We start from the raw sequence: 56,585 nt of genomic DNA, 5'->3' as shown, positions 1-56,585 counted from the left end.
GCGAGTCGATTACCCGCAGGATTTCGTGGAAGTTGCGACCGGTGCTGGCCGGGTAGGTGATGGTCAGGCGAATCTTTTTGTTCGGATCAATCACGAACAGCGAACGCACGGTAAGGGTGTCACTGGCATTCGGGTGGATCAGGTCGTACAGGTCGGAGACCTTGCGGTCAGCGTCGGCCAGGATCGGGAAGTTGACGATGGTGTTCTGGGTTTCGTTGATGTCTTCGATCCACTTGTGGTGGGAGTCCACCGGGTCCACCGACAGCGCAATGGCCTTGACGCCCCGCTTGGCGAATTCATCCTTGAGCTTGGCGGTGAAACCCAGCTCGGTGGTGCACACCGGGGTAAAGTCCGCCGGGTGGGAAAACAGCACGCCCCAGCTATCGCCCAGCCACTCGTGGAAGCGAATCTTGCCGGCGCTGGAATCCTGTTCAAAGTCGGGGGCGATGTCGCCCAGTCTGAGGCTCATGGTGTGGCTCCTGATGAGTGCTTATGGAGCCCACTGTGCCTGTGTCGCGGATTATTTAAAAAGAATAAATATCGATTTATCTAGACGATAAAGGAATATTAAAAATCTGTTCATTGGACTTGGCAACGGGCGTGGATCAACATCCGCTTCAAGGTTCGAGAAGGCCTTGAGACGCTGTACAAAGAGGGGTTCAGGACGGGCTTGCGGGGGTTGAGCCCGGCTTGAAAAGTAAAGCACCCTGCCCGGCATTGCGCCGGGCAAGGTTTTACGCTCTTACTTGAACGCGTAGGTGTAGCTGAGGATTACGCGGTTTTCGTCCTGGGAACGGGTGTTCGCCAGGTCGGTACGCCACATCGCGTTTTTCCAGGCAACGCCCAGGTTTTTCAGCGGACCTTCTGGAACAACGTAAGCCAGGGTCAGGTCGCGTTCCCACTCGTTACGCTCGCCGACGGTGGTGTCGATGTTGCTACCTTTGAGGTAAACCACACCGGCAGTCAGGCCAGGTACGCCGATCTTGGCGAAGTCATAGGCGTAGCGAGCTTGCCAGGTACGTTCGCCAGCACGGGCAAACTTCTGGATTTGCATGTCGGTGATGGTGCTGTTAGACGAGCCGTCACCTTGGTTCAGCCAAGGGAAGTCGCTGTCGCCCTTGGTGTACTGGTAGCCAGCACCGAAGGTGTGACCGGCAACCGAGTACAGCGCCAGGTAGCTGTACAGGTCGTTGTCGACCTTACCTTTGACCTTGGTGGCGTTGGTCGGATGATCCGAGTAGTAGCCGGAGGTGTAGTAACCGGCAGTATCACCGTTGGCACCGTTGTCACGGCTGCGGTAGTAGCGCAGGTCACTTTTCAGGACGCCAGGACCGATCGCCCAGTTGTGGACCAGGCCCAGGAAGTTCTGAGAGTAGAAATCCTTCAGCTCGCCGAAGTAGTACGAAGCGGTCAGGTCTTTGTTGATTTTGTAGTCAGCACCGGCGTAGTAGAACTTGTTGACGAAGTTACCAGCGTCGTAGTTCGAGCTGCCGTTGGCACCGGCCAGGGACAGACCTTCATTGTTGCTGGAGTTACGGCCTTTGGAGTGCTCGATCTGACCAGCAGTCAGGGTCAGGTCCTTGAACTCGTTCGAAGAGATCTCGCCGCCCTGGAAGGTTTGTGGCAACAGACGACCGTCGTTGGTCTTGATCACCGGGTTGTTCGGCTGCAAGGTACCGATCTTCAGCACGGTTTGGGAGATCTTGACCTTACCGGTCACGCCCAGGCTGGCGAAATCGTGAACGGCCTTGTTGCCATCACTTGGGAACACGGTGCCGCCGGAAGCAGTACCAGTGTAGTTACCGTGATCAGCGCGGCTGGAATCCAGACGCACGCCGTACAGGCCGATGGCGTCAAGACCGAAGCCCACAGTACCTTGGGTAAAACCCGAGATGAAACGCAGGTCGAAACCCTGACCCCATTCAGCGTTTTTGCTGCGGGTGTTCGAGGTAGCCGATGGCTTCAGATCGCGGTTGTCGGTGTTGATGTAAAAGTTACGTACGCCCAGCGTGATCTTGCTGTCATCGATAAAACCAGCGGCGCCTGCTTGTTGGGCGATTGCCCCCAAAGCTACGGCCAACGCCAATGTTGACTTCTTCATGTACCGCTCCTCTCATTTCTAATTTTTGTATTTCTTAGGTCTCGGGTCTGACGCCCTCGATCCACAGATGCGCGATTAGCACCGGATAGTGACTGACAAGTCAATCGTAACCTTGTGTGTCTACTACTTTCGTCTAACCGCAGTTAATTTGGTCCTTGCAGGGTAATGAGTTTTTCATACACCCAAAAAGAATTGTTTCGTCCTTTTTCATACCATTCAGGAATAACGCTTTCCATGGGACGGTCAAGCCGACAGGCGATGCCGCTCCATAAGCGTTTTCCGAAAGAGTATGTCTTTGCGCTTTTTTAGATCGTTTTGTGTTGACCAAACGGGGTCATACGTCACTCACGATCAAAAACGCGACGCCATCATGGCCAAACGCACATCATTCCGTCAATTTGTTACAGTTTTTGTATCGATGAAACTTTTCTGCCGTCCCAGCAATCCACCTCACCGTACCCGGTGATAATGTCACTTTGATGTCAGTTATATGTATAAATTGGCAAACCCTGTGTTCAGGGCCGATGCGTCCGCCGAGGAGCACGACTCGCCAAAGTGACAGGCGAGAGGATTGCCCCCTCGCCCCTTAGCCTTACAACGCCTTTTCGAAAATCTTCGAATTACGCTGATAGTTGTATAACGACGCCCGCGCCGACGGCAGGCGATCCACCGTGCTCGGCACAAAACCACGTTCGCGGAACCAGTGGGCGGTACGGGTCGTCAGCACGAAGAGCGTCTTCAAACCCTGGGCCCGGGCACGGGTCTCGATGCGCTCCAGCAGCTCGTCACCGCGACCGCCATGACGGTACTCCGGGTTCACGGCCAGGCACGCCAGCTCCCCTGCGTCGGAGTCGGCGATCTGATACAGCGCCGCACAGGCGATGATCATGCCTTCACGTTCCACCACGCTGAACTGCTCGATTTCCCGCTCCAGCACTTCCCGGGAACGACGCACCAGAATCCCCTGCTCTTCCAGCGGGCTGATCAGGTCCAGCAACCCGCCGACGTCTTCAATCGCCGCTTCGCGCACCAGTTCGAACTGTTCCTGGGCCACCAGCGTACCGCCGCCATCCCGGGTGAACAGCTCGGTCAGCAAGGCACCATCTTCGGCATAACTGACAATGTGGCTGCGCCCTACGCCGCCACGGCAAGCCTCGGCGGCCGCGTCCAGCAATTCGGCCTGGTAGTTGTTGCCCAGGCGTTGCAGGTGCGCGGGCACCTGTTGCGGCCGCAATTCACGCACCAGGCGGCCGTGCTCGTCGATCAGGCCGAGATCGGCACCGAACAGCAGCAACTTGTCCGCGCCCAGGTCGATGGCCGCGCGGGTGGCGACGTCTTCACAGGCGAGGTTGAAGATTTCGCCGGTAGGCGAGTAGCCCAGCGGCGACAGCAGCACGATGGAGCGCTCGTCCAGCAGGCGGTTGATGCCCTTGCGGTCGACCCGGCGCACTTCGCCGGTGTGGTGATAGTCGACGCCTTCAAGTACACCGATCGGGCGCGCCGTCACCAGGTTGCCGCTGGCCACCCGCAGGCGCGAGCCCTGCATCGGCGAAGAGGCCATGTCCATCGACAAGCGCGCTTCGATAGCAATGCGCAGATGGCCGACCGCATCGATCACGCACTCCAGAGTCGCGGCATCGGTGATGCGCAAGCCTTCGTGGTAAGCCGGGGTCAGGCCGCGGGCGGCGAGGCGGGTTTCAATTTGCGGGCGCGAACCGTGGACCAGCACCAGTCGCACGCCCAGGCTGTGGAGCAGCACCAGGTCGTGGACGATATTGCCGAAGTTCGGGTGCTCTACACCATCGCCCGGCAGCATGACGACAAAGGTGCAATCCCGGTGGGCATTGATGTAAGGCGAAGCGTGACGAAGCCAATTGACGTATTCGGGCATAAAAACCTGGGCCTGTAATAAAAAGCAGCCAAAAATGGATGAATCGCAAAAACGCACAGCGGGCTGTTGGTTATCGTCGGAACAGGCTTGGCGACACGCTCGCTCTCCTTCTATGTACGGATGGGCAGGGGTTAATTTATGCAGGTATCAGGCAGTAATGTTGAATCAGTTCACGCAATAGACGCACTGTAGGCGTCAAGCGTGACATTTCAAGGTACTCGCCTGGCTGGTGGGCGCAGGCGATATCGCCAGGGCCAAGCACCAGGGTCTCGCAACCAAGGCGCTGAAGATAAGGCGCTTCGGTGCCGAACGCCACTGCTTCGGCGCGATGACCGGTAAGTCGTTCAGCTACCCGCACCAACTCTGCATCCTCGGCCTGCTCGAACGGCGGCACTTCGGGGAACAGCGGCGCGTAGTCGATCTTCACCTGATGGCGCTCGGCCAAGGGTTCGAGCTTCTGCCGGATGGCAGCGCGCAGCACCTGGGGATCCATGCCCGGCAGGGGCCGCAGGTCGAATTCCAGGGAGCATTGGCCGCAGATGCGGTTGGGGTTGTCGCCACCGTGGATGCAGCCGAAGTTCATGGTCGGCTGCGGCACGCTGAACTGCGGATTGCGGTATTCGCGCTGCCAGGCCAGGCGCAGGCCACGCAGTTCGCCAATGGCGTCATGCATGGCTTCGAGGGCGCTGTGGCCCAGGCTTGGGTCCGACGAATGGCCGCTGCGCCCGAGGATATCGATGCGCTCCATCATTACGCCCTTGTGCAGGCGGATGGGTTTGAGGCCGGTGGGTTCACCGATCACCGCCGCACGGCCCAAGGGACGACCCGCCTCGGCCAGTGCACGAGCACCGGCCATGGAGCTTTCTTCATCGCAGGTAGCAAGAATCAGCAGCGGCTGCTTGAAAGGCTGGTCGAGCAACGGCTGGACGGCTTCGATCACCAGGGCGAAAAAGCCCTTCATGTCACAGCTGCCCAGTCCTACCCAGCGGCCGTCGACTTCCGTCAGCTTGAGCGGATCGGTCTGCCATAGGGCGCCGTCGTACGGCACGGTGTCACTGTGGCCCGCCAACACCAGGCCGCCAGGGCCGGTGCCGAAACTGGCCAACAGGTTGAATTTGCCTGGGCTGACCTGTTGGATGTCGCAGGCAAAGCCCAGGTCTGCCAGCCAGGTGGCGAGCAAATCGATGACCGGGCGGTTGGATTGGTCGAGAGAGGCCTGGGTACAACTGACCGAAGGCGCGGCAATCAGCGCGGCGAATTGATCTTTCATGGACGGTAAAGGCATGCGCTGTCTCTCAACTTCCCGGACGAACCCCATCATAGAGCTATCTGAGTGACACAATAAACCGTTGCGGCACGTTGCCGGGCTCAGTCCTGTACACTGCACGACCTTGGCAGCCACTCTTTTCCCCGGCTGCGCTCCCGATCCTGGATTTTCCGGCCATGCAGAAAGAAACCGAAATCAAGCTCCGTGTCAGCCGCGAAACCCTCGCCGCGCTGCGTGAGCACCCGTTACTGAAAAAACGCAACAAAAGTGGCTGGGAACGCCGTGAGTTGATGAACCAGTACTTCGACACCCCGGAACGCGACCTGGCCCAGGCCAAAGTGGCCCTGCGCCTGCGCAAAGACGGCGACGAAGTGATCCAGACCCTCAAGACCCGTGGCCAGAGCGTCGCCGGCTTGTCGGAACGCAATGAGTACAACTGGGACCTGGCCAAAGCCAAGCTCGACGTGAAGAAACTCGACGGCGAATGCTGGCCCGAGCAACTGGCCGAGCTGGACAAAAAGACCCTCAAGCCGATCTTCACCACCGATTTCGTCCGCGAACGCGCTGAAATCGCCTGGGGCCGCGGCAAGGCCAAGGTGGTGATCGAAGCCGCCCTGGACCTGGGCCACGTGGTTGCCGGCAAGCAGAAAGAAGAAATCTGCGAGCTGGAACTGGAACTGCGCGAAGGCGACCCGGCCGCCCTGCTGGAGCTGGCCGCTGAACTGGCCGCGACCCTGGCGCTGATGCCGTGCGATATCAGCAAGGCCGAGCGTGGCTATCGCCTGTTCGACGCCAACAGCTACTCCCTGAGCCTGCCGGCACCGGTGCTGCACGCCGAAATGCCGCTGGACGACGCATTTGCTGCCGTCATGTGGCATCTGTTGGGCAGCAGCCAGCGCCTGGCCGAGCAATACCGTTTTAACGGCCACTGGCGTCTGCTGCAGGACTGGGTGGAAAACCTCGGCGAACTGCGGGCCCTGCTCGGCAGCCTCGGCCAGGCCGCACCGCGTCAGTCCACCAGCGAATTGCGCGCCGCACTGGACGCCTTGCTGGAAGACTGGCGTCCGCTGGTCCAGGCCGGTGACGACGATGAAGACATCCGCAAGGCCGCGCCGGAGCAGTTCGCCGAAGAACTGGAAGACGTGCGCTGGGGTTTGTTCTCCCTGACCACTTCCCGCTGGCTGCTGGCCCGCACCTGGGCCGCGGATCGCAACGTGCGTGGCAATCGCCAGGGCGCTGCACAGCTGGCCAACTGGCTGCCGCGCCTGCTGGCCGATGACGCCGTTGCCCTGCAACTGCCGCGCTACCAGCAACAGCCGGAAGACCTGGCCGAGCAACTGCCGCGTATCGAACGCATCCTGGCCTGGCTGCACCATGCACGCCAGGTGCTGGATATCGCCGAGCTGGACCGTTTGTATGGCGAGCTGAACAAGCTGGCGCACCTGGCCAACCAGCCGATCACCGATGAGTCGCTGGATGCGCGGATGCATCAGGCGATTGCGGTGTATCAGAATCGCGCCTGGAAAACCCTGCTGCGCCTGTAAAACCTTGTGGCGAGGGAGCTTGCTCCCTCTTCACTAAAATCAGGCCAAGACAACTATCAGCGCAACACCGGCAAACTCGTGGTGGACTTGATCTCCGACAAGGCCACTATCGAGTTGACCTCCTGAATCCCCGGCACCATCGACAGCTTCTCAAAGAAAAACCGCTCATACGCCTCGATGTCCGACGTGACGATCCGCAGTAAAAAGTCCACCGCCCCCATCAGCACATAACATTCCAACACTTGCGGAAAACCGCGAATCGCCTCGGTGAATTCAGTGAAGTTGGAACGGCCGTGGGCGTTGAGTTTCACCTCGGCAAAAATCTGCGTATTAAGGCCGATTTTCTTGCGATCCAGCAGGGTGACCTGGCCGCGAATCACACCCTCCTCTTTCAGCCGCTGAATCCGGCGCCAGCACGGCGACTGCGACAGGCCGACCTGTTCGGCGATCTGCGCGCTGGAGAGCGAAGCGTCTTCCTGCAACAGCGCGAGAATGCGCCGGTCGTACACGTCCAATTCAGCGTGCATAGAAATACCCATTAATCATGATTTAAAGAATTACATGATTCTCTTATAAGCCAATACAGGCTGTTTTAGATAAGAAATCTCCCGCGACGAATGCAAAAATTTCTCCAGTCGAATCCGGAGAATCATCATGCACGTCGTCGAAGCCTCCCACCCCGCCCAACGCGTTGACGCCTGGGCCGTCAGCAATGCCCACTGCCAGGCGCACTATCAAATGCTCGCCGAGGCTGAACCCGACGTGCTGTGCCGGGTGCTCAACTATTTTGCCCTGCAGTTCCTGGTGCCACGTCAGGTGAGCGTGCAGCGTGAAGACGACCTGCTGGCGATCGATATCGTGATGGATGGCCTGAGCTGGCACCGGGCCCAGGTGATCGGCGAAAAACTTCGTAACCTGATCAGTGTGTGCTCGCTGGAGCTGCGCCCGGCAGATGCTGCGCGGCCTCTGGCGGTCCAGGCGGCCGCTCAGTAAAAGCCTGCAATAAACCCCGGAGGCCGAAGCGCAAAGGGTGACTAGCCTGAGGACTACGCCTAATCGTTGCCCAGGAACGTCACCATGTCCGTTGCGCCAAATCCCCAGGATCGCTGGCTGGAAATCCATCAGTTGTTGCCTGCCCTGATCGACCAGGGCCTGGTGCCCGCCGACCTGGCCCTACCGGCGAACAGTGGGCTGCATCCCCTGGAATGCATTGCCAGCCAGGGGCCGTCTCTGGAAATGCTGACCGAATGGCTCGCCCGCCACTGCGGCCAGCCCTACCTGCGTATCGACCCGTTGAAAATCGACGTCGCGGCGGTGGTGCCGCTGATGTCCTATGCCTTTGCCCAGCGCCACAAGATCCTGGCCGTTGCGGTCGACGCCCACAGCGTTACCGTCGCCAGTGCCCAGCCTTACGTATGCAGTTGGGAAGCCGGCCTGGCTCAGGTGTTGAAGCGCTCCATCAAGCGGGTGCTGGCCAATCCCCAGGAGATCCAGCGCTGCACCGTGGAGTTTTACCGACTGGCGAAATCGGTCAGCGGCGCCATTGATCAAAAAACCTCCGGCGCGCCGAATATCGAACAACTGCTCAATCTCGGCGCCAGCGACCAGGAGCCCGACGCCAATGACGCGCACATCGTCAACATCGTCGACTGGCTGTTGCAGTACGCCTTTGGCCAGCGGGCCAGTGATATCCATATCGAACCCGGACGCGATCAGGGGCGCGTGCGTTTTCGCATCGACGGGCTGCTGCATGATGTCTATCAATTCCTATCCCAGGTGACGATGGCGGTGGTCAGCCGCCTGAAAAGCCTGGGCCGGATGAACGTGGCGGAAAAACGCAAACCCCAAGACGGCCGGGTGAAGACCAAAAGCCCCACGGGCGGGGAGGTGGAACTGCGCCTGTCGACCTTGCCCATAGCCTTCGGCGAAAAGCTGGTGATGCGAATTTTTGACCCGCAGGTGCTGCACAAGGATTTCCAGCAACTGGGACTTTCCAACGACGACCTGCAACGCTGGCAATCCATGACCGGCCAGGCCAACGGCATCATCCTGGTCACCGGCCCTACCGGTTCCGGCAAGACCAGCACGCTGTACACCACGCTCAAGCAATTGGCCACTCGCGAGGTCAACCTGTGCACCGTCGAAGACCCGATCGAGATGGTGGAGCCGGCCTTCAACCAGATGCAGGTGCAGCACAACATCGACCTGACCTTCGCCAGCGGCATCCGCGCCCTGATGCGCCAGGACCCGGACATCATCATGATCGGCGAGATTCGCGACCTGGAAACCGCAGAAATGGCGATCCAGGCCGCCCTGACCGGGCATCTGGTGCTGTCGACGTTGCACACCAACGATGCGCCCGGCGCCATCAGCCGCTTGCTGGAACTGGGCATTCCCCATTACCTGATCAATGCCACGCTGCTGGGGGTGATGGCCCAGCGCCTGGTCAGGCTGTTGTGCCCGCACTGCAAGCGGCAAGCCGGGCAGGTCCATCAGGCAGTGGGTTGCGGCGAGTGCCGGGAAAGTGGCTATCGGGGTCGAGCCGGGGTCTACGAGATCATGCTGATGAACGATCGCCTCAAGGCCCTGGTCAGCCCGGGCACCGACCTCCAGGCCCTGCGCCTGGCGGCCCTTGACCAGGGAATGTGCAGCTTGCGGTCCGCCGGTATGCGCAAGGTAATGGCAGGACTGACAACACTTGAAGAGGTACTGCGAGTGACGCCTGGGGATTCAGAAACAAATCCTTTGATCGATGGCGCGGTAATCCGTCCTTATCCGTGACAACACCGTTACAATCGGAAAAACCTCGCTTCACCGTCACCAGACAAGGAATCGTTATGCAGATCGGAACCGTACTGCTTCTTTTTGTAGGCTTGGCCGTCGCCATCCTCTTCATGGGTTTCAAGGTGGTCCCGCAGGGTTACCAGTGGACAGTCGAGCGCTTCGGCCGCTACACCAACACCCTCAAGCCCGGCCTGAACATCATCATTCCGGTCATGGACCGCATCGGTCGCAAGATCAACGTGATGGAAAGCGTGCTGGATATCCCACCCCAGGAAGTCATCACCGCTGACAACGCCACGGTGCAGATCGACGCCGTGTGCTTCTTCCAGGTGGTCAATACCGCCCAGGCTGCCTACGAGGTGAACAACCTCGAACACGCCATCCGCAACCTGCTGCAAACCAACATCCGTACCGTGCTCGGCTCCATGGAGCTGGATGCGATGCTCAGCCAGCGTGACGGCATCAACGAAAAACTGCTGCGCACCGTCGACGAAGCCACCGCACCGTGGGGCATCAAGATCACCCGGATCGAGATCAAGGACATCAGCCCGCCTGCCGACCTGATGGCCGCCATGTCCGGCCAGATGAAGGCCGAGCGGATCAAGCGTGCGCAGATCCTCGAGGCCGAAGGCCTGCGAGCCTCCGCGATCCTGACCGCCGAAGGCAAGAAGCAGGCGCAGATCCTGGAGGCCGAAGGTGGTCGTCAGGCCGCCTTCCTGGAATCCGAAGCCCGCGAACGTCAGGCCGAGGCCGAAGCCCGCGCCACTCAAGTGGTATCGGAAGCCATCGCCACCGGTAACGTGCAGGCCATCAACTACTTCGTCGCCCAGAAATACATCGACGCACTGGGCAAGCTGGCCTCGGCCAACAACAGCAAGGTGATCCTGATGCCGCTGGAAGCCAGCCAGGTGATTGGCGCAGTCGGCGGCATCGGCGAAATCGTCAAGGCAACCTTCGACAACAAGAAAGCCTGAGGCACGCACCATGTGGGAATTCCTGCAGCACCTGTCGTTTTGGGACTGGCTGGCACTGGGCACGGTGCTGTTGATCCTTGAAGTGTTCGGTGCCGGTGGTTATCTGCTGTGGATGGGCATCGCCGCGGCAGCCGTGGGCGTGATCAAGTTCCTGGTGCCGAGCCTGGGGCTGGAGTGGCAACTGCTGCTGTTCGCCGTGTTGTCGATCCTCACGGCGGTGTACTGGTGGCGACGCCAGCGCAGCAGCGCCAAGGTCAGCGACCAGCCGGGGCTGAACATGCGCGGCTCCGAGTTGATCGGTCGCACCTTTGTGGTGCATCAGGCCATCGTCGAGGGCCGTGGCAAGATCAAGGTGGGTGACGGTGTGTGGATGGCATCCGGGCCGGACGCGCCGGCTGGGGCACACGTACGTGTCATTGGTCAGGAAGGCGTGATTTTGCAGGTTGAAACTGTTTAGTCATCCATGGAACTCGGCTGGGCTATCTACAATCAAACTGTTCAGATAACCCAGTCGGAGTCACCCATCATGCGTCTAAAATATGCTGTCGCAACCCTCGCTGTGCTTTCCCTTCCTGTCGGTTCAGCCATGGCCGACAGCTTCTGGCGTAATGTCATCTCATCGGGTGCCACGACCGGCTCGACGTACCTGACCTTCAAGGACCACAAAATGGTAGTCGCCGCCCAGGACGACGCCGGTAGCTTCGTCGCCAGTGACGGCAACATCCGTGGCCCATACCTGGAAGCTGCGATGCAGAAAGTCCGCGCCGATAACCCTGGCCTCAAGGCCACGGATATGGACCTGGCGAACGCAATCCTGGCAAAAAACGCCATTGCTTCCGAGTAATACCGCCGCATAAAAAATGCCGTTCCTCGAGAGCGGCATTTTTTTGCCCTGATTTCCTACGCCAGACGCTGGCGATTCCGCATCTGAACAGGAAAAGTCCTGTCGAGTTGCAGGCGCGCCCGGCAACAAGCTATCGATTCCCTTCAGACTGAGTGAATCGATGACCATGCAAAAACTCTCCTACGCCCTGCTGCTCGCCGCGGTTGCCACGCCTTATGCCCAGGCAGAAAGCTGGTACGGGTCGGCAAAGCTCAACAGCGCCCGGCAGAATCTCTCAAGCTCACTGCTGACCAGCCCACGCGTAACCCACCGGGTAGAAGCCCCCGACAGCAGCAAGACGTTCACCGGCTCATTCGCCGTGGGCTATGCCTTTGCCGATGGCTGGCGCCTGGAGGGGGAATACACGATGCCCAGCCACTCGACCTTCAAATCCCATTGGGCACCGTTCAATGCCAACGTCAACAGCCTGCGCACCGACAGCCAGCGCCTGATGCTCAACGGTTATAAAAACATCCCGATCAATGAATGGCTGTCGTTCTACGGTATGGCGGGAGTCGGCGTGGCCCAGGTTGACGCCGAGGGTTACCAGACCAACGACACCCGCCGTTTCGCCAGCAATCGCCAATACAACTTCGCCTACAGCGTTGGCCTGGGGCTGGATGCCAAGGTCAGCGAAACCCTGACCCTGGGTACCGGCTGGCGTTACGTGGACATGGGCGGGATCGAGACCGGCTACAACACGTTCGCCAATCGGATAAACGCCCGGGACGAACAGCTCAAAGGCAAGCTCAAAGAGCAGAACGTGTTTCTTGAGGCACGCGTTGCCTTCTGACACCGATGCTGAAATGCCGCTCCCGAGGCGGCATTTTTTGTTTCAGGCGGGACGATTCATTCACAGACGACAGGCTATATTCAGTCGAGCCGTGCAACCATGCCCGGCATTGATATGCTTTTTTCTCATCGCCTTCTGAAACGGATGCCTTCAACGTCATGAGCCAACTGCCCTTTCTGCCGTTCTCCAAGCCCACTATTGATGAAGCCACCATCTCGGCGGTAGGCGACGTACTGCGCTCCGGCTGGATCACCAGCGGGCCGAAAGTGCAGGCGTTCGAGGCGCAGTTGTCGGAATATTTTGGGGGGCGCCCGGTGCGTACCTTCAACTCGGGCACCTGCACCATGGAGATTGCCTTGCGCATCGCCGGTATCGGGCCTGGTGACGAAGTCATCACCACCCCGATTTCGTGGGTAGCCACGGCCAACGTGATTCTGGAAGTCGGTGCCACGCCGGTGTTCGCCGACATCGACCCGGTGACCCGCAATATCGACCTGGCGCAGGTCGAAGCCGCGATCACACCGCGCACCAAGGCAATCATCCCGGTATACCTGGCGGGCCTGCCGTTGGACATGCCATTGCTCTACGCGCTGGCCAACAAGTACAACCTGCGCATCGTCGAAGATGCAGCCCAGGCCCTGGGTTCCAGCTGGGATGGCCAACGCATTGGCGCTACCGGCGATTTCGTATCGTTCAGCTTCCAGGCGAACAAGAACATCACCTCGTCCGAAGGCGGCTGCCTGGTATTGAACAACGCTGAAGAAGCGCGCCTGGCGGAAAAATATCGCCTGCAGGGCGTGACCCGCACCGGCTTCGATGGCCTGGACGTGGATGTACTCGGCGGCAAGTTCAACATGACCGACATCGCAGCAGCCATCGGCCTGGGCCAGTTTGCCCATATCGAGAAGATCACTGCCCACCGCCAGGAACTGGCGCGTCACTATTTCGAATGCTTCGGCAGTGATTTTGAAGCGCAGTACGGTGCGCAATTGCCACCGGCAGACTTCGAAAACAGCAACTGGCACCTGTTCCAGCTGGTACTGCCGGAGCGCCAGGACGGCCTGCCCGCACGCGCCACGTTCATGGAGCAGATGCAGGCCCATGGCGTCGGCATTGGCTATCACTACCCGCCGATCCACCTGCTGAGCTTGTACAAGGCACAGGGATTCAAGGAAGGCATGTTCCCGGTAGCGGAAAAAGTGGGGCGTTTGATTGTGTCGTTGCCGATGTTCACGGCGATGACGAAAGCGGACGTAGAGCGTTCGGTAGCGGCGGTAAAAGCGGTGTTGAAGCGCTGACAAAACCTTTGCGGGAGCCGGTTGCCGGCTCCCGCAGCGGGATCACTCGCCGATGGCAGCCTTGTAGCCGGCAGCGTCCAGCAATTTTTTCAGTTCATCCGGGTTGCTTGGCTTGAGCTTGAAGATCCAGGCGCCGTAAGGGTCGGAGTTCAACAGCTCTGGCTCACCGCTCAAGGCGTCGTTCACCGCGATCACTTCGCCAGCAATTGGCGAGTAGATATCCGAAGCGGCCTTCACCGATTCAACCACGCCGGCCTGGTCAGCCGCCTTGAACACGTTGCCGACTTCGGTCAACTCAACGAACACTACATCCCCCAATGCTTCCTGGGCATGGTCCGAGATCCCGACGGTCACGGTGCCGTCAGCTTCCAGACGGGCCCATTCGTGACTTTCGGCAAAACGCAGGTCGGCAGGGATATCGCTCATAGTCTGTGTCCTCAAGGAAAAATGTCAGCGGCCATTGGCCCGCCGGAAAAGTTAGATCAATGTTTTGCCATGGCGCACGAACGTCGGTTTGACCACCCGAACCGGGTACCACTTGCCGCGGATTTCCACCTCGGCCCGGTCAGCAGTCGCCGACGGCACACGCGCCAGGGCAATGGATTTGCTTAGCGTAGGAGAGAAACTACCACTGGTGATCTCTCCTTCGCCAACATTGGCGATACGAACCACCTGGTGAGCGCGTAAAACCCCGCGCTCTTCCAGCACCAGGCCGACCAGCTTGGACTTCACACCCGCAGCCTTTTCGGCTTCCAGGGCGGCGCGGCCGATGAAATCGCGCTCGGCCGGCTCCCAGGCGATGCTCCAGGCCATGTTGGCTGCCAGGGGCGAAACGTCCTGATGAATATCCTGACCGTAGAGGTTCATGCCGGCCTCAAGGCGCAGCGTGTCGCGGGCGCCGAGGCCGATGGGCGAAATGCCTGCGCCTACCAGGTCGTTGAAGAACGCCGGGGCCTGATCGGCCGGCAGGACAATTTCAAGACCGTCTTCGCCGGTGTAACCGGTGCGCGCGATAAACCAGTCGCCGTCAGCCAGGCCTTCAAAGGGCTTGAGCTGATGGATCAGGGTGGCGCGGGACTGGGTCACCAGTTCAGCGATCTTTTGCCGGGCATGGGGGCCTTGAATGGCGAGCATGGCCAATTCGGGCCGCTCGCGGAGCTGGGCCTGATAGCTGCCGAGCCGAGCCTGCATCCAGGCCATGTCCTGGTCACGGGTGGCGGCGTTGACCACCAGCCGGTAACCGCCCTCGGTACGGTAGACGATCATGTCGTCCACCACGCCGCCCTGCTCGTTGAGCATGGCGCTGTATAACGCGCGGCCGCAGCCGTGCAATCGGTCAACATCATTGGCCAGCAAATGCTGGAGCCATTCCTTGGCCTGGGGGCCTGTGATATCGATCACGGTCATATGGGATACATCAAACACCCCGCAGTCGCGTCGCACCTGATGGTGCTCCTCAACCTGCGAGCCGTAGTGCAAAGGCATATCCCAACCGCCAAAATCGACCATTTTCGCGCCAAGGGCGAGATGCAGGTCATACAGAGGCGTGCGCTGTCCCATGGGTTTCTCCTTCCGGGCGTGGCGAAGGTGCGGACGGTCGCCGTTCGGGCCGCACGCCTTGAAATACAAGGCCTGTAGCCGCGTTCAGCAACCCGATCTGAAAGATCGACCGCACCGAATGCCGCGCATTGTAGCCTCAAGCCGTAGGACTGGCACCTAACCGATTCGTCGCGCCGAACGTCGGATCAACCCGATGACCGGTAACAGCCCCACCAATACCAGGGTCAGGGCCGGCAGCGAAGCCCGCGCCCACTCCCCTTCGCTGGTCATCTCGAAAATCCGCACCGCCAGCGTGTCCCAGCCGAACGGGCGCATCAGCAGGGTCGCCGGCATTTCCTTGAGCACATCGACAAACACCAGCAGCGCCGCGCTCAGGGTGCCCGGCAGCAAAAGTGGCAGATACACTTTGCAAAACAGTCGCGGCCCGCTGACCCCAAGACTGCGGGCGGCTTCCGGCAAGGACGGACGGATTCGCGCCAGGCTGTTTTCCAGCGGCCCGTAGGCCACTGCGATGAAGCGCACCAGATACGCCAGCAGCAAGGCCGACAAACTGCCCAGTAACAGCGGTTTGCCGGCGCCCCCCAGCCAGCCGGAGACCGGGATCACCAGTTCACGATCCAGGTAGCTGAACGCCAGCATGATCGACACCGCCAGTACCGAGCCGGGCAGCGCGTAGCCTACGTTGGCCAGGCTGATGCCGGAGCGGATGGCCCGGGTGGGCGCCAGGCGATGGGCGAACGCCAGCACCAGGGCCACGCTGACGGTGATCAGGGCAGCCATACCGCCCAGGTACAGGGTATGGACGATCAAACCGGCGTAGCGCTCGTCCAGGTCGAAACGGCCACGCTGCCAGAACCAGGCCACCAGTTGCAGCATCGGGATCACGAACGCGCAGGCGAACACCAATCCGCACCAACCACTGGCCGCCGCAGCCTTGAAGCCGCGCAGGTGGTAAAGCGCCTTGCCGCGAGGTCGCTCATTGGTCGGCCGGCTGGCGCCCCGGGCACGGCGTTCGCCGTACAGCACCAGCATCACCACCAACAGCAACAGGCTGGCCAGTTGCGCGGCACTGGAGAGGCTGAAAAAGCCGTACCAGGTCTTGTAGATGGCGGTGGTAAAGGTGTCGAAGTTGAACACCGAGACGGCGCCGAAATCCGCCAGGGTTTCCATCAGCGCAAGGGCCACGCCCGCACCGATGGCGGGACGCGCCATGGGCAGGGCCACCCGCCAGAACGCTTGCCACGGCGACTGCCCCAAGACACGCGCCGCTTCCATCAGGCCTTTGCCCTGGGCGAGGAACGCGGTGCGTGCCAGCAGATAAACATAGGGGTAGAACACCAGCACCAGCACGATGATCACACCGCTGGTCGAGCGCACACGCGGCAGGCGCAAGCCTGTACCAAACCATTCGCGCAGCAGGGTTTGCACCGGGCCGGAGAAGTCCAGCAGGCCGACGAAGACGAAGGCGAGCACATAGGCGGGAATCGCGAAGGGCAGCATCAACGCCCAGTCCAGCCAGCGCCGGCCGGGGAATTCGCAGAGGCTGGTCAGCCAGGCCAGGCTGACGCCCAGCAGCGTAACGCCCACACCGACGCCCAGCACCAGGGTCAAGGTGTTGCCCAGCAGACGTGGCATCTGGGTTTCCCACAGGTGGGACCAGATCTGGTGGTCGATGGTCTGCCACGACAGCAACAGCACGCTCAACGGCAGCAGCACCAGGGCGGCGACGGTGAAGACCGGCAGGTACCAGCGGCGTTGGGCGGGATGGGCCAAAGGTTAATTCTCAGAGAATGAATAGCTTGAAGCCAGCGCTAACCAATGTGGGAGCGGGCTTGCTCGCGAAAGCGGCGTGTCAGTCAACGCCTATGTGACTGATACACCCTCTTCGCGAGCAAGCCCGCTCCCACACAAACCCGCCCCCACATTTAGATCGGCGGCGCCTTGCAAATTGTATCTAGTTCCAGCCAGCGCGATCCATCAAGCGAATCGCCTCAGCCTGACGCTTGCCCGCCACTTCCACCGGCAATGTGTCAGCCACAAACTTGCCCCAGGTCGCCACCTCCGCCGACGGCGGCACCGCCGGGTTGGCCGGGAATTCCTGGTTCACATCCGCAAAGATCTTCTGCGCTTCCGGCGTGGTCATCCACTCCACCAGCGCCTTGGCTGCTTCCGGGTGCGGTGCATGCTTGGTCAGGCCGATGCCCGACAGGTTGACGTGCACCCCGCGGTCGCCCTGGTTCGGCCAGAACAACTTCACCGCCAGGTCCGGCTTCTGCTTGTGCAGGCGGCCGTAGTAGTAGGTGTTCACGATGCCCACGTCACACTGCCCGGCGTTGATCGCTTCCAGCACGGCAATGTCATCGGAGAACACGTCGGTGGACAGGTTGTTGACCCAGCCCTTGACGATTTCTTCGGTCTTGGCCGCGCCGTGGGTTTCGATCAGGGTGGCGGTCAGCGACTGGTTGTAGACCTTCTTCGCGGTGCGCAGGCACAGGCGGCCTTCCCACTGTTTGTCGGCCAGGGCTTCGTAGGTGGTCAGGTCGCCCGGTTTCACGCGATCGGTGGAGTAGGCGATGGTCCGCGCTCGCAGGCTCAGGCCAGTCCAGGCATGGGCCGAAGAACGGTATTGAAGGGGAATATTCTTGTCGATCACCGCAGAGGTGAACGGCTGCAGGATGCCCATCTGCTCGGCCTGCCAGAGGTTGCCGGCGTCGACGGTGAGCAGCAGGTCGGCGGTGGCGTTTTCACCTTCGGCCTTGATGCGCTGCATCAGCGGCGCTTCCTTGTCGGTGATGAACTTCACCTGCACGCCGGTCTTCTTGGTGTAGGCGTCGAACACCGGCTTGATCAGTTCGTCGATGCGCGAGGAGTAGACCACGACCTCATCGGCCGCCTGCACGGTGGTGCTGCCGATAAGAGTGAGTGCCAGGGCAGTCAGGAGGCGCTTGGGTGCCAGCATGGGTGCGGTCTCTCATTTGCAAAAAGAGCGCAAATGATAAGGACTCACATTTGGTAACGCTCAACGGAGCCGTTACCAGATGTTGCACAGCGTACTCAGGCCTTGGCCAGCTCCGGCAAATCCCCGGTCAAACCCAATGCCTGACGCACAAACAACGCCTTGGCCTCCGGCATCTGCTCAACCACCTTCAGCCCTGCATTACGCAGCCAGCGCAACGGCAGTTGATCGGCCTGGAACAACCGCTCAAAGCCTTCCATCGCCGCCATCAGCGCCAGGTTGTGGGGCATGCGCCGACGCTCGTAACGGCTGAGCACCTTCACATCCGCCAGGCGCTCGCCGCGCTCGTTGGCCGCCAGCAGCACCTCGGCGAGCACCGCCGCATCGAGGAAGCCCAGGTTCACGCCCTGCCCCGCCAGCGGATGAATGACGTGGGCCGCGTCGCCAATCAATGCCAGGCCTTCGGCCACGTAACGTTTGGCGTGGCGCTGACGCAACGGCACGCACAGCCGTGGATCGGCGCTTATCACGCTGCCCAGGCGGCCTTCGAAGGCATTTTCCAGTTCACGGCAGAAGCTTTCATCGTCCAGCGCCATCAAGCGCTCGGACTCACTCGGGGTGGTCGACCAGACGATCGAACACCAGTCTTCCTGCCCGTCCCGCACCAGCGGCAGGAACGCCAGCGGGCCATTGTCGGTAAAACGCTGCCAGGCCGTCTTTTGATGCACCTGGCTGCTGCGCACACTGGTGACGATGGCGTTGTGCAAATAATCCCACTCACGGGTAGCGGTGCCGGTCAGGCGACGTACTGCCGAGTTGGCACCGTCCGCCGCGACCACCAGTGGCGCGCGCAAGGTGCGGCCATCGGCGAGGGTCAGCAGCCAGTCATCGCCGGAGCGGCGCATCTGTTCCAGGCGCGCATTGGCCAGCAGGCCGAGGTCGCAGTCGTGCAGGCGGTCGAGCAAGGCGTCCTGGACCACACGGTTTTCGACGATATGCCCCAGCACCTCGGCATGCACGCTGGCCGCCGAGAAGTGGATCTGCCCGGTGCCGCTGCCGTCCCACACCTGCATCTCGCCGTACGGGCTGGCACGTCGCTCGACAATCCCGTCCCACACGCCAAGGCGCTCGAGGATGCGCTGGCTGGCGGCCGACAAGGCGCTCACCCGCGGTTCGAACGCAGCATGAGGGTCGAACGGCTTGACACTCAGGGGGCTGCCGTCGAGCAGCAGCACCTGCAGGCCACTGCCCTGCAACGCCAGCGCCAGGGCGCTTCCGACCATTCCGGCCCCGACAATCAGCACATCTGCGCGCATGTCCATGCTTTAAGCCTGTCTCGATTGCAGCTTGCGCCGCACGTAAAGGGTTTTGTCGACCCGCGCCACCAGGGTGCCGGAGCCGTCATGAATCTGTACCTTGAGCTGCGGTAAATACTTGTCGCCGCTGGCGGTGTGCTGGCGAATCTCGTCCAGCAACGCTTGGTCGATGGAAAATTCGGCGAACACCGGGCCTTTGCCCGGCGAGATAAAGTCGATAGCGGCAGCCTTGTCCCAGACAATGTAGTCGCGGCCCAGGTTCTCCATCAGCATCAGCATGTAGAACGGGTCGACCATCGAATACAGGCTGCCGCCAAACTGCGTGCCGACGTAGTTGCGGTTGTACCAGCCCAGGCCCATGCGCACCTTGACCTCGCGGAAATCGCTGCCGATGTGCAACACCCGAACTCCGGCCCCGAGGTACGGCGGGTACAGGGTCATGATCCAGCGCAACAGCCGCGCCTTGCCCAGGCGTCGGGTCAGCCACTCACGCATCGGGACGGGTACCCAGGCCCATGGCCTGGCGCGCGAACCAGCGCTTGGCCGGCGGCAGCAAGTCGAGGCCCAGCAAGCCCATGTTGCGGCCCAGCGCGACCAACGGTTGCGCACTGCCAAACAGGCGGGTGACCTGATCGGAGAAGCCGACGGTGAGCTTCTGGTCCATGCGCTGACGCTCGCGGTACGCCTGCAGTGTCGCCAGGTCGCCCGGAATCGCCGGCCCGGCCAGCAGCGCCTCGGCCAACGCGTAGGCATCCCGCAGGGACAGGTTGAAGCCCTGACCGGCAATCGGGTGCAGGCTGTGGGCGGCATTGCCAAGTACGGCCAGATGAGAGCGCACTTGTTCTTCCGCTTCCACGAGCGTCAGCGGGTACAGGTGGCGCGCACCGACTTGCTTGAGGGTGCCCAGGCGGTAGCCGAACACGCCCTGCAGTTCACTCAGGAAGCTGCGTTCGTCCAGCTCGGCCAGGCGCTTGGCGTCCATGCCGATGCGGGTCCAGACCAGCGCGCAGCGGTTGTCCGGCAACGGCAGCAAGGCCATCGGGCCTTCGTCGGTGAACCGCTCGAACGCCTCGCCGTTGTGGGCCTCGCTTGGGGTGATGTTGGCGATCAGCGCGCTCTGGTTGTAAGGCCGCTTTTTAACGCCGATGCCCAGTTGCTCGCGCAAACCTGAGCGACCGCCATCGGCCAGCACCGCGAGGTCGCACTCCAGCACGGTTTCGTCATTGAGGGTCAGGCGGTAGCCATCGGCAAGCGGCTCCATGCGCGTAACTTCCGCCGGGCAACGCCAACTGACCACGTCCTTGTCCAGCCCTTGCCACAGGCATTGGCCGAGCCAGGCGTTTTCCACCACGTAGCCAAGCGCCGGCACGCCCTCTTCCATGGCCGACAGGCGCGCAGTAGAGAAGCGGCCACGGTCCGACACATGAATCTGTTTGATCGGCTCGGCGCGGCGAGAGATTTCCTGCCATACGCCCAACCGTTGATAGATCTGCCGCGCGCCAAAGGACAGCGCTGAAGAACGCGCGTCATAGCTCGGCTGGTAGCTGTCGCCGGGGGCAAACGGCTCGATCAGCACGATCTTCCAGCCCCGGGCCTTGGCCCCGGCCTGCAAGGCCAATGCGAGGCTGGCACCCACCAGGCCGCCGCCGATAATCGCCAGGTTGACCCGGCTCATCGGGCGCTCGCCATCAATGCTTCGATCTCGGCGACGGACTTGGGCACGCCACCGGTCAGAATTTCACAGCCTTGCTTGGTCACCACCACGTCGTCCTCGATGCGTACGCCAATGCCACGCCATTTCTTCGCCACGTTCTGGTTGTCCGGCGAGATGTAAATCCCCGGCTCCACGGTCAGTGCCATGCCGACTTCCAGCACCCGCCACTCGCCGCCGACCTTGTATTCGCCGACATCGTGCACATCCATCCCCAGCCAGTGGCCGGCGCGGTGCATGTAGAAGGCTTTATAGGCTTCACTGGCGATCAGTTCGTCGACATCACCCTGCAACAATCCCAGCTTCACCAGCCCGGCAGTGATCACTTGCACCGTCGCCTCGTGGGCCTGGTTCCAATGCTTGTTCGGGGCGATTTCAGCAAAGGCGGCCTCCTGGGAAGCCAGCACGATTTCATAAATCGCCTTCTGCTCGGCGGAAAACTTGCCGCTCACCGGCCAGGTGCGGGTGATGTCGCTGGCGTAGCAGTCGATCTCGCAACCGGCGTCGATCAGCACCAGGTCGCCGTCCTTGAGCACCGCGTCATTCTGCTGGTAATGCAGGATGCAGCTGTTGCGCCCCGAGGCGACGATGGAACCATAGGCCGGCATCTTCGCCCCGCCCTTGCGAAACTCGTAGTCGAGCTCCGCTTCCAGGCTGAACTCATGCAACCCGGCGCGGCTGGCCTGCATCGCCCGTACATGGGCCGCGCAGGAAATCCGCGCCGCCTCGCGCATCACCTTCACTTCTGCCGCCGATTTATACAGGCGCATGTCATGAAGCAGATGATCCAGGGCAACAAATTCGTTCGGTGGCTGGGCGCCGAGGTGCGCTTTAGAGCGGATCACGTTGATCCACTCCATCAGGTGCCGGTCGAATTCGGCATTGCTGCCCATGGCCGAATACACCCGGTCGCGGCCTTCGATCAGGCCGGGCAGGATGTCGTCGATATCGGTAATCGGGAAGGCGTCATCCGCGCCAAAATCGCGAATCGCGCCTTCGGTGCCCGCTCGCAGGCCGTCCCACAGTTCGCGCTCGGCATTGCGTTCGCGGCAGAACAGCACGTACTCGCCGTGCTGGCGGCCGGGCATCAGCACGATCACCGCCTCCGGTTCGGGGAAGCCGCTCAGGTACTGGAAGTCGCTGTCCTGGCGGTAGACGTGCTCGACGTCACGGTTGCGGATGGCTACCGCGGCCGCCGGCAGGATGGCGATGCTGTTGGGTTCCATCTGCGCCATGAGCGCCTTGCGGCGCCGGGTGTATTCCGCTTTGGGGATATGGATCATGGGCAGATGGGCTTCCTTTCTTAGTGCAGCGACGGCTTGGGTGCAGCGGGCTCAGCCGATTTACGGGTCTCGGTGAACAGCAGCAGCGGCGCGACGCGCAGGTATTCCATGACTTCCATGTAGTCGCTTTCGCCGTCTTCGGACTCTTCCAGGGCGTCTTGCACCTGAGAGATGGCGGCCAGGTCCTGCAGCACTTCCTGGGCATCGGTGCTCAGGTCGAGGCCGCCGGCGTTCACGCCGAAACCGTGGAGGAAGCCTTGGCACCATTGGCCCAACGCGGCGGCGCGCTCGGTGAGCGGCGCGTCATCGGTAGGCAGCAGCAAGACGACGGTGACGTCATCACCGGTCAGCTCGCCTTTAACCATCTCTTGCAGGCCGATGAGCGCATTGCGCACGTTTTCGGTAGGCTCGGTTTCCAGCAGCTCGGCGACGTCGGCCAGCCAGTTGTCGGCATCAAAGCCGACACCGGTGCAGCTGCGGCCCAGCAGCACGCCGTGCAGTTCGGCAGGCGAGCAAGGATGACCGCTGGAACTCAGCAGTTTGGAAAAAGCATCGTACGGGGAGTTCTGAATGGGCATGGTGAGCTAGGCGCCAGACGGCGCAATGTCTAGAATGAAGCGCTGTATCCTAGCATCGGCAGACGTACCAAGACTATCGAGGGCGTCAGATCGTTTATCCAGCAGTTGCCATTCATCAGACAAAATCCAGTGGAACCCAATGGAAGACACCGACCTGCAAGCGCTGATGGCCAGACTCGAGCTGCTAATTAACCGGGTCGAGCAACTTAAGAGCCAAAACGGACTCCTATTAGCTCAGGAAAAGACCTGGCGCGAGGAACGCGCTCACCTCATTGAAAAAAACGAAATCGCCCGGCGTAAGGTCGAATCGATGATTTCGCGCCTGAAGGCCCTGGAGCAAGACTCATGAGTTCAAGCAATAGCGTCACCGTGCAGATTCTCGACAAAGAATATTCGATCATCTGCCCCCAGGAAGAACGCAGCAACCTGGTGAGCGCTGCCCGCTACCTGGACGGCAAGATGCGCGAAATCCGCAGCAGCGGCAAAGTCATCGGCGCCGATCGCATCGCCGTGATGGCCGCCCTGAACATTACCCACGATCTGCTGCATAAGCAGGAACGGCCTGACGTGCAGGCCAGCGGCTCGACGCGCGAGCAGGTGCGCGACCTGCTGGAGCGGGTCGATCTGGTACTTTCTACCGATCCAGAGCCACCCAAGGGCTGATTGCGGCGTCGGTTTCGGGTATACTCGCCCCACTCCCTGGCGTGCTTGCCAGTCGGCGATGTCCCTGAGCCGATTCGCACTACCCTGGAAGTTACACGTTGGGCTGGTGTGCATGTCCGCTAGACGGAAAGCCTTAAAGCCTACTGTTTCTTCCACCTTGAACTTTCGGGTTCAAGGGCTAAGTCGACAGCGGTTCTGTCGGGGAGCCTGATTCCCAAATCCAATGCCAGTCCCAGGACTGGCATTGTTTTATGAGCCGAAAACCATGACCGAACCTGCGCCGCTTTCCCGCCCGCAACTTCGACGCATGCTGCGCAAAGCCCGCCGCGCCCTGACGCCAAGCGAGCAACGCCAGGCCGCCCTGGGCCTGTATCGGCAACTGGCACAGCACCCGCTGTTTCGCCGGGCCAAACACCTATCCTTATATCTACCGACGGACGGTGAAATCGACCCGCGCCTGCTGCTGCGCGCTGCACAGCGCCGGGGCAAGGCGACGTACCTGCCGGTGCTCAGTGCATGGCCGCGAACCAAGATGGTATTCCAGCGAGTGCGCCCCGGCGAAAAGCTGAGGCCCAACCGTTTTCGCATCCTCGAGCCCCAGGTAAATGCCAGCCGGCAACGCAAGGTCTGGGCGCTGGACCTGGTGCTGCTGCCACTGGTTGGCTTTGATGATGTGGGCGGACGGTTGGGCATGGGCGGCGGGTTTTATGACCGCAGCCTGGCCTACATGGCCCGCCGGAAATCCTGGCGCAAGCCGACGCTGTTGGGCCTGGCCCATGAATGCCAGAAGGTCGAACGATTGGCACAGGCAAGCTGGGATGTACCGCTTGAGGGCACAGTCACCGATAAGGATTGGTATATAGCAGAGACGCTACTGGAATCAGCAGCGCCTTGAAGACGGGTCAGCGTTTGAACGGTTGCGGCTGTTGCTGTGCGAGTTCAATCGGCGCGTCAGTCTTGTTCGACCACAAGCTCTGCGCATAGCCGGTGGTCACAACGCCCAGGCCGAACAAAATAACCAAAATCCATAGTAAATCCGGTTTGCGTTTCATCGATTGCCCCCCTTCAGGCATCTTGCACACGATGACAGCAACGTTCCATTAGTAGTCCGTGCCAGCTGCGTCAAGCTCAAAACCCCGGCATTCTGCGTTAACGTGAACCAACACGCAAACCTTGACGCCAACCGACTGTCGGTTTGTCATAAAATTGCAGGACAACTTTCCCAATCGACTTTTGAGGAGCGAAAACATGGCCTATTGGCTGATGAAATCCGAGCCCGATGAACTGTCCATCAAGGGCCTGGAAAAGCTCGGCGAGGCCCGGTGGGACGGGGTGCGCAACTACCAGGCGCGGAACTTCCTGCGGGCGATGGCGGTGGGTGACCAGTTCTTCTTCTACCACTCCAGCTGCCCGGAACCGGGGATTGCCGGCATCGGTAAAATCGTCGAGGCAGCCTACCCGGACCCGACCGCGCTGGAGCCCGACAGTCATTATTTCGACGCCAAGGCCAGCCCTGAAAAAAATCCGTGGAGCGCGATCAATGTTGCCCACGTCGAGACCTTTGCGAAGGTCCTGGGGCTAGGCTATCTGAAACAGCAAACTGCCCTCGCCGAGTTGCCCCTGGTGCAAAAAGGCAGCCGCCTTTCGGTGATGCCGGTCACCGCCGAGCAATGGGCCGCCGTACTCGGCCTGCGCTGAAACAGCAGAACCCTGCGGTCACGCCCATGGCGCATGCATCTGCGCGCCAACCGGGTTAGGCTGGCGCTTCATTTGACCCGCATCAAGGGCCTCCGGGCAGGATCGGTCAAACTAGGACGCTAACGCCGCAGGATGCACCCATGTCGACGAACCACCGTACCTCCCATCTTTTCGCCATTCCATTGATTGTCTTGCTGCTGGCCGCCGGCGGCTTCGGCTATTGGCAATCCACCCAGGACCGCCTGCCCGAAGGCTTGAGCATGGGCAATGGCCGGCTGGAATCGACTGAAGTGCAGATCGCCGCCAAGATCCCCGGGCGCCTCGCCGAAGTGCGGGTGGACGAAGGCGACAAGGTGCTCAAGGGCCAACTGCTGGCGCGCATGGACACCCGCACCCTGGAAGCCCAGCGCGCCCAGGCCGAAGCTGAAGTGCTGCGGGCCAGGGAGAATTTCGCTGCTGCCGAAGCCAATGTGCAACTGCGCCGGAGCGAACAACTGCTGGCCAGCCAGGAACTCAAGCGCACCCAGGAGCTGTACAAGCGCGGCTTCGCCAGCGGCCAACTGATCGACCAGCAGCAGGCCCGGCAAAACACCGGCAACGCTGCCGTGGTCGCCGCCCAGGCCCAGGTCAATTCGGTAAAGGCCGCCATCGGCGCCGCCCAGGCTCAGGTCGCCCAGCTCACCAGTGAAATCGAAGACAGCAGCCTGCGGGCGCCTATCGACGGCATCATCCAGCTACGCCTGGCCGAACCCGGCGAAGTGCTCGGCGCGGGTGGTCGCGTGTTACTGCTGATCGACCCCAACGACCAATACATGAACCTGTATCTGCCCGCTTCAGTCACAGGCGCTTTGACCGTGGGCAGCGAAGCGCGGATCGTCCTCGACGCCCTGCCGAAGCAACCGCTGCCGGCGAAAATCAGCTTCGTCGCCGCCAAGTCGCAGTTCACCCCCAAGGAAGTGGAAACCCGCGACGAACGCCAGAAGCTGGTGTTCCGGGTCAAGCTGCGGCTGACCCAACCAAGCGCCGTGCCCCAAGCCAAACCGGGCATGCCCGGCGCCGGCTATGTGCGCACCGCTGACCTGGACTGGCCGGCCAACCTGCAATGAGCGGCCTGGCGCTGCACGCCACGGGGATCAACCATCGCTACGGCAAGCAACAGGCGCTGATCGACATCGCCTTCAGCCTGCCTGCCGGCACACGCTGCGGCCTGATCGGCCCGGACGGCGCCGGCAAGTCGAGCCTGCTGGGCTTGATCGCCGGGGTCAAAAAGCTTCAACAAGGCGAACTGCAAGTACTCGGCGGCTCCATCGAAGACCGCCGCCACCGCAACAGCCTGTACCCGCGCATCGCCTTCATGCCTCAAGGCCTGGGCGGTAACCTCTACCCCGAGCTGTCCATCAGCGAAAACATCCGGTTCTTTGCCACGCTGTTCGGCCTGTCAAAAGCCGATTGCGACCAGCGCATGCACAACCTGCTGCTGGCCACCGACCTCGCACGCTTCGCCGAGCGCCCCGCCGGCAAGCTCTCCGGCGGCATGAAGCAGAAGCTCGGCCTGTGCTGTGCGCTGATCCACGACCCGGACCTGTTGATCCTCGACGAACCCACCACCGGGGTCGACCCATTGTCCCGTCGGCGCTTCTGGGAACTGGTGGAAACCGTACGCGGCGAACGCCCGCAGCTCACACTGCTGGTGGCCACCGCCTACATGGAAGAAGCCGAGCAGTTCGAGCATTGCCTGATGCTCGACCGCGGCAAGCTGATCGCCGACGGCCTGAGCAGCGAACTGGCCGCCGCGACGCCCAGCGGCAAACTGGACGAAGCCTTCACCCATTTCCAGGGCGACAGTGCCCATAACAATGAACCCCTGGTGATTCCGCCCCGGCAAAGCGACAACACCGACATCGCCATCGAAGCCCACGACCTGACCCTGCGATTCGGCGACTTCACAGCAGTCAACAAGGTCAGCTTCGCGATTGGCCGGGGCGAGATCTTTGGTTTCCTCGGCTCCAACGGCTGCGGCAAGACCACCACCATGAAAGTCCTCACCGGGTTGATGCCCGCCACCGAGGGCACCGCCACGCTGCTGGGCAACCCGGTCAACGCCAAGGACCTGGCCACCCGCAAGCGCGTGGGTTTCATGTCGCAAAGCTTCTCGCTGTACGGCGAACTCAGCGTGCGCCAGAACCTGGTGCTGCATGCGCAGTTGTTCGACCTGCCCAAGGCCGAGAGCGGCCAGCGCATCGACGAGTTGATCAAGCGTTTTGACCTGAGCGACGTTGCCGAGCAGCCGTCCGGCGAGTTGCCGCTGGGCCTGCGCCAGCGCTTGTCCCTGGCGGTGGCGGTGCTGCACCGCCCGGAAGTGCTGATCCTCGATGAGCCGACCTCGGGCGTCGACCCGGCCGCGCGGGATGACTTCTGGCGGCTGCTGATCGAACTGTCCCGGGAACAGGGCGTGACGATCTTCCTGTCCACCCACTTCATGAACGAAGCCCAGCGCTGCGACCGCATCTCGCTGATGCACGCGGGCAGGGTGCTGGCCTGCGACACGCCGGACGCGCTGCAACAGCAGTTCCACGGCGAAACCCTGGAAGCAGCGTTCGTCACCTGCCTGGAACAGGCCCAAGGCGCGCCCGAAGCGGCCACCGCGCCCTCCGAAACCGTCAGCGAACCCATGGCCCCACCCGTCAGCAAACGCGGGTTCAGCGTCGCCCGCCTGTTGGCCGTCGCCAGCCGCGAAGGCAAGGAACTGCTGAGGGACAAAGTGCGCATGGCCTTCGCCCTGTTGGGGGCGATTTTCATGATGGTGATCTTCGGCTACGGCATTTCCCTGGACGTGGAGAAGCTCGCCTTCGCCGTCTACGACCAGGACCAGACGCCGCAAAGCCGCGCCTATCTGGAGGCCTTTCGCAGTTCGCGCTATTTCGCCGAACAGTCGCCGATCACTGACTCCAACGAACTGCACAAACGCCTGCAGCGCTCGGAAATCAAACTGGCGCTGGAGATTCCGCCAGGGTTCGGCCGCGATCTCTACGCCGGCCGCCAACCCGCCGTGGCCGCCTGGCTCGATGGCGGCATGCCGTTCCGTGCGGAAACCAGCCGCAATTATGTCGAGGCCGTGCACCAGGCCAACCTCCAACAACTGGCCGAACTGAACAGCACACCATTGAATCAGCAAGCCGCCGCCAAACTGGAAACCCGCTTTCGCTACAACCAGGACGTGGTCAGCGTGAACGCTATCGGCCCCGGCGTGATGGCGCTGATCCTCGCCTTCATCCCGGCAATGCTCACGGCCCTGGGGATCGTGCGCGAGAAGGAACTGGGCTCCATCACCAACTTCTACGCCACCCCCCTGACCCGCCTGGAATTCCTGTTAGGCAAGCAGGCGCCGTACCTGGCCGTGAGCCTGATCAACCTGGGCCTGCTGGTGGCGATGAACCGCTGGCTGTTCGGCGTGCCGTTCAAGGGCAGCGGCGTGACCCTGGCTTTCGGCGGCCTGCTGTATGTGCTGGCCACCACTAGCATGGGCCTGCTGATTTCCGCGTTCACCCGCACCCAGATCGCAGCGATCCTCGGCACCATGATCATCACCAGCCTGCCGACCATCCAGTTCTCCGGGCTGATCGTGCCGCGCTCGTCCCTGGAAGGCGCCGCCGCGTTGATGGGCATGTTGTTTCCGGCGGGCTACTTCCTCGACATTGCGGTGGGCACCTTTACCAAGGCCCTGGACCTGCGTCAGCTATGGCCACAGTGCCTGGCGCTGTTCGGGTTTTTCCTGGGGTTCACCGGGCTTAGCCTGATCATGCTCAAGAAGCAGGAGGCCTGAGATGCACAAGTTCGCCCATATCCTGCGCCTCGGCATCAAGGAACTGACCAGCCTGCGCCACGACAGCGTGTTGCTGCTGTTCCTGTTCTACGCCTTTACCGTCGCCATCTATATGCCCGCCGCCGGCTCGGTGATCGGCGTGCACAACGCCAGCGTGGCCTTTGTGGATGAAGACCACAGCGCGCTTTCCCGGCAACTGGCCGAAGCGCTGCAACCGCCGGAATTCCAGGCGGCGGTGCCGTTGCCGTACGACCAACTGGACAAGGTGATGGACAGCGGCCAGTACACCTTCGTGATCAACGTGCCGGCGAATTTCCAGGCCGACCTGTTGGCCGGGCGCCAGCCGGGGGTGCAGGTCAACGTCGATGCCACGGCCATGAGCCAGGCATTCATGGGTGCCGGGTATATCGGACGGATTTTCCAGCGGGAATTGCTGACCTATGGCAACCAGGCCGATGCCGCCCAAAAGGCGCCGGCGCTGCTGACCACCCGGGCGCTGTTCAATACCAACCTGGAAGGTGGCTGGTTTCTGGCGGTGATCCAGATCGTCAACAACATCACCATTCTCGCCATCGTGCTGACCGGCACCGCGCTGCTGCGTGAGCGCGAACACGGCACCCTCGACCATCTGCTGGTGCTGCCACTGACGGCGCTGGAAATCATGCTGGCGAAAATCTGGAGCAACATGCTGGTGGTGGTGCTGTGCACCTGGCTGTCGCTGGAAGTGGTGGTGAAAGGCTTGCTCGGCGTGCCGCTGGCCGGGTCGCTGACTTTGTTTTTGCTGGTGACGGCGCTGTACCTGTTTGCCAGTACTGCCCTCGGCATCTTCCTCGCCACCCTCGCCCGCTCGACGCCGCAGTTTGGCCTGCTGGCGATCCCGGTGATTATCCCGATGCTGCTGTTGTCCGGCGGCAGCACGCCGCTGGACAGCATGCCGCAGTGGTTGCAATGGGTGATGCAGGGCTCGCCGTCGACGCACTTTGTGAGCCTGAGTGCGGCGATTCTGTTCCGGGATGCGGGTGTGAATGTGGTGTGGCCGGACTTGCTGGCGCTGGCGGGGATTGGGTTGCTGTTCTTTGCGGTGGCGTTGGCGCGATTCAGGAAGAGCCTGGCTTCCTGAGGTGTCTGTCAGGGCCTCTTCGCGAGCAAGCCCGCTCCCACACTTGACCGAGTTCTAACATGAGAATGCGGTTAAATGTGGGAGCGGGCTTGCTCGCGAAGGGCGCGAAGCGACCGGCTTACTGGATGATCAGGTTGTTGAACAACAGATCCTCAACCTGCGGCTTGCCGGTTTCGTCGTTCATCACTTGCTGGGTCTGCTTCAGGGCTTCCTGGCGCAGTTTTTCCTTCCCATCAACGCTGCTCATGGTGTCGTTGGTCTGCTGGGTAAACAGCGCCACCAACTGGTTGCGAATCAGCGCGTCGTTGGCTTTCACGGCAGCGGCTGCCTCGGGACCGGTGACCCGCAGGGCGATATCCGCCTTGAACACCCGCAGCTTCGCGGTGCCATCCAGGCCGTAGTTACCGACAAACGGCGGGCTCAGGCTGATATAGCTGACCTTCGGCGCTTCGCCTTCTTTGGCTTCTTCGGCCAGGGCTGCCGTCGGCAGTGTCAGGGCCAGCATCAACAGGATCCACGCTTTCACAGTTCATTCCTCAATTCGGTTGCCCAGTAGCATAACGCTAGCAGCCCTGAGCACAAGCTTATGGCGACTTATCAGGCCGGGGCATGCTCGTTGACCCGTCGCCCTGCCCACCTACACTTATCGGCCAACACGCCAAAAGGAATAGTCCGATGAAAGCTGTGCTGTGCAAAGCCTTCGGCCCCGCCGAAACCCTGGTGCTGGAAGACGTCGAAAGCCCGGCGATCAAGAAGAACGAAATCCTGTTGGACGTGCATGCGGCCGGGGTCAATTTCCCGGACACCCTGATCATCGAGGGCAAGTACCAGTTCAAGCCGCCCTTCCCGTTTTCGCCGGGCGGTGAAGCGGCAGGCGTGATCAGCCAAGTCGGTGAGAACGTCAGCCACCTGAAGGTCGGTGACCGGGTGATGGCCCTGACCGGCTGGGGCAGCTTCGCCGAGCAGGTCGCGGTGCCGGGCTACAACGTGCTGCCGATCCCGCCGAGCATGGACTTCAACACCGCCGCCGCCTTCAGCATGACCTACGGCACGTCGATGCACGCCCTGAGGCAACGGGCCAACCTGCAACCCGGGGAAACCCTGCTGGTGCTCGGTGCCTCCGGCGGCGTCGGCCTGGCTGCGGTGGAAATCGGCAAGGCCATGGGCGCCCGAGTGATCGCCGCGGCCAGCAGCGCCGACAAGCTGGCGGTGGCCAAGGCTGCCGGTGCCGATGAGTTGATCAACTACAGCGAAGCCAGCCTCAAGGACGAGATCAAACGCCTTACCGGCGGCAACGGCGTGGATGTGATCTACGACCCGGTGGGCGGCGACCTGTTTGACCAGGCCATTCGCGGCATCGCCTGGAATGGCCGGCTGCTGGTGGTGGGCTTTGCCAGCGGGCGCATTCCCGAGCTGCCGGTGAACCTGGCGCTGCTCAAGGGCGCGGCGGTGGTCGGGGTGTTCTGGGGGTCGTTCGCCCAGCGCCAGCCGCAGGACAATGCCGCCAACTTCCAGCAACTGTTCGGCTGGTTCGCCGAGGGCAAGTTGAAGCCGCTGGTGTCCCAGGTATACCCGCTGGAGCAGGCGGCGCAGGCGATCAACGACCTCGGCCAGCGCAAGGCTGTGGGCAAGGTCGTGGTGCAGCTACGCTGACTATTGTTTCATTTTGTCCGCGGAGTGCCTGGGCCCATGATCGGCCGAGGCACTCACTCACTGGCAGGAATGAATAATGGTCACACCGCTGCGCGCGCTGTTTCTGGGGTTGTTGATGATGGTGTCGGCTCACGCCTTTGCCCATAAAGAGGGCAAGGATGTACGCGGGCTGAACAACGTGACGGTGCTGATCGTGCGCCATGCGGAAAAACCCGATGAAGGTCCGTTGCTGAGCCCCAAGGGCGAACAGCGGGCGGCGGCCTACGCCAGCTATTTCGACCCGCTGCTGTTGAACGGCATCTCCGTGGTGCCCCAGCGGCTGATCGCTACCAGCGACAGCAAGGAAAGCTCTCGCCCGCGCCTGACCCTGACACCCCTGGCCCAGCGCCTGCAGCTCCCGCTTGAAACACCCTACTCAGACGATCAAGTCGGCAAGCTGGTGAAGTCCCTGCGCAAGTCCAACCAGGCGCAGACCGTGTTGATCGCCTGGCATCACGGGCATATCGACAAGTTGATCGAGGCCTTCGGCGGTGACGGCGCGGCGCTGACCGGCATGAAGAAATGGCCGGAAAATGTGTATGACTGGCTGATCGTGTTGCGCTTCGACGACCAGGGTCAACTGGTGGAATCCCGCAGCCAGAAGATCCAGGAACACCTGCTTCCAGGTGATATCGCAGCCGCCAACGGCAACTGAACCGAATCACTGCCTGTGGTAAGGGAGTTTGCTCCCTCACCACAGCTTCTTGGCATTCCCTCCTGAAAACGTCCCACACTTGCCTCTAAGCGACATGTTCGTAAAAGAACATGCAATTGCACTCAATTCCTATGCCCGCAGATAAGAGGCGGTGCTATTTTCGGTAACGAAACTGTAACATTCGCATCCGCAGTCAAAACAAGAAATCTGGAGCTCTTGAATGTTTGCTTTCTTCCGTCCTGCCGCACATCAGGCGCCCCTGCCTGAAGAAAAAATAGACAGCACGTACCGACGCCTGCGCTGGCAGATCTTCGCCGGTATTTTCTTCGGTTACGCCGGGTACTACCTGCTGCGCAAGAACTTCTCCCTGGCCATGCCGTACCTGATCGACGAGGGTTACACCCGTGGCCAGCTGGGCCTGGCAATGTCGGCGATCGCAATTGCCTACGGCCTGTCCAAGTTCCTCATGGGCCTGGTGTCCGACCGCTCCAACCCGCGCTACTTCCTGCCCTTCGGCCTGTTGGTGTCCGCCGGGGTGATGTTCATTTTCGGTTTCGCACCTTGGGCTACCTCCAGCGTGACCATGATGTTCATTCTGCTGTTCATCAACGGCTGGGCCCAGGGCATGGGCTGGCCGCCAAGTGGGCGGACCATGGTGCACTGGTGGTCGCAGAAGGAACGCGGCGGTGTGGTTTCCGTATGGAACGTGGCGCATAACGTCGGCGGCGGCTTGATCGGCCCGCTGTTCCTGCTGGGCATGGCCTGGTTCAACGACTGGCACGCGGCGTTCTACGTCCCGGCTACCGTGGCCCTGCTGGTGGCGGCATTTGCCTTCATCACCATGCGCGACACCCCGCAATCGGTAGGCCTGCCGCCCATCGAGCAATACAAGAACGATTACCCGGAAGGCTACGACGCCAGCCACGAGGACGAATTCAGCGCCAAGGAAATCTTCGTCAAGTACGTGCTGCGCAACAAAATGCTCTGGTACATCGCCTTCGCCAACGTCTTCGTCTACCTGCTGCGCTACGGCGTGCTGGACTGGGCACCGACGTACCTCAAGGAAGCCAAGCACTTCGACGTGGATAAAACCTCGTGGGCGTACTTCTTCTACGAGTGGGCGGGCATTCCGGGCACGCTGCTGTGCGGCTGGATGTCGGACAAGATCTTCCGTGGCAACCGTGGCCTGACCGGCATTGTGTTCATGGGCCTGGTCACCGTGGCGACCCTGGTTTACTGGCTCAACCCGCCGGGCAACCCGATGATCGACATGATCGCGCTGTTCTCCATCGGCTTCCTGATCTACGGTCCGGTGATGCTGATCGGCCTGCAGGCGCTGGAACTGGCACCGAAGAAAGCCGCCGGTACCGCAGCGGGCTTTACGGGCTTGTTCGGTTACCTGGGTGGTTCAGTGGCAGCGAGTGCGGCCATGGGCTACACCGTTGACCATTTCGGCTGGGACGGTGGTTTCGTATTGCTGATCGGCGCGTGCCTGCTGGCCATCGCGTTCCTGATCCCCACCTTGTGGCACACCAATAGCGTCAGTGCCGCACGTTAATCGTCGGAACAGCCTTTGGAACACCGCTTGAGCCGCGCCTCCAGATTCTTGTCTGGCATGGCGTGGCTACGCAGGGCGTTGACGGTCTGCTCGACATAATCGCGCGTAGTGCCGTAACGCCCGCAAGCGCTTTGCAACACGTGATTCAGCACGATGTCGGGCAAATTGCCGGCATAACTGGGCAGGTGCCGTTCCAGGACAAATCCCAATGCCTGCACCTGGCTGCCATCTTCCAGACGACAGCTGAGCCAGTGCGGCCGGTACGAGGGATACGGCATCTCGCGCTGCCACAGGGCATACAGCGAGGCCTCCAGTTGATCTTCCGGCAAGCGGTAGGCAAACCCGCTGCACGAGCCGCCGCGATCCAGGCCAAACACCAACCCCGGTATTTCCGGCGTGCCCCGGTGCTCATGAGACCACAGGTACAAGCCCCGGTGATAACCGTGGACCCGCGCCCGCATCCGCTGTGTCGACGAACATTCAGGCCGCCAGATCAGCGAACCGTAAGCGAATAGCCAGACCGGCCCACCCTTGTGCAGCGCCATGGTGGCTTGCATCGAGCTCATCAACTGTTCGTGAGTGAGCTGCGGCCCCAGATCGAGCCGCGGAGGGTAAGCCAATTGCAAAAGATCAGATTCAATGGCGGTCATGGCAGATCGCTTAGGTCTCCTTTGTTGTTACGAGAAGCTGTTACCAGTTGTAAGCAACTTTACCGTAATAGAACGCGCCGCTGTAACCGTATGGCGAAAAAGTGCTATAGGCCAAATTGCCACCACTGCTGGCGTAGGCATTGAGTTTTTCCGGGTATTTGTCGGTGACGTTGTCGCCGCCAACGGTGAAGGTCCAGTTTTTCAGCTTGTAGTCGGCTGACAGATCCAACAGCCAGGCGGCCTTGAAGCGCTGGTCGTTGGTCGGGTCGGCCTGGTAGCTGGTGAATGAACCATAGCGCACCAAATTACTGTGCAGCGCCCAGTTGCCGAAACTCAGGTCGTTGCCCAGGCTCAGCTTGTGCTGTGGCGTGGTATCGCCCAGCAGGCCGATGCGCTCGCGACGGTCCACCCGAACCAGGCTCGCGCCCAGGCTATCCAGTACGGACGGGTTGGCTTTTACGTCGGTGACCTTGGTGTGGTTGTAGTTGTAGCCCACGGTGCTGTTCCAGCGCACACCGTTGTCCAGTTGGTAGCGATAGTTGGCCACCAGGTCGACGCCATTGGTGGTGGTGTCGGTGGCGTTGGTGAAGTAGCGCACGGTGGTGTAGTTGATGTTGCCGACGCCATTGGCCTGCAGATACGCGAGCGCAGCCGGGTTCTTGCTCAGGTCCAGGTTGGAGGACAGGCTGATGCGGTCGCTGATGTCGATACGGTAGACATCGGCGGTCACGGTCAGGTTGTCGGTCGGCTCCAGCACCAGGCCGAGACTGTAGTTGCGGGACTTCTCGGCTTTCAGGTCTTCAGCGCCGAGCAGGCGCGCCACCTGGCTGTTGGCCGGGAAGGTGCCGGCTTCCTGGATGGTGTTGCCGATCAGTTGCGACGAGGTGTAGGCGAAGTTTTGCTGGGCCAGGGACGGCGCACGGAAACCGTTGGATACACTGCCGCGCAAGGCCACTTGCGGGGTGAAGTCGTAGCGCGCCGAGAGCGAGCCGCTGACGTTGGAGCCAAAATCACTGTAGTCCTCGTGACGCACGGCGGCGGAGGCACTGAGTTTTTCGGTGAAGTTGGTTTCCAGGTCCAGGTACTGCGCCCAGTTGTGGCGCGTGCTGGTGCCGGCGTCGGAATCACGGAAGCCGCCCAGGCCCGAGCTGCCGGTCTGGTAGTAGGACGCCGGGTCGCCCGACTTGATCTGGTAACCCTGGTCCAGGTATTCGCCGCCAAACGCCACCGACACTGGATACGGCAACCAGCCCAGGCTGAATTCCCGCGACAGGTCCAGGCTGAGTTGCTTCTGGTCATTGACCAACGTGCCATTGTCGAACTTGCGCGGCGTGGCCAGGCCCAGCGAGGTGTTGATGGTTTCGGTACCGATCTGGTACTGGTTCTTGCCGTAGTTGACCGACACATCGTAGTGCCAGTCATAGGCCAACAAGCCGCGCAGGCCGACCGCCAGGGACGTGTCTTCCACGTCACCGCGAATCAACGGCAGGTAACCATTGGGGTTGAGTGCAGGAATGTTGTTGCTCGCGTTGCTGGCCCGGTAGAACGCCGCCGTCTCGCCGCGGGTCTTGCTGTAGCCGCCAAACGCATAGAACTCGGCCGCATCGCTGAAGGAATATTCCGAGTTGAGAAACAGCTTGCCCTGGTCAGTGGCCGGCTCGCCCTGGCGGAACACCCGCTGGCCGTAGGTCGTCGAACCAACGCTGCCCGGACGCAGGTCCTTGCCGGCGCGGTTGGTGTAATCGTTGTCGGCACCTTCGGCAGAGATGTTGATAAACCCGTTATCGCCCAGTGCCACACCGGTGTTGCCGCTGAGGTTGCGCTGGATACCGTCGCCCTTCTTGTACTCACCAAACTTGCTGGTGATCGAGCCGCCGTGGTCGTCATGCTTGAGGATCACGTTGATCACCCCGGCAATCGCATCGGAGCCGTAGCGGGCCGATGCGCCGTCACGCAGCACCTCGATATGGTCGACCGCCGACAACGGGATCGCATTCAAATCCGCCGGCGCCGAGCCACGCCCAACCGCACCGCCGAGATTGACGAAGGCACTGGTGTGGCGACGCTTGCCGTTGACCAGCACCAACACCTGGTCCGGTGACAGGCCACGCAGCTGCGCCGGGCGCACCAGTTCGGCACCGTCTACCAGGCTCGGGCGTGGAAAGTTGATGGAAGGAATCAATCGGGCCAACACCGCGCCCAACTCATCAGAGCCGGTGCTGCGCAAGGTGTCGCCGGAAATCACATCGATAGGTGACAACGAGGCACTGGCGGTGCGCTCTTGGGCGCGGGTGCCGGTGACAATGACTGTATCGAGTTTGGGTACATCGGCAGTGGCCGTTTCGGCGGATGCCACTGGACTGAATCCCACAGCGGTCAGCAAATTAGCCGACAAAATCGCCGTGTACAGCAGGTGCTGCTTGTTGCTCCCCATACCGCTCCCCTTGGAATCAAAAGCCAGAACGTCAATGCTCTGAGCTCGTACGATCGATCCGTGTGGCGGACGGTGGCGGTCATTTATTGGTTATTGGCAGAAAGTCGGTAGTCCGTTGGCATATAGCTTAATGATATTTATGTAACAAATTAAATACCTTTAAAGAATAAGCGAATGCATAAGCCCAGGCCGCTCCGCTCATCAGGATTGGCTGCCTCAATCCCTGTAGTTTCAGCGCAGGTTCAGCCTGGGGGCACGCTGAGCCTTCAAAATAGGCGCCTGTCACGACCCACCTGGCCGCCAACCGAATCGACTACCGAGGTCACTCCATGAAATACCGACTGCCCAGCCTGTTGTTCCTGGCACAGGCCACCACCGCCCTGGCGGCGGAAGTGCCGACCCAGGACGAAAAAGGCTTCTGGTATGCCCAGACGAGCGTCTACACCCGGCATTTTGCGCCGGACAAGGACCACAACAACAACCAGGACCTGATCGGCCTGGAGCGCAATGAAGCGTCAGGCCTGGTGTATGGCGGGGCGACGTTTCGCAACTCGTTCAGCCAGCGTTCGTACTACGCCTATGCCGGCAAACGCTATGACATGCCCGATTACCCGGTGTACTTGAAGCTGACAGGGGGTGTGATCCAGGGCTATCGCGGCAAGTACCGCGACAAGATTCCGCTGAATGGACTGGGGGTAGCGCCGGTGATCATCCCCTCGGTGGGCACCCACTACGGGCCGGTCGCCGCCGAGCTGGTGTTGCTCGGGTTCAATGCGGCGATGGTGACCACGGGCGTTCGTTTCTGATCAAGCCACTGAAGGGCTTCTGTGGCGAGGGAGCTTGCTCCCGCTGGGTCGCGAAGCGGCCCTGAAGTTCATGCGATCTTAAAGATAGAACCCAGCGACTGTTTCGGGGCCGCTGCGCAGCCCAGCGGGAGCAAGCTCCCTCGCCACACGTTACGGGCGGGGTGCGTAGGCAAATACGTCAGCACGCATCTGGTGCGCATCCATGCCGGCCTCGACCAGCGCATCCAGAGTGCCGTAGATCATCGCCGGTGAACCGCTGGCGTAGACATGCACGGCCTTGAGGTCGCTGATGTCTTCGCACACCGCTTCATGCAACAGCCCGCAGCGCCCTTCCCAGCCACACAGGTCGCTGACCACTTTGTGCAGGAACAGGTTGGGCAGTTGCAGCCACTGGTCCCAGTGCTCGATATCGTAGAAGTCTTCCGGTCGACGTACCCCCCAATACAGATGCACCGGGTGCTTGAAGCCACTGGCGCGACAGTGTTCGATCAGGCTATGCATCTGGGCCATGCCGGTGCCGGCGGCGATCAGCACCAGCGGCCCGTCGGGCAGTTCCGCCAGGTGGGTGTCGCCAAACGGCATTTCGATGCGGGCCATCTGGTTGCGCTGCAACTGCTCCAGCAGGCTGCGGGCGCTGTCTTCCCGGGCCAGCACGTGCAATTCCAGCTCGCGCCCGGCGTGGGGCGCCGAGGCCAGGGAGAATGCCGACTTCTCGCCGTTTTCCCGCTCGATCATCAGGTATTGCCCGGCGTGGTAGCGCACCGCCTTGCCGGCCGGAGCCCGCAGGCGCACGCGCCATACGTCACCGCCCACCTCGACGCATTCACTCAGTTGGCAAGACAGTTTGCGCACCGGCAATTCTCCCGGCGCCAGCACGCCATCCCACAACACAATGCAATCTTCCAGCGGTTCGGCAATGCAGGTATAGAACTCGCCATGGTCACGCACCTCACCGGCTTGCTGCACCCGGCCTTCCACCAGCAGCGCCGCGCACACGTGGCACACGCCATTGCGGCAGGCCTGGGGGCAATCGTAGCCCAGGCGGCGCGCGCCCTCGAGGATCCGCTCGCCGGGCGTCAGTTCAAGTACCGCACCGGAAGGCTGCAGGGTTACACGCATCAATCTATTCCTAATTCTTTCCAGAGCGCATCGACACGGGCAGTGACCGCTTCGTCCTTGACGATCACGCGGCCCCATTCGCGGGTGGTTTCACCCGGCCATTTATGGGTGGCGTCCAGGCCCATTTTCGAGCCGAGGCCCGATACCGGGGAAGCAAAGTCGAGGTAGTCGATCGGCGTGTTGTCGATCATCACCGTGTCGCGCTTGGGGTCCATACGCGTGGTGATGGCCCAGATCACGTCGTTCCAGTCCCGGGCGTTGATGTCGTCGTCGGTGACAATAACGAACTTGGTGTACATGAACTGTCGCAAAAACGACCACACACCCAGCATTACCCGCTTGGCGTGGCCGGGGTACGACTTCTTCATCGTCACGATGGCCATGCGATACGAGCAGCCTTCGGGCGGCAGGTAGAAGTCAGTGATTTCCGGAAACTGCTTTTGCAGGATCGGCACAAACACTTCGTTCAACGCCACGCCGAGGATCGCCGGCTCATCCGGCGGGCGGCCGGTGTAGGTGCTGTGGTAGATCGGCTTGATCCGGTGGGTGATGCGCTCGACGGTGAACACCGGGAAGCTGTCGACTTCGTTGTAGTAGCCGGTGTGGTCGCCGTAGGGGCCTTCATCGGCCATCTCGCCCGGGTGAATCACGCCTTCGAGGATGATTTCGGCGGTGGCCGGCACTTGCAGGTCGTTACCGCGGCATTTCACCAGCTCAGTGCGATTGCCGCGCAACAGGCCCGCGAAAGCGTACTCGGACAGGCTGTCGGGCACCGGCGTGACGGCGCCGAGGATGGTCGCCGGGTCGGCGCCCAGGGCCACGGAAACAGGGAATGGCTGGCCGGGGTGCTTTTCGCACCACTCACGGAAATCCAGGGCGCCGCCACGGTGGCTCAGCCAGCGCATGATGACCTTGTTGCGGCCGATCACTTGCTGACGGTAGATGCCGAGGTTCTGGCGGTCCTTGTTCGGGCCCTTGGTGACGGTCAGGCCCCAGGTGATCAGCGGGCCGACATCGCCAGGCCAGCAGGTCTGCACGGGGAGCATGCCGAGGTCGACATCCTCGCCTTCGATCACCACTTCCTGGCAAACCGCGTCTTTCACGACCTTGGGGGCCATGGCGATGATCTTGCGGAAGATGGGCAGCTTCGACCAGGCGTCCTTGAGCCCCTTGGGTGGCTCGGGCTCCTTGAGGAAGGCCAGCAGCTTGCCGATCTCGCGCAGTTCGCTGACCGACTCGGCGCCCATGCCAAACGCCACGCGGTCGGGGGTGCCGAACAGGTTGCCGAGCACCGGGATATCAAAGCCCACCGGGTTTTCGAACAGCAGCGCCGGGCCCTTGTTGCGCAAGGTGCGGTCGCAAATCTCAGTCATCTCCAGGACCGGGGAAATCGGCACCTGGATACGTTTCAACTCTCCGCGCTGCTCAAGTTGCTGCACGAAATCCCGAAGATCCTTGAATTTCATTAACCATGCCACCCGTAAAATAGGCGTACATCCTACCTGCTCTTACGGTCGCTGGCAGCTTATTGAGCAGCATTGCCGACGACACAGACTCAAAGAGCCGATGCCTGGGTTTCATCGCGCAAGGCTTTGAACAAGGGTTCAAGAAACGCCTCGACATACCGCGAACCAACCGCCGAGAGGTGATTGTCGTCGGTGTACAGCGACTGACCGTCCAGTTCCACCCGGCACCAGTCATTCGCACTGCATAACTTGGGCGCCGGATCCATTACCTTTACCCCGGGATCAGCCGCCGCCATGCGCTCGAATACGCTGCTGATATAGGCCTGGCGCTGGAGGTGCTCATCCAGGGGCATGCCTTCTTTGTCGGTGGGCCGGCCGAGCATCGCCAGGCGACTCAGGCGGTAAGGCGGACTGAATTCCTGCAGGGGGACTTCCTTGACCAGCCACACCCGATGACCGCTGGCGCGCAATTGCTGCACAAGGGCGCCCAGACTTTCAGCGAAGCGCCGCTCGGCGAAGGCGCGGTCATAGGTTCCGGTCGCCGGGTCCAGCAACGAAGCCTCGGTATCACCATCGCGCTGCCCATAGACATACAGGCTCCAGCGCGCCACCAGCACCACGTCGCTAAAGGTTTCCTTGCCGAGCAACTGCGTGACCTGCTGGTTAAAGGCCAGGCAGCCCGGAACGCTTTCCTTGCGATTAAACGGCAGGCAACCGGCATAACCTGCCTGCGTGACGCTGACACCGTACTTGCTGGCGCCGTCTCGCAACGCCGGAACCAGCGCCGTGGCATGGCTATCGCCCCAGACCAGCGCGCGCGTCGGCGCGGACTGAGGCCCGAAATGACAAAATCCATGGTGGCGATTTTTCCCACCATCCACCAGGCAGGCCATAAGGTCCGGGCTCCACTCGCGCGCCTGGGCAAATTGCAGCGCCTCGGGCGACAGGCGCCAAGGCAACCCCTTCGTCAAGACCAGGCCTTTGCCGAGCAGTCCCACCCCAAGCAGCGCGATACCCGCCGCCACCAGGATTTGCTTGCGCCCTGCCAACAGCCGACGTTCACGGAACGGCGCCTCGACAAACCGCCAGGACGCATAACCCAGCACCAGGCTCAACACAAACAGTGCACCAAGCTCCCACGGACCCAGCCCGTCGACACTGGCGTACTTGCCAAACACGTACACCGGCCAGTGCCACAGGTACCAGGAGTAGGAGATCAGGCCAATCCCCACCAGCAAGCGGCTACCCAGCAGCTTGCTCATCAGGGTAGTTTGCTGGCCGTTGGCCCAAATCAGGCAGACCACGCCCACCACCGGCAACAGCGCTGCGGCGCCGGGAAACGGCGTGCTCGGGTCATACGCGAAGACCGCCAGCAGGATCAGGCCGAGGCCGGCCAGGCTGACGGCCTGCGCCAACGCCGGGCTGGCGCGGTACTCGCGTACCGGCATTACCGCCAGCATTGCACCCGCCAACAGCTCCCAGGCACGCATCTGCAGCAGGAAAAAGGCTCGTTCCGGAGCGTGGGCCACCGCCCATGTACTCATCCCGAATGACACCAGCAACAACACGAACAGCGCCGTGCGCCAATATTTGAGCCGGCTCGACAGCAGTGTCAGCAGGAGTGGGAAGAGGATGTAGAACTGTTCTTCAACCGACAATGACCAGGTATGCAGCAATGGTTTGATATCGGAGGCCACATCAAAGTAACCGTCCTGACGCATGAAAAACAGGTTGGAGATAAACACCACCTGGTTATGTATCGAGCGCCCCAACTCGCTGTAATCCTTTGGCGCCAGCAGGAACCAGCCCACCACCAGCGCGCCGAGCATCATCACGAACAGTGCCGGCAGGATACGCCGCGCTCGCCTGGCCCAGAAGCTGACAAAACTGAAACGGCCGGCCTCACGCTCGCGCCAGATGATCGAGGTGATCAAGTAGCCGGAGATCACGAAAAACACGTCGACGCCGACAAAGCCGCCGGTAAAGCCCGGTACACCAAAATGAAACAGCACAACAGCGAGCACAGCTATGGCACGCAGGCCGTCAATGTCCCTGCGATAAGCGAGAATGGTCATAAAATCTTGTAATTTGCCTGATCGGATGGACAGCGAGTGTAGTCACACACGCGAATTTGTTTCTAAACAGACACACACTAAAGCCAAAACTCCTTTTCCAGAAACAAAAAAAATGGCGCCCCATGGGGCGCCATCCTTTTTGACCGAAGCGTCGTGTTACTTGCGCTTCATCGACAGGAAGAACTCGTCGTTGGTCTTGGTGGTTTTCAGCTTGTCGATCAGGAACTCGATGGCCGCAACTTCGTCCATCGGGTGCAGCAGCTTGCGCAGGATCCACATGCGCTGCAGTTCGTCATCGGCGGTCAGCAACTCTTCGCGGCGCGTGCCGGAACGGTTGATGTTGATGGCCGGGAACACCCGCTTCTCGGCGATACGACGGTCCAAAGGCAGTTCCATGTTGCCGGTACCTTTGAACTCTTCGTAGATCACTTCATCCATCTTCGAACCGGTTTCAACCAGTGCGGTGGCGATGATGGTCAGCGAGCCGCCTTCTTCGATGTTCCGCGCAGCGCCGAAGAAACGTTTCGGTTTCTCCAGGGCGTGGGCATCGACACCACCGGTAAGCACCTTGCCGGAGCTTGGGATCACGGTGTTGTAGGCACGGGCCAGACGGGTGATGGAGTCGAGCAGGATCACCACGTCTTTCTTGTGTTCGACCAGGCGCTTGGCCTTCTCGATCACCATTTCGGCAACCTGCACGTGGCGGGTTGGCGGCTCATCGAACGTCGAGGCAACCACTTCGCCGCGCACGGTGCGCTGCATTTCGGTTACTTCTTCCGGACGCTCATCGATCAGCAACACGATCAGGTGAACTTCAGGGTTATTACGGGCGATGTTCGCTGCGATGTTCTGCAGCATGATGGTCTTGCCGGCTTTCGGCGGGGCCACGATCAGGCCGCGCTGGCCTTTGCCGATCGGGGCACACAGGTCGATGACACGACCGGTCAAGTCTTCGGTGGAACCGTTGCCGGCTTCCATCTTCATGCGCACGGTCGGGAACAGCGGCGTCAGGTTCTCGAAGAGAATCTTGTTTTTCGCGTTCTCGGGACGATCGTAGTTGATCGTGTCGACCTTGAGCAGGGCGAAATAACGCTCGCCTTCCTTTGGAGGGCGGATCTTGCCAACGATGGTGTCACCGGTGCGCAAGTTGAAGCGACGGATCTGGCTCGGCGAGACGTAGATATCGTCTGGGCCGGCGAGATAGGAAGCGTCTGCAGAGCGGAGGAAGCCGAAGCCGTCCTGGAGAATCTCCAGCACGCCATCACCGGAGATTTCCTCGCCGCTTTTCGCGTGCTTTTTCAGCAGGGAGAAAATCACGTCCTGCTTGCGCGAACGGGCCATATTTTCTATGCCCATCTGTTCGGCCAATTCGAGCAGTTCGGTAATCGGCTTTTGCTTGAGTTCAGTCAGATTCATATAGGAATGACGTAATCATTTATGGAGGGGGGGAAATTAAGCTTTTGGCTTAATGAGGCCGCGCCGCAGAGAAGGCGACAGGATCGCGTACTAATCGAAAAGGAGAGCGTCGGCGACGGCTTGCAGGGGGCAGTGGAGAAACCAGTGCGGGGCCGAATGTACCACCTGAGTTTCAGAGCGTCTAGCCCTGTTTCACGAAAAAGCCCCGCAAATTGCGGGGCTTTTTGAGGACGCTTAGATATTGGCGTCGAGGAAAGCTTGCAGCTGGGACTTCGACAGCGCGCCGACCTTGGTGGCCTCGACGTTGCCGTTCTTGAACAGCATCAGGGTCGGGATACCACGCACGCCGTGCTTGGCCGGAGTTTCCTGGTTGTCATCGATGTTCAGCTTGGCAATGGTCAACTTGCCTTCGTAAGTGGTGGCAATGTCGTCCAGGACCGGAGCGATCATTTTGCAAGGACCGCACCACTCAGCCCAGTAGTCAACCAGCACCGGGCCCTGGGCCTTCAGTACTTCGGCCTCGAAGGTCGCGTCGGTGACGTGCTTGATAAGATCGTTGCTCATGGATGTCTCCGGGTTGTAAGCAAAAAAAACGTTGCCCATCATAGCCGCCCTTCCCGCGTTCAGGAAGCTGCAGCTGATTGACTCTTCCTATGATGGCGCATGAGTTTGGGTATAGCCCAACTCATGGGGTTACGGGAGTGATGAAGGCAATCCCTGTACGCAACGCCGCGTTACGCACATGTTCCTGCATGCTTTTCTGCGCCGCCCCGCTGGCGCGTCGGGCCAGGGCACGGAGGACCTTGCGGTGCTCCTGCCAGGTCTCCATGGCCCGCTCCGGCCGGATGAACGGTAGTTTCTGGCTCTCCAGGAACACCTCGGCACTGGCGCTGAGGATGCTCACCATCGCCTGATTGCCGCTGGCCAGCAGGATGCGCCGGTGGAATTCGAAGTCCAGCCGGGCGGCTGCCTCGAAATCACCGGCCTTCAGCTCCTTGCGCATCGCCTCGACGTTATCTTCCAGGATGTCCAACTCCCCGGTGGTCAGCGTCACCGCCGCCAGCCCCGCCGCAAAACCTTCCAGGGCGTAGCGCAGTTGAAAGATATCCAGCGGCGTCGCCTGTGCCGTAAACGGCCAGGCCAACCCCGGCAGCTCTTCGGCCGCTTGCACGAACACGCCCTTGCCCGGCTGCACACTTACCACGCCCAAGGCACTGAGGGACGACAAGGCTTCACGCAAAGAGGCCCGGCTCACGCCCAATTGCAGCGCCAGGTCGCGCTGGGAGGGCAACGCATCACCCGGCCCGAAGCCCTCGTCAGCGATCAATTTGCGGATGGCCTGTAGCGCCACTTCCGGTACGGCTTGGGCGATGGAATTCATAAGAAACTCAGGTTTCCAGTCAACTGAGCGACTAGTTGTAAAGCTATTCGCAGCGCCCGGCAAGCCACGCCCCAAAGGGGCTCGCGCGGTTTTGACGGCGCTCGAAAAGGGTGCAGAAAACCCATTAACTGTTCAGACCAGTAAGACCGCCAAGACTCAACAGCCACCGGCTCTGGCGCGAAATACGGCGGTGCTGGCATGGGCTGTGCACTGGCAAAAACCGGAAAATCCTTTCGTCCTTTTCGGAGAGTCGCCATGACCAAGCGTTGCAGCGCCCTGCTCACTGCCCTGTTTGCCAGCCTGATGCTGAGCCAGGCGCCCGCCCAGGCCAACGGTCTGGACGATATCGTCGCCCGTGGCACCCTCAAGGTGGCCGTGCCCCAGGATTTCCCGCCGTTCGGCTCGGTCGGCCCGGACATGAAGCCCCGCGGCCTGGACATCGACACCGCAAAGCTTTTGGCCGACCAGCTCAAGGTCAAGCTTGAACTGACCCCAGTCAACAGCACCAACCGCATCCCGTTCCTCACCACCGGCAAGGTCGACCTGGTGATTTCCAGCCTGGGCAAGAACGCCGAGCGCGAGAAGGTCATCGACTTCTCCAAGGCCTACGCGCCCTTCTACCTCGCCGTATTCGGCCCTCCCGATGCGCCGATCAGCACCGTTGACGACCTCAAGGGCAAAACCATCAGCGTGACCCGTGGCGCCATCGAAGACATCGAGCTGACCGCCGTGGCGCCTAAAGAGGCGACGATCAAGCGCTTTGAAGACAACAACTCGACCATCGCCGCCTACCTCGCCGGCCAGGTGGACCTGATCGCCAGCGGCAACGTGGTGATGGTGGCCATCAGCGAACGCAACCCCAAGCGCGTGCCGGCACTGAAAGTGAAGCTCAAGGACTCGCCGGTGTACGTGGGCGTGAACAAGAACGAGCCGGCGCTGCTGGACAAGGTGAACCAGATCCTGGTCGCGGCCAAGGCCGACGGCAGCCTGGAAAAGAATGCATTGCAGTGGCTCAAAGAGCCGCTGCCGGCTGATCTCTGAGCGCGGTAACGAGGGTTAGCCTATGGCCTATCAATTCGACTTTGTGCCGGTCCTGGCCAATACCGATCTGCTGCTGCGCGGCGCGCTGTTCACACTTGAACTGACCGCCATCGGTGCAGTACTGGGCGTGGCGCTGGGAATCGTCGGCGCCGTGGTGCGGGCGTGGAAGATTCAGCCGTTCAGTTGGATCTTCGGCGTGTACGTCGAGTTGATCCGCAACACGCCGTTCCTGGTGCAGTTGTTTTTCATCTTCTTCGGCCTGCCGTCCCTCGGCCTGAAAATCACCGAATGGCAGGCGGCAGTGCTGGCGATGGTGATCAACCTGGGGGCGTACTCCACCGAGATCATCCGCGCCGGGATCCAGGCGATCCCCCGCGGGCAACTGGAAGCGGCGGCCGCGCTGGCGATGACACGTTTCGAGGCGTTCCGCCATGTGGTGTTGCTGCCCGCGCTGGGCAAGGTCTGGCCGGCCCTGAGCAGCCAGATCATCATCGTGATGCTCGGCTCGGCGGTCTGCTCGCAGATCGCCACCGAGGAACTGAGCTTTGCCGCCAACTTTATCCAGTCGCGCAACTTCCGCGCCTTTGAAACCTATGCGCTGACGACCCTGGTCTACCTGTGCATGGCGCTGATGATCCGCCAATTGCTGAACTGGATCGGCCGGCGCTATGTCATGAGGAACGCCCGATGAGTGATTTTTCGTTCTGGGACATCGTGCGCAACCTGCTCACCGGTTTGCAGTGGACCTTGCTGCTGTCGCTGGTGGCGTTTATCGGCGGCGGCGTGATCGGCTTGCTGGTGATGACTATGCGCATCAGCACCAAGGCGTTCCCGCGCAATGTCGCCCGCACCTATATCGAGCTGTTCCAGGGCACGCCGCTGTTGATGCAACTGTTCCTGGTGTTCTTCGGCATCGCCTTGCTCGGCGTGGACATTTCGCCCTGGCTGGCGGCGGCGATTGCCTTGACCCTGTTCACCAGCGCCTACCTGGCCGAAATCTGGCGTGGCTGCGTCGACTCCATCGCCCACGGCCAATGGGAGGCGTCCGCGAGCCTGGCCCTGAACCCGCTGGAGCAATTGCGCTACGTGATCCTGCCCCAGGCCCTGCGCATTGCCGTGGCGCCAACCGTGGGTTTCTCGGTGCAAGTGGTCAAGGGCACCGCCGTGACCTCGATCATCGGCTTCACCGAGCTGACCAAGACCGGCGGCATGCTCGCCAACGCTACCTTCGAACCCTTCATGGTCTATGGCCTGGTGGCGCTGGGTTACTTCCTGCTCTGCTACCCCTTGTCCCTCAGTGCGCGCTACCTGGAAAGGAGACTGCATGCCTCTGCTTAGAATTTCCGCCCTGCATAAGTATTACGGCGATCACCACGTCCTCAAGGGCATCGACCTGAGTGTCGAAGAAGGCCAGGTGGTGGCAATCATCGGTCGTAGCGGCTCGGGCAAATCCACCCTGCTGCGCACCCTCAATGGCCTGGAGTCGATCAACGACGGCGTGATCGAAGTCGACGGCGAATACCTCGACGCCGCCCGCGCCGACCTGCGCACCCTGCGGCAGAAAGTCGGCATGGTGTTCCAGCAGTTCAACCTGTTCCCACACCTGACGGTGGGCGAAAACGTCATGCTTGCGCCGCAAGTGGTGCAGAAAGTGCCGAAAGCCAAGGCCGCACAATTGGCGCGACAGATGCTTGAGCGCGTTGGGCTGGGGGAGAAGTTCGACGCGTTCCCCGATCGTTTGTCCGGCGGCCAGCAGCAGCGGGTAGCAATCGCCCGGGCTCTGGCGATGTCGCCCAAAGTGCTGCTGTGCGATGAAATCACCTCGGCCCTGGACCCGGAGCTGGTCAACGAAGTGCTCAGCGTAGTGCGCCAACTGGCCAAGGATGGCATGACACTGATCATGGTCACCCATGAGATGCGTTTTGCCCGGGAAGTGGGTGACAAGCTGGTGTTCATGCACCAGGGCAAGGTGCATGAAGTGGGCGACCCGAAAATCCTGTTTGCCAATCCGCAGACCGCCGAGCTGGCCAACTTCATCGGTTCGGTGGAGCGCACGGACTGAGGCATCAGGCCCCGGGCGCCCACTCAAAACCGCCCTGCCCCTCAAATGTCGTTTCATCCCTGACGGCCAGCAAAGCCGCAGGCAGGAAGGTCTCGACGTTGACCAGGGCGGTGAAGCGGCGCCCATGCACCGGCATACCCGCTACGTGTGCAACAAGCCTATGGCCCGGCAGCAATCGTCCGGTCGCCGGCTCTTCAGACAGGTGCGACATTACCAGCTCAACGGATTTTCCATCGATTTGAGCGGACTGCAGGCTCAGGGTGAAATGCCCCTGTCGCCCAAACCGAAAGCCCTCCAGGCCTGCGGGTACGCCCGTAAAGCGCAGCGCCATGGATACAGGCGCCTCACAGGCCATGTTCAGGCGAAGCGTGCGCTTGCCCAGCGCGATCTGTGGGTCGCCCCGCTCGGCCTGGCGAACCAGACCGTAATCAACCCGGGGCTGGCTCAAGGACACCTGGCAGTTATCTGCCCGCGCCTCATTGGCCAACACCACGACAAACAGCAGCAGGTAAAGGATAAGCCCATGACGCAGGCGTCCACCGTCAAAAGGCCCCACCGGCTCAGAGGGTACGGCAGAGCGCCGAACCTGTTTCATAGAATTTGTCGTCATTGGATTCTGGCTCAAGGTTCAGTTGCAACAAGCAGGTGCTTGAATCTGGCAAGGAGATGTTCAGCGCTCGCGACTCATCCAGGCTGTTAAGGAAGACCATGCCCTCGCCCACGACGCTGGTCAGGAAAGCATTGTTGCTGTCGAAAACCGAGGCTCCCTGGGGCAAGGGTTGGCCCTGCGCGTCACGGACCTCAAGCAATACACGGCGCACTTTCACTACTTCGAAATCGATCGTGTTGAAAGAACCGCGTCCGGCCGCAAGGACCTTGGTGCCGTTTTTCAGGTCGATGCGCTTGGGCAGGGATTGGGTTTGCACCTCGACATTGCTGCTGCGGTAGGCAGGCAGGCTGGCGATCACCGCCTGCCCGCGGTAGTCAGTCCAGACCGGCCCCTGCGGCGTCGAAACCTTGGCTGCCCCGACATTACCCACCGAGACAATTCCAAAGGTGTCCTGGACGGCATAGGGCGAGAACGTCATGCCTCTGTCGTGGACCACCACGCCGCCCTGCAATTGGCCGGTATACCCGGTGCTCAATGAATCATGTCGCACACCCAACCCTATCTGGGTGTAACGCGGCATGGCATTCACGCGGGCGTGAACAGCCTGTGTACGGCTCGCCTGCTCACGCGCAACCCCCACTTCATAGTTCACATAGTCGTTGACCCGATCGCTGAAGGCGGTCCCAAGATCGAACCTGTCGCCCCGCCGACTGGCATACGAGGTGACGCGGCGATCCCCACCGAACGGCACGGTGACCTGCAACCGAAGCGAAAGCCCCTTATCCGACACATCGCTGCGCTCGTCTCGAACGGTGTTCTTGACCTTGCGCGGTCGAGAGCCGCCCACCCGGGAATCCGCAATCAAAGCCACCTGGGTGCCATTGAACTGCTGGTTCCATGAGGCAAAGACGTGTTCGGCGGAGCGATCATCAAATTGCGAGCTGCGGGAATAACTGACGGAAAAGCCTCCCAGGGACGGGTCGACCCAACTCAAACCTACCGTGTATTGGTCCTTGAAGCGGGCATCCCGCTGGTCACGCCGCGTCGACTGCCCCACTTCCAGTACTTCGCGATAATCCCGCGTCTGGGTAGTGGCACTCGACGTCATTTCAATGCCGGCGAACAGCGGACTTCCCACGGTGACGGAGCTGCGAGCCCCGGTAACTTCGTCCCGGCCATCGCGAGACAGGTTCTGGCGCACGCCAACCGAAAGGTGCTGGAAAAAAACACTGCTCCACACGCCACCCGCCGCCTGGTATTCGTCGGTACTCAACAGGCCGAATCCCAGTGACGAGTTGCGCCCCAATCCCCAGGTCCCACTGCCCATCGCCACGACCGGAGGCTCCCCGGCACCCGGATTTGCCCCGCGCACCTTGCCCAGGGAGAAGTAATAACCGGGCTCTATCGGTACCGCCCCCGCAAAGGACGCGGCAGGGACGGTGAACCCATGCCTGCCACCACGAGTGCCAATGACACTGACCTCAAGATCGCTGGTGCCATTGAGTATGGGTAATCCGGTCAACGTGAACGGGCCTTCCGGTACCAGTGTGGTATGGATCAACACCCCGGCCTGGCGCACCTCGACCCGGGATGGGCTCTGGGCCAAACCTTCGACCACCACGCTGCTGCCACCCGGACTGCGCGATTGGCCATCCGGCGAGAGCTGGAAACCCGACAGCTGTAACCCACCGAACACCGGGTTGTTGCTGGAAATCTGCCCGACCTGGAAGGTCGACTTCAGGGGCGCGAAATCGCGTTGGGCGTAGGCATTCACATGCTCGCTGCTGCGCTTGCCGTTATCGGAGACAAAGAATTGGCGGCTTCGGACGATCCAGTTGCCGATATTGAATCCCGCCTCGGTGTAGGCCGAAACCGAGCGGGAAGAGCCGCTGTTGAAGCGCTCTTCGAATCCCTGCACATCGTAATTGAACAAGGCTGCCATACCGCCCTGGGAGAAACTGCCGACATCCCATTCGGCCTCGCGCATTGACTGAGTAGGCACCACCAGCGATACCTCATCGCTGCCGGGGCGCAACTTGACGATGGTCGCGGGGTAAGCACCGAGAAAGTCATGACACGCCTGATCGGGCGCGATACCCGGCCGAATAATCGCGGCTGGCAACCGCAACCCGGCCTTGTCCAGCAGGACCGGGGTAAAACACAACTGCCCCTGGTAGTCGAAGCGTGCCTCCACCAGGCCCAATGAGGTGCCGTTGACCTGCAGCCCCACCACGTGCACGCCCTCGCGGAATCGCGCAGCACTGCGAAAATAATGGGCAACCTTCGGGTCGATCCCGTTCGCCGACAAGACCGCCAGATCAAAACCCGATCCGAGCTCCAGCGCGCAGGCGGGAAGGCTCCACAGCGTTGCCAGGCCGATACAAGTCCGGGAAACCGAGATTCGAATGGGTCGTACAGAGAGGCTCCAATCGTTTGCATGGGTAGCATTTCTCATAGACCGCTCAACCCGCCTCGACAACAACGGAGGCTTCGTAGGCGGTTGCCGAATACCCGTAGACCGTCGCCGGTTGAATCTCGACACCGCTCACCTGGGCCACCGCCTCTTCGATGCGGGTCGATAACATTTCGCCAGGCAGGATATAGGTGCGCGGCAATATCGCCGGGTGCCTCGACGGCAGCAGGTGTACCTCCAGCCCCATCCGGACCACGTAGGCACTGTCGTTATGAACCGTCAGCCGATTTCCCCGCAGCTTCCACTTCAGCAACTTCCATGGCTCCTGATGCCGCGGCAAGCCCTGGGGATGCAGGATCAGCGGTAAGTCCTGTCGAATGGTCACTCCAATGGTCGAGCGCCCTTCGGCGCGCGCCTGCGGAATACCTTCAAAGGTGACACGCTTCAATCGCTGGGTCTTGAGCGGCTGCTTCAAGGTACTGATAAACCGCACAAGTTGTGTTTCGCCCGGTTCGACACGGGCGATAGGAGGCGTAACGATCAAGAGTGTCTCCGGATCTTCCGGGACGTTTTGAATGACTGTGTGAAGTAAAGCAGGGCCAGCGTCCGTATTTTTTACGTTGATCGTCGCTTCACCGTTCTCTTCATAAAGAATAACAACGGATGTTTCCGGCTCCATCCCATCCGCTCTTACACTGCCAGAAACTAAAAAATAAAGATTCGCACACCAGAACAGAGCATTAACTGTATTTAAAAGACGACTCATCGAACTCTACCCGCAACCAGATAACGCACCGTTGACAATCACGAAATACCTATACGCATATAAAGAGCCAGCACGAAGCCACGGTGCGCGACCGCCTGCTAAATGCTGGCCATGTTTATAGAGTTAGATTCGAGTTACTACCAAAGTAGCAGCTCCATTCAATTGAATATCCCTGCTGAGATCCAGTGCATCGCCGCGATTGATCACAGCCTTGACTACGAGAGTGCCGGTAACGGAAGAGACCGCGGCTGGAGTTGTGTTGTTATTACGGCTCCAGGAGTGCTGGTAAGGAGATTTTTCGACCTTGCCGTCACTGGTGCTCCAGGCACCGCCGGAGCTTGTCCTTCTAAGCGGGTACAGCGTAGCGCCGACAGTGGTCAAGGTGGCGAGCCTGATCGAATAGCCACCGGTATTCCTGGTTCCGACCGCGCCAAGACCAAAGTTGTGGTTGTCGGTGAAGCCGGTTCCCAGGATCCCCCTTACGACACTGTTTGTTTGTGAGTCAGTAACGGACAGTGCCATCTGGGCAGCCGCCGCACCACAGTTGACGTTTAACGGCAGCGACTTTTCCGGCAGAGGATAGAAAGAGGTCAGCGGAATGCTCGACGCATTGATCGTACCGTAATCAACGGTGCCGCCTGTGGCGCCGAGGTTTACCGTGCATGCAGCTGGTTTAATGGTTCCGGTGACTCTCAGGTTCCCGGCACCACTTGTATTTGCTTGAGCACCCATGCTTACCGCCAGGCCAACGACCACTATTGCCAAACCAAATGTTCTGTTCATGTTCATCCTGTCACTGAAGTTCTCAGGTGCATGTGGTTCGCCGGGCTATTCCATGCCCAACTGCTATCAACCTTGATAGGCAAACTACAAATAGTTAACACCACGGCTTAATTGCCAAGTGACAGTCTCTCTCGTAAACACCCGAAGAAAGAATGAGACGACGCCTGAACTAGTGTCAGAGCGGTAAAAAAACAATGTCCCCTTAGATCATCCTTGCAGTAGTCCTGACTTAATTATCGACTGGAACAAATAACCCAGCCATGTAGGCATATTCAGGAAGCCTATTAAAGCTGGAGATTTCCGTTACTCCACTTGCCCGACGGAACAATCGCCAGGCGCATCAAGAATCGCCCTACATATCCTGCAGATTTTCCTCCAAGACACCGATGAGCGAATTCCGGAAGCACTACGCGTTGGCGTCAGCGGTTGATCGTGGCACGATGGCGAGGTTATCGACCGAGACCCCTTAACCATGCCGCAATCCCAAGCCAAGAATCTGTCCCTGATCGCCGCCATCGACCTGGGCTCCAACAGCTTTCACATGGTCGTGGCCAAGGCCCAGAACGGCGAAATCCGCATCCTTGAGCGGCTCGGCGAGAAAGTGCAGCTGGCTGCCGGGATCGACGACGAGCGTCAGCTCAATGAAGAATCCATGCAGCGCGGGCTCGATTGCCTGAAGCGCTTTGCCCAACTGATCAACGGCATGCCCCCGGGCGCCGTGCGGATCGTCGGCACCAACGCCCTGCGCGAAGCCCGCAACCGGGGCGAGTTCATCCGCCGCGCCGAGGAGATCCTCGGGCACCCGGTAGAGGTCATCTCCGGCCGCGAGGAAGCACGCCTGATCTACCTCGGCGTGTCCCACACCCTGGCCGACACTCCGGGCAAGCGCCTGGTGGCCGACATCGGCGGTGGCAGTACCGAATTCATTATTGGCCAGCGCTTCGAGCCGCTGCTGCGCGAAAGCCTGCAAATGGGCTGCGTCAGCTACACCCAGCGCTATTTCAAGGACGGCAAGATCACCCCGGCCCGCTACGCCCAGGCTTATACGGCGGCGCGGCTGGAGATCATGAGCATCGAGCACGCCCTGCACCGCCTGACCTGGGATGAGGCCATCGGTTCGTCCGGCACCATCCGCGCCATCGGCCTGGCCCTCAAGGCCGGCGGCCATGGCACTGGCGAGGTCAACGCCGAAGGCCTGGCCTGGCTCAAGCGCAAGCTGTTCAAGCTGGGGGATGCCGAGAAGATCGACTTCGAAGGCATCAAGCCTGATCGCCGCACCATTTTCCCGGCGGGCCTGGCGATTCTCGAAGCGATTTTCGACGCCCTTGAACTGCAACGCATGGACCACTGCGATGGCGCCCTGCGTGAAGGGGTGCTCTACGACCTGCTGGGCCGTCATCATCATGAAGACGTCCGTGAGCGCACCCTCAGCTCGTTGATGGAGCGTTACCACGTCGACCTGGAACAGGCGGCGCGGGTTGAACGCAAGGCGCTGCATGCTTTCGACCAGGTCGCAGCGGATTGGGACCTGGAAGACGGCGTGTGGCGTGAACTGCTGGGCTGGGCGGCCAAGGTCCATGAAGTGGGGCTGGACATCGCCCACTACCATTACCACAAGCACGGCGCCTACCTGATCGAGCACTCGGACCTGGCGGGTTTCTCCCGTGAAGACCAGCAGATGCTCGCGCTGCTGGTACGCGGCCACCGCCGCAACATCCCCCGGGACAAGTTTGCCGAGTTCGGTGCCGAGGGCATCAAGCTGATTCGCCTGTGCGCGCTGCTGCGGTTTGCGATCCTGTTCCACCACATCCGTGGTACCCAGGAAATGCCGCAAGTGGTCCTGCGGGCCAATGCCGACAGTCTGGACGTGGTATTCCCGAAGAACTGGCTGGATGAAAACCAGCTGACCCAGGCGGATTTCGCCCAGGAAGCCGAGTGGCTGACGCGGGTTGGGTTCACGCTGAACGTGCGCTGATATGAGTGAGTGACGCGGAGCGTCACAGGATGTATTCCCACGCAGAGCGTGGGAACAATCCAACGCCACAAAACAAATGTGGGAGCGGGCTTGCTCGCGAAGGCGGAGTGTCAGTCAACAGATTCATCGACTGATCCACCGCTTTCGCGAGCAAGCCCGCTCCCACATTTTTGACCGCGTCGGTTTTTAGTTCACCGTCAGAATCGGGCTGCCCAGCTTCTCCAGCAACGTCGCCTGGGCGCTGCGCGGGTTCTGGTTGCCGGTCGGGGTGTTGCGCACGTAGCGCCCGTCCGACTGCAGGCTCCAGCTGTGGGTGTTATCGGTGAGATAACTTTCCAGCTCCTTCTTGACCCGCATGATCAGTTTCTTGCCTTCCACCGGGAAGCAGGTCTCCACACGCTTGTCGAGGTTGCGCTCCATCCAGTCGGCACTGGAGAGGAACATCTGCTCCTCGCCGCCATTGAGGAAGTAGAACACCCGCGTGTGCTCCAGGAAGCGCCCGATGATCGAACGCACGTGGATGTTATGGGATACCCCGGCGATGCCCGGCCGCAGGCAGCACATGCCACGCACCACCAAATCGATACGCACACCCGACTGGCTGGCCTTGTACAGCGCGCGGATGATCTTCGGATCGGTCAGCGAGTTGAACTTGGCGATGATGTGCGCCGGCTTGCCTTCGAGGGCGAACTGGGTCTCGCGGGCAATCATGTCGAGCATGCCCTTCTTCAGGGTGAACGGCGCGTGCAGCAGTTTCTTCATGCGCAAGGTCTTGCCCATGCCGATCAACTGGCTGAACAGCTTGCCGACGTCTTCACACAAGGCATCGTCGGAGGTCAGGAGGCTGTAGTCGGTGTAGAGCTTGGCGTTGCCGGCGTGGTAGTTGCCGGTGCCCAAGTGGGCGTAGCGCACGATCTCACCGGCTTCGCGGCGCAGGATCAGCATCATCTTGGCGTGGGTCTTGAAGCCGACCACGCCGTAGATCACCACCGCACCGGCGGCTTGCAGACGGCTGGCCAGTTGCAGGTTGGACTCTTCGTCGAACCGCGCCCGCAGTTCGATCACCGCCGTCACTTCCTTGCCGTTACGCGCGGCATCCACCAGCGCATCGACGATTTCGGAGTTGGCGCCGGAGCGGTACAGGGTTTGGCGCACAGCCAGCACGTGCGGGTCCTTGGCGGCCTGGCGCAGCAGGTCGACCACCGGGGTGAAGGACTCGAACGGGTGCAGCAGCAGAATGTCCTGCTTGCTCACCACACTGAAGATGTTCTCGCTGTTTTGCAGCAGTTTCGGGATCTGCGGGGTGAACGGCGTGTATTGCAGCTCCGGGTGGCTGTCCAGACCAGTAATGCTGAACAGGCGCGTCAGGTTCACCGGGCCATTGACCTGGTACAGCTCGGTCTCGCTCAGGTTGAACTGCTTGAGCAGGTAGTCGGACAG

At 61.0% G+C, this 56,585-nt stretch carries 53 protein-coding genes and 1 other RNA gene (1 of these 54 running past the window's edge); 25 read left to right on the top strand and 29 right to left on the bottom strand.

The genetic code is table 11. The features are described from left to right. The 4 genes from HX873_RS11015 to argE form a co-directional block, all read right to left on the bottom strand. Nucleotides 1-469: the 5' portion of a peroxiredoxin gene (locus tag HX873_RS11015; RefSeq protein WP_003213910.1), read on the bottom strand. 170 nt of this gene lie to the left of the window's left edge; the window shows 469 of its 639 coding nt (coding positions 1-469); it begins with the start codon at nucleotides 467-469; its stop codon lies beyond the left edge, outside the window. A 273-nt stretch (nucleotides 470-742) separates the two neighbouring features. Continuing rightward, the gene (locus HX873_RS11010; protein WP_003213912.1) at nucleotides 743-2,101 is read right to left on the bottom strand and encodes an OprD family porin; all 1,359 of its coding nucleotides are present in this window, start codon (nucleotides 2,099-2,101) and stop codon (nucleotides 743-745) included. Between the two features lie 592 nt (nucleotides 2,102-2,693). After that, complete coding sequence (argA, locus tag HX873_RS11005; RefSeq protein ID WP_003213914.1) at nucleotides 2,694-3,992, bottom strand: amino-acid N-acetyltransferase; 1,299 nt, start codon at nucleotides 3,990-3,992, stop codon at nucleotides 2,694-2,696. 136 nt (nucleotides 3,993-4,128) lie between these two features. After that, entirely contained in the window at nucleotides 4,129-5,277 is a 1,149-nt protein-coding gene (argE, locus tag HX873_RS11000; protein WP_177122665.1) for an acetylornithine deacetylase, read from the bottom strand. Between the two features lie 158 nt (nucleotides 5,278-5,435). Here argE and HX873_RS10995 point away from each other — a divergent pair, with 158 nt between their 5' ends. Further along, nucleotides 5,436-6,803 (top strand): inorganic triphosphatase, encoded by a 1,368-nt coding sequence (locus tag HX873_RS10995; RefSeq protein ID WP_003213918.1) that lies wholly within the window; start codon nucleotides 5,436-5,438, stop codon nucleotides 6,801-6,803. Nucleotides 6,804-6,859: 56 nt separating this feature from the next. On the opposite strand, the gene HX873_RS10990 is transcribed toward HX873_RS10995, so the two are convergent. Continuing rightward, nucleotides 6,860-7,330 (bottom strand): Lrp/AsnC family transcriptional regulator, encoded by a 471-nt coding sequence (locus HX873_RS10990; protein WP_003213920.1) that lies wholly within the window; start codon nucleotides 7,328-7,330, stop codon nucleotides 6,860-6,862. 127 nt (nucleotides 7,331-7,457) lie between these two features. Between HX873_RS10990 and HX873_RS10985 the strand changes: the two genes are divergently transcribed. The 7 genes from HX873_RS10985 (at nucleotide 7,458) to HX873_RS10955 (ending at nucleotide 13,535) form a co-directional block, all read left to right on the top strand. After that, nucleotides 7,458-7,796, top strand: a complete 339-nt coding sequence (locus tag HX873_RS10985; RefSeq protein WP_003213921.1) for a hypothetical protein — start codon at nucleotides 7,458-7,460, stop codon at nucleotides 7,794-7,796. Nucleotides 7,797-7,880: 84 nt separating this feature from the next. Further along, nucleotides 7,881-9,584: a GspE/PulE family protein gene (locus HX873_RS10980; RefSeq protein ID WP_177122664.1), complete on the top strand. Its 1,704-nt coding sequence runs from the start codon at nucleotides 7,881-7,883 to the stop codon at nucleotides 9,582-9,584. A gap of 56 nt (nucleotides 9,585-9,640) precedes the next feature. Next, entirely contained in the window at nucleotides 9,641-10,561 is a 921-nt protein-coding gene (locus HX873_RS10975; RefSeq protein ID WP_003213925.1) for an SPFH domain-containing protein, read from the top strand. Nucleotides 10,562-10,571: 10 nt separating this feature from the next. Beyond that, complete coding sequence (locus tag HX873_RS10970) at nucleotides 10,572-11,018, top strand: NfeD family protein (RefSeq protein WP_008438897.1); 447 nt, start codon at nucleotides 10,572-10,574, stop codon at nucleotides 11,016-11,018. Nucleotides 11,019-11,087: 69 nt separating this feature from the next. Then, nucleotides 11,088-11,405: a DUF2388 domain-containing protein gene (locus HX873_RS10965; protein WP_008438896.1), complete on the top strand. Its 318-nt coding sequence runs from the start codon at nucleotides 11,088-11,090 to the stop codon at nucleotides 11,403-11,405. A 160-nt stretch (nucleotides 11,406-11,565) separates the two neighbouring features. Next, entirely contained in the window at nucleotides 11,566-12,237 is a 672-nt protein-coding gene (locus HX873_RS10960) for an outer membrane protein (protein WP_008438895.1), read from the top strand. Between the two features lie 158 nt (nucleotides 12,238-12,395). Next, nucleotides 12,396-13,535, top strand: coding sequence for a DegT/DnrJ/EryC1/StrS aminotransferase family protein (locus tag HX873_RS10955; protein WP_102604086.1), 1,140 nt, complete (start codon nucleotides 12,396-12,398; stop codon nucleotides 13,533-13,535). 42 nt (nucleotides 13,536-13,577) lie between these two features. On the opposite strand, the gene gcvH is transcribed toward HX873_RS10955, so the two are convergent. From gcvH to HX873_RS10910, 9 genes are all read right to left on the bottom strand, one after another. Next, a complete protein-coding gene (gene gcvH, locus HX873_RS10950) occupies nucleotides 13,578-13,961 on the bottom strand; it encodes a glycine cleavage system protein GcvH (protein WP_087693282.1) in 384 nt (127 codons plus the stop codon). Between the two features lie 51 nt (nucleotides 13,962-14,012). Next, nucleotides 14,013-15,095: a glycine cleavage system aminomethyltransferase GcvT gene (gcvT, locus tag HX873_RS10945; RefSeq protein WP_003213938.1), complete on the bottom strand. Its 1,083-nt coding sequence runs from the start codon at nucleotides 15,093-15,095 to the stop codon at nucleotides 14,013-14,015. Between the two features lie 156 nt (nucleotides 15,096-15,251). Further along, on the bottom strand, nucleotides 15,252-16,868 hold the full coding sequence (locus HX873_RS10940; protein WP_134327502.1) for an iron ABC transporter permease: 1,617 nt from the start codon (nucleotides 16,866-16,868) through the stop codon (nucleotides 15,252-15,254). Nucleotides 16,869-17,049: 181 nt separating this feature from the next. Then, entirely contained in the window at nucleotides 17,050-18,054 is a 1,005-nt protein-coding gene (locus HX873_RS10935) for an extracellular solute-binding protein (protein WP_008438892.1), read from the bottom strand. 95 nt (nucleotides 18,055-18,149) lie between these two features. Then, nucleotides 18,150-19,367: a 2-octaprenyl-3-methyl-6-methoxy-1,4-benzoquinol hydroxylase gene (locus tag HX873_RS10930; RefSeq protein ID WP_162835188.1), complete on the bottom strand. Its 1,218-nt coding sequence runs from the start codon at nucleotides 19,365-19,367 to the stop codon at nucleotides 18,150-18,152. A 9-nt stretch (nucleotides 19,368-19,376) separates the two neighbouring features. Further along, nucleotides 19,377-19,862, bottom strand: coding sequence for a DUF4442 domain-containing protein (locus HX873_RS10925; RefSeq protein WP_003213946.1), 486 nt, complete (start codon nucleotides 19,860-19,862; stop codon nucleotides 19,377-19,379). Beyond that, nucleotides 19,855-21,042, bottom strand: a complete 1,188-nt coding sequence (gene ubiH, locus HX873_RS10920; RefSeq protein WP_003213948.1) for a 2-octaprenyl-6-methoxyphenyl hydroxylase — start codon at nucleotides 21,040-21,042, stop codon at nucleotides 19,855-19,857. Before ubiH ends, HX873_RS10925 begins: the two co-directional genes overlap by 8 nt. Then, on the bottom strand, nucleotides 21,039-22,361 hold the full coding sequence (pepP, locus tag HX873_RS10915) for a Xaa-Pro aminopeptidase (RefSeq protein WP_102370134.1): 1,323 nt from the start codon (nucleotides 22,359-22,361) through the stop codon (nucleotides 21,039-21,041). Before pepP ends, ubiH begins: the two co-directional genes overlap by 4 nt. 20 nt (nucleotides 22,362-22,381) lie before the next feature. Next, the gene (locus HX873_RS10910) at nucleotides 22,382-22,939 is read right to left on the bottom strand and encodes a YecA family protein (protein WP_003213952.1); all 558 of its coding nucleotides are present in this window, start codon (nucleotides 22,937-22,939) and stop codon (nucleotides 22,382-22,384) included. 139 nt (nucleotides 22,940-23,078) lie between these two features. Between HX873_RS10910 and HX873_RS10905 the strand changes: the two genes are divergently transcribed. The 4 genes from HX873_RS10905 to HX873_RS10890 all read left to right on the top strand — a co-directional run bounded on the left by HX873_RS10905 (nucleotide 23,079) and on the right by HX873_RS10890 (nucleotide 24,497). Continuing rightward, nucleotides 23,079-23,288, top strand: coding sequence for a TIGR02449 family protein (locus HX873_RS10905; protein WP_003213954.1), 210 nt, complete (start codon nucleotides 23,079-23,081; stop codon nucleotides 23,286-23,288). Then, the gene (locus HX873_RS10900) at nucleotides 23,285-23,602 is read left to right on the top strand and encodes a cell division protein ZapA (protein WP_003213956.1); all 318 of its coding nucleotides are present in this window, start codon (nucleotides 23,285-23,287) and stop codon (nucleotides 23,600-23,602) included. Before HX873_RS10905 ends, HX873_RS10900 begins: the two co-directional genes overlap by 4 nt. A 30-nt stretch (nucleotides 23,603-23,632) precedes the next feature. Next, nucleotides 23,633-23,811, top strand: a non-coding RNA gene (gene ssrS, locus HX873_RS10895) — 6S RNA. Nucleotides 23,812-23,867: 56 nt separating this feature from the next. Next, on the top strand, nucleotides 23,868-24,497 hold the full coding sequence (locus tag HX873_RS10890; RefSeq protein ID WP_102604083.1) for a 5-formyltetrahydrofolate cyclo-ligase: 630 nt from the start codon (nucleotides 23,868-23,870) through the stop codon (nucleotides 24,495-24,497). Nucleotides 24,498-24,504: 7 nt separating this feature from the next. On the opposite strand, the gene HX873_RS10885 is transcribed toward HX873_RS10890, so the two are convergent. Next, nucleotides 24,505-24,654: a hypothetical protein gene (locus HX873_RS10885; protein ID WP_003213959.1), complete on the bottom strand. Its 150-nt coding sequence runs from the start codon at nucleotides 24,652-24,654 to the stop codon at nucleotides 24,505-24,507. Between the two features lie 196 nt (nucleotides 24,655-24,850). On the opposite strand from HX873_RS10885, the gene HX873_RS10880 reads away from it, so the two are divergent. From HX873_RS10880 to HX873_RS10865, 4 genes are all read left to right on the top strand, one after another. After that, nucleotides 24,851-25,300, top strand: coding sequence for an EVE domain-containing protein (locus HX873_RS10880; RefSeq protein WP_003213961.1), 450 nt, complete (start codon nucleotides 24,851-24,853; stop codon nucleotides 25,298-25,300). Between the two features lie 140 nt (nucleotides 25,301-25,440). Continuing rightward, entirely contained in the window at nucleotides 25,441-26,406 is a 966-nt protein-coding gene (locus HX873_RS10875; RefSeq protein ID WP_003213963.1) for an HlyD family secretion protein, read from the top strand. Then, on the top strand, nucleotides 26,403-29,123 hold the full coding sequence (gene rbbA, locus HX873_RS10870) for a ribosome-associated ATPase/putative transporter RbbA (protein WP_177122663.1): 2,721 nt from the start codon (nucleotides 26,403-26,405) through the stop codon (nucleotides 29,121-29,123). Before HX873_RS10875 ends, rbbA begins: the two co-directional genes overlap by 4 nt. 1 nt (nucleotide 29,124) lies before the next feature. Continuing rightward, nucleotides 29,125-30,243 (top strand): ABC transporter permease, encoded by a 1,119-nt coding sequence (locus HX873_RS10865; RefSeq protein WP_003213965.1) that lies wholly within the window; start codon nucleotides 29,125-29,127, stop codon nucleotides 30,241-30,243. A 118-nt stretch (nucleotides 30,244-30,361) separates the two neighbouring features. Here HX873_RS10865 and HX873_RS10860 read toward each other — a convergent pair whose 3' ends face one another. Then, nucleotides 30,362-30,769 (bottom strand): flagellar basal body-associated protein FliL, encoded by a 408-nt coding sequence (locus HX873_RS10860; protein ID WP_003213967.1) that lies wholly within the window; start codon nucleotides 30,767-30,769, stop codon nucleotides 30,362-30,364. A 149-nt stretch (nucleotides 30,770-30,918) separates the two neighbouring features. Here HX873_RS10860 and HX873_RS10855 point away from each other — a divergent pair, with 149 nt between their 5' ends. From HX873_RS10855 to glpT, 3 genes are all read left to right on the top strand, one after another. Beyond that, on the top strand, nucleotides 30,919-31,896 hold the full coding sequence (locus tag HX873_RS10855) for an NADPH:quinone oxidoreductase family protein (protein WP_087693288.1): 978 nt from the start codon (nucleotides 30,919-30,921) through the stop codon (nucleotides 31,894-31,896). 76 nt (nucleotides 31,897-31,972) lie between these two features. Next, on the top strand, nucleotides 31,973-32,590 hold the full coding sequence (locus HX873_RS10850; RefSeq protein WP_008438881.1) for a flagellar basal body-associated protein FliL: 618 nt from the start codon (nucleotides 31,973-31,975) through the stop codon (nucleotides 32,588-32,590). A gap of 220 nt (nucleotides 32,591-32,810) precedes the next feature. Continuing rightward, nucleotides 32,811-34,148 (top strand): glycerol-3-phosphate transporter, encoded by a 1,338-nt coding sequence (glpT, locus tag HX873_RS10845; RefSeq protein WP_003213972.1) that lies wholly within the window; start codon nucleotides 32,811-32,813, stop codon nucleotides 34,146-34,148. Here the strand turns inward: glpT and HX873_RS10840 are convergent. Both HX873_RS10840 and HX873_RS10835 read right to left on the bottom strand, forming a co-directional pair. Further along, on the bottom strand, nucleotides 34,145-34,798 hold the full coding sequence (locus tag HX873_RS10840) for a gamma-glutamylcyclotransferase (protein ID WP_003213974.1): 654 nt from the start codon (nucleotides 34,796-34,798) through the stop codon (nucleotides 34,145-34,147). The genes glpT and HX873_RS10840 overlap by 4 nt on opposite strands. A 40-nt stretch (nucleotides 34,799-34,838) precedes the next feature. Then, nucleotides 34,839-37,232 carry a TonB-dependent siderophore receptor gene (locus tag HX873_RS10835; protein ID WP_177122662.1) on the bottom strand — a complete coding sequence of 798 codons (2,394 nt, stop codon included), beginning with the start codon at nucleotides 37,230-37,232 and terminating at the stop codon, nucleotides 34,839-34,841. A 329-nt stretch (nucleotides 37,233-37,561) separates the two neighbouring features. Here HX873_RS10835 and HX873_RS10830 point away from each other — a divergent pair, with 329 nt between their 5' ends. After that, complete coding sequence (locus tag HX873_RS10830; protein ID WP_003213979.1) at nucleotides 37,562-38,038, top strand: hypothetical protein; 477 nt, start codon at nucleotides 37,562-37,564, stop codon at nucleotides 38,036-38,038. A gap of 150 nt (nucleotides 38,039-38,188) precedes the next feature. On the opposite strand, the gene HX873_RS10825 is transcribed toward HX873_RS10830, so the two are convergent. From HX873_RS10825 to HX873_RS10800, 6 genes are all read right to left on the bottom strand, one after another. Further along, complete coding sequence (locus HX873_RS10825) at nucleotides 38,189-39,157, bottom strand: CDP-6-deoxy-delta-3,4-glucoseen reductase (protein WP_003213981.1); 969 nt, start codon at nucleotides 39,155-39,157, stop codon at nucleotides 38,189-38,191. Then, nucleotides 39,157-40,623 carry a 4-hydroxy-3-polyprenylbenzoate decarboxylase gene (ubiD, locus tag HX873_RS10820; protein ID WP_008438879.1) on the bottom strand — a complete coding sequence of 489 codons (1,467 nt, stop codon included), beginning with the start codon at nucleotides 40,621-40,623 and terminating at the stop codon, nucleotides 39,157-39,159. The genes HX873_RS10825 and ubiD overlap by 1 nt, the downstream gene beginning before the upstream one ends. A gap of 89 nt (nucleotides 40,624-40,712) precedes the next feature. Further along, on the bottom strand, nucleotides 40,713-42,698 hold the full coding sequence (locus HX873_RS10815; protein ID WP_102604079.1) for an acyltransferase family protein: 1,986 nt from the start codon (nucleotides 42,696-42,698) through the stop codon (nucleotides 40,713-40,715). 156 nt (nucleotides 42,699-42,854) lie between these two features. After that, complete coding sequence (gene rho, locus HX873_RS10810) at nucleotides 42,855-44,114, bottom strand: transcription termination factor Rho (protein ID WP_008438874.1); 1,260 nt, start codon at nucleotides 44,112-44,114, stop codon at nucleotides 42,855-42,857. Between the two features lie 234 nt (nucleotides 44,115-44,348). Then, nucleotides 44,349-44,678 (bottom strand): thioredoxin TrxA, encoded by a 330-nt coding sequence (trxA, locus tag HX873_RS10805; protein WP_003213989.1) that lies wholly within the window; start codon nucleotides 44,676-44,678, stop codon nucleotides 44,349-44,351. Between the two features lie 121 nt (nucleotides 44,679-44,799). Then, nucleotides 44,800-45,495, bottom strand: a complete 696-nt coding sequence (locus HX873_RS10800; RefSeq protein ID WP_003213991.1) for a FadR/GntR family transcriptional regulator — start codon at nucleotides 45,493-45,495, stop codon at nucleotides 44,800-44,802. Between the two features lie 255 nt (nucleotides 45,496-45,750). Here HX873_RS10800 and HX873_RS10795 point away from each other — a divergent pair, with 255 nt between their 5' ends. From HX873_RS10795 to HX873_RS10780, 4 genes are read left to right on the top strand one after another with little or no spacing between them, the layout of a single operon-like run. Beyond that, entirely contained in the window at nucleotides 45,751-46,536 is a 786-nt protein-coding gene (locus tag HX873_RS10795; protein WP_003213993.1) for a transporter substrate-binding domain-containing protein, read from the top strand. 22 nt (nucleotides 46,537-46,558) lie between these two features. After that, on the top strand, nucleotides 46,559-47,227 hold the full coding sequence (locus HX873_RS10790) for an amino acid ABC transporter permease (protein ID WP_003213995.1): 669 nt from the start codon (nucleotides 46,559-46,561) through the stop codon (nucleotides 47,225-47,227). Beyond that, nucleotides 47,224-47,874 (top strand): amino acid ABC transporter permease, encoded by a 651-nt coding sequence (locus HX873_RS10785; RefSeq protein ID WP_003213996.1) that lies wholly within the window; start codon nucleotides 47,224-47,226, stop codon nucleotides 47,872-47,874. The genes HX873_RS10790 and HX873_RS10785 overlap by 4 nt, the downstream gene beginning before the upstream one ends. Further along, nucleotides 47,861-48,598, top strand: a complete 738-nt coding sequence (locus tag HX873_RS10780; RefSeq protein WP_003213999.1) for an amino acid ABC transporter ATP-binding protein — start codon at nucleotides 47,861-47,863, stop codon at nucleotides 48,596-48,598. Before HX873_RS10785 ends, HX873_RS10780 begins: the two co-directional genes overlap by 14 nt. A 4-nt stretch (nucleotides 48,599-48,602) precedes the next feature. Here the strand turns inward: HX873_RS10780 and HX873_RS10775 are convergent, their stop codons facing one another. The 4 genes from HX873_RS10775 to HX873_RS10760 all read right to left on the bottom strand — a co-directional run bounded on the left by HX873_RS10775 (nucleotide 48,603) and on the right by HX873_RS10760 (nucleotide 53,170). Then, on the bottom strand, nucleotides 48,603-49,193 hold the full coding sequence (locus HX873_RS10775) for a hypothetical protein (RefSeq protein ID WP_177122661.1): 591 nt from the start codon (nucleotides 49,191-49,193) through the stop codon (nucleotides 48,603-48,605). Further along, nucleotides 49,159-51,663 carry a fimbria/pilus outer membrane usher protein gene (locus HX873_RS10770; RefSeq protein ID WP_256349625.1) on the bottom strand — a complete coding sequence of 835 codons (2,505 nt, stop codon included), beginning with the start codon at nucleotides 51,661-51,663 and terminating at the stop codon, nucleotides 49,159-49,161. The genes HX873_RS10775 and HX873_RS10770 overlap by 35 nt, the downstream gene beginning before the upstream one ends. A 7-nt stretch (nucleotides 51,664-51,670) precedes the next feature. Continuing rightward, a complete protein-coding gene (locus HX873_RS10765) occupies nucleotides 51,671-52,387 on the bottom strand; it encodes a fimbria/pilus chaperone family protein (RefSeq protein ID WP_218170309.1) in 717 nt (238 codons plus the stop codon). 123 nt (nucleotides 52,388-52,510) lie between these two features. Beyond that, complete coding sequence (locus HX873_RS10760; protein WP_102604076.1) at nucleotides 52,511-53,170, bottom strand: DUF1120 domain-containing protein; 660 nt, start codon at nucleotides 53,168-53,170, stop codon at nucleotides 52,511-52,513. Between the two features lie 472 nt (nucleotides 53,171-53,642). Between HX873_RS10760 and ppx the strand changes: the two genes are divergently transcribed. Next, nucleotides 53,643-55,145, top strand: a complete 1,503-nt coding sequence (ppx, locus tag HX873_RS10755; protein ID WP_003214007.1) for an exopolyphosphatase — start codon at nucleotides 53,643-53,645, stop codon at nucleotides 55,143-55,145. 186 nt (nucleotides 55,146-55,331) lie between these two features. Here ppx and ppk1 read toward each other — a convergent pair. Beyond that, nucleotides 55,332-56,585: polyphosphate kinase 1 (ppk1, locus tag HX873_RS10750; RefSeq protein WP_177122659.1), on the bottom strand; the 1,254-nt coding region annotated here is incomplete at its 5' end.

The sequence above is a fragment of the Pseudomonas sp. P7758 genome (genome assembly GCF_013386485.1).
Lineage (GTDB): Bacteria > Pseudomonadota > Gammaproteobacteria > Pseudomonadales > Pseudomonadaceae > Aquipseudomonas.
The sequence above is the reverse complement of the archived record's forward strand: the minus strand, read 5'-3'. Positions and strand labels throughout refer to the sequence as shown.

Bases quoted from the DNA above. Each gene is read 5' to 3' on its own strand.
- HX873_RS11010 (WP_003213912.1), bottom strand. From the start codon at position 2,101: ATGAAGAAGTCAACATTGGCGTTGGCCGTAGCTTTGGGGGCAATCGCC.
- argA (WP_003213914.1), bottom strand. From the start codon at position 3,992: ATGCCCGAATACGTCAATTGGCTTCGTCACGCTTCGCCTTACATCAAT.
- argE (WP_177122665.1), bottom strand. From the start codon at position 5,277: ATGCCTTTACCGTCCATGAAAGATCAATTCGCCGCGCTGATTGCCGCG.
- HX873_RS10995 (WP_003213918.1), top strand. From the start codon at position 5,436: ATGCAGAAAGAAACCGAAATCAAGCTCCGTGTCAGCCGCGAAACCCTC.
- HX873_RS10990 (WP_003213920.1), bottom strand. From the start codon at position 7,330: ATGCACGCTGAATTGGACGTGTACGACCGGCGCATTCTCGCGCTGTTG.
- HX873_RS10985 (WP_003213921.1), top strand. From the start codon at position 7,458: ATGCACGTCGTCGAAGCCTCCCACCCCGCCCAACGCGTTGACGCCTGG.
- HX873_RS10980 (WP_177122664.1), top strand. From the start codon at position 7,881: ATGTCCGTTGCGCCAAATCCCCAGGATCGCTGGCTGGAAATCCATCAG.
- HX873_RS10975 (WP_003213925.1), top strand. From the start codon at position 9,641: ATGCAGATCGGAACCGTACTGCTTCTTTTTGTAGGCTTGGCCGTCGCC.
- HX873_RS10970 (WP_008438897.1), top strand. From the start codon at position 10,572: ATGTGGGAATTCCTGCAGCACCTGTCGTTTTGGGACTGGCTGGCACTG.
- HX873_RS10965 (WP_008438896.1), top strand. From the start codon at position 11,088: ATGCGTCTAAAATATGCTGTCGCAACCCTCGCTGTGCTTTCCCTTCCT.
- HX873_RS10960 (WP_008438895.1), top strand. From the start codon at position 11,566: ATGACCATGCAAAAACTCTCCTACGCCCTGCTGCTCGCCGCGGTTGCC.
- HX873_RS10955 (WP_102604086.1), top strand. From the start codon at position 12,396: ATGAGCCAACTGCCCTTTCTGCCGTTCTCCAAGCCCACTATTGATGAA.
- gcvH (WP_087693282.1), bottom strand. From the start codon at position 13,961: ATGAGCGATATCCCTGCCGACCTGCGTTTTGCCGAAAGTCACGAATGG.
- gcvT (WP_003213938.1), bottom strand. From the start codon at position 15,095: ATGGGACAGCGCACGCCTCTGTATGACCTGCATCTCGCCCTTGGCGCG.
- HX873_RS10935 (WP_008438892.1), bottom strand. From the start codon at position 18,054: ATGCTGGCACCCAAGCGCCTCCTGACTGCCCTGGCACTCACTCTTATC.
- HX873_RS10930 (WP_162835188.1), bottom strand. From the start codon at position 19,367: ATGCGCGCAGATGTGCTGATTGTCGGGGCCGGAATGGTCGGAAGCGCC.
- HX873_RS10925 (WP_003213946.1), bottom strand. From the start codon at position 19,862: ATGCGTGAGTGGCTGACCCGACGCCTGGGCAAGGCGCGGCTGTTGCGC.
- ubiH (WP_003213948.1), bottom strand. From the start codon at position 21,042: ATGAGCCGGGTCAACCTGGCGATTATCGGCGGCGGCCTGGTGGGTGCC.
- pepP (WP_102370134.1), bottom strand. From the start codon at position 22,361: ATGATCCATATCCCCAAAGCGGAATACACCCGGCGCCGCAAGGCGCTC.
- HX873_RS10910 (WP_003213952.1), bottom strand. From the start codon at position 22,939: ATGCCCATTCAGAACTCCCCGTACGATGCTTTTTCCAAACTGCTGAGT.
- HX873_RS10905 (WP_003213954.1), top strand. From the start codon at position 23,079: ATGGAAGACACCGACCTGCAAGCGCTGATGGCCAGACTCGAGCTGCTA.
- HX873_RS10900 (WP_003213956.1), top strand. From the start codon at position 23,285: ATGAGTTCAAGCAATAGCGTCACCGTGCAGATTCTCGACAAAGAATAT.
- HX873_RS10890 (WP_102604083.1), top strand. From the start codon at position 23,868: ATGACCGAACCTGCGCCGCTTTCCCGCCCGCAACTTCGACGCATGCTG.
- HX873_RS10885 (WP_003213959.1), bottom strand. From the start codon at position 24,654: ATGAAACGCAAACCGGATTTACTATGGATTTTGGTTATTTTGTTCGGC.
- HX873_RS10880 (WP_003213961.1), top strand. From the start codon at position 24,851: ATGGCCTATTGGCTGATGAAATCCGAGCCCGATGAACTGTCCATCAAG.
- HX873_RS10875 (WP_003213963.1), top strand. From the start codon at position 25,441: ATGTCGACGAACCACCGTACCTCCCATCTTTTCGCCATTCCATTGATT.
- rbbA (WP_177122663.1), top strand. From the start codon at position 26,403: ATGAGCGGCCTGGCGCTGCACGCCACGGGGATCAACCATCGCTACGGC.
- HX873_RS10865 (WP_003213965.1), top strand. From the start codon at position 29,125: ATGCACAAGTTCGCCCATATCCTGCGCCTCGGCATCAAGGAACTGACC.
- HX873_RS10855 (WP_087693288.1), top strand. From the start codon at position 30,919: ATGAAAGCTGTGCTGTGCAAAGCCTTCGGCCCCGCCGAAACCCTGGTG.
- HX873_RS10850 (WP_008438881.1), top strand. From the start codon at position 31,973: ATGGTCACACCGCTGCGCGCGCTGTTTCTGGGGTTGTTGATGATGGTG.
- glpT (WP_003213972.1), top strand. From the start codon at position 32,811: ATGTTTGCTTTCTTCCGTCCTGCCGCACATCAGGCGCCCCTGCCTGAA.
- HX873_RS10840 (WP_003213974.1), bottom strand. From the start codon at position 34,798: ATGACCGCCATTGAATCTGATCTTTTGCAATTGGCTTACCCTCCGCGG.
- HX873_RS10835 (WP_177122662.1), bottom strand. From the start codon at position 37,232: ATGGGGAGCAACAAGCAGCACCTGCTGTACACGGCGATTTTGTCGGCT.
- HX873_RS10830 (WP_003213979.1), top strand. From the start codon at position 37,562: ATGAAATACCGACTGCCCAGCCTGTTGTTCCTGGCACAGGCCACCACC.
- HX873_RS10825 (WP_003213981.1), bottom strand. From the start codon at position 39,157: ATGCGTGTAACCCTGCAGCCTTCCGGTGCGGTACTTGAACTGACGCCC.
- ubiD (WP_008438879.1), bottom strand. From the start codon at position 40,623: ATGAAATTCAAGGATCTTCGGGATTTCGTGCAGCAACTTGAGCAGCGC.
- HX873_RS10815 (WP_102604079.1), bottom strand. From the start codon at position 42,698: ATGACCATTCTCGCTTATCGCAGGGACATTGACGGCCTGCGTGCCATA.
- rho (WP_008438874.1), bottom strand. From the start codon at position 44,114: ATGAATCTGACTGAACTCAAGCAAAAGCCGATTACCGAACTGCTCGAA.
- trxA (WP_003213989.1), bottom strand. From the start codon at position 44,678: ATGAGCAACGATCTTATCAAGCACGTCACCGACGCGACCTTCGAGGCC.
- HX873_RS10800 (WP_003213991.1), bottom strand. From the start codon at position 45,495: ATGAATTCCATCGCCCAAGCCGTACCGGAAGTGGCGCTACAGGCCATC.
- HX873_RS10795 (WP_003213993.1), top strand. From the start codon at position 45,751: ATGACCAAGCGTTGCAGCGCCCTGCTCACTGCCCTGTTTGCCAGCCTG.
- HX873_RS10790 (WP_003213995.1), top strand. From the start codon at position 46,559: ATGGCCTATCAATTCGACTTTGTGCCGGTCCTGGCCAATACCGATCTG.
- HX873_RS10785 (WP_003213996.1), top strand. From the start codon at position 47,224: ATGAGTGATTTTTCGTTCTGGGACATCGTGCGCAACCTGCTCACCGGT.
- HX873_RS10780 (WP_003213999.1), top strand. From the start codon at position 47,861: ATGCCTCTGCTTAGAATTTCCGCCCTGCATAAGTATTACGGCGATCAC.
- HX873_RS10775 (WP_177122661.1), bottom strand. From the start codon at position 49,193: ATGAAACAGGTTCGGCGCTCTGCCGTACCCTCTGAGCCGGTGGGGCCT.
- HX873_RS10770 (WP_256349625.1), bottom strand. From the start codon at position 51,663: ATGAGAAATGCTACCCATGCAAACGATTGGAGCCTCTCTGTACGACCC.
- HX873_RS10765 (WP_218170309.1), bottom strand. From the start codon at position 52,387: ATGAGTCGTCTTTTAAATACAGTTAATGCTCTGTTCTGGTGTGCGAAT.
- HX873_RS10760 (WP_102604076.1), bottom strand. From the start codon at position 53,170: ATGAACAGAACATTTGGTTTGGCAATAGTGGTCGTTGGCCTGGCGGTA.
- ppx (WP_003214007.1), top strand. From the start codon at position 53,643: ATGCCGCAATCCCAAGCCAAGAATCTGTCCCTGATCGCCGCCATCGAC.